Raw genomic sequence first — 55,861 nt, forward strand, 5'->3', positions numbered from 1 at the left:
CATTCGCTGGTTATGGCCAATTACATTTCCCGGGCCAACGCGGCGGTGATCGATTTGCGTCAACTGCTCAACCAGGGTTGATGATGGACGCAGCTCAAAACGAGGCCGCGCATCGTGCGGCCTCTGATGCCGAACTGATCTGCTGGGTCGACGAGCGGGACAACCTGCTCGGCCACCTCGTCAGGTCCGATTTGCGCCAGCGCGGCCTGATCGGCCGTTGCACCTTTATCTTCCTGTTCAATTCCAAGGGTGAGCTGTGCGTGCATCGGCGCACCCTGAGCAAGGCCCTGTACCCGGGTTTCTGGGATACGGCGGCGGGCGGGATGGTCGCGGCGGGCGAGTCCTACGCGTTATCGGCGGCCCGCGAGCTGGAAGAGGAACTGGGTGTCGGCGGGGTGGAACTGACCGAGCATGACCATTTCTACTTTGAGGATGGCAACAGCCGGCTCTGGTGCAAATCCTACTCGGCGACCTGGGATGGGCCATTGCGCCTGCAGCCTGAAGAAGTCATGGAAGCGCGCTTTTTGCCCGTGGAAACGGTCCTGCAGGAAGCCGAGCACAAGCCTTACTGCCCGGACGCCCAGGAGGGCTTGCGGCGCTATCTGGCCTCACGTCGCTAAAGCTGCATAAATTGGCGCCATTTGGCTCTTAGCAAGTGGGCTTTTTGCCGTTACACTGCGCGACTTTTCACCCGAACCGCCATTGTTTCACCCTGGGATCACTGTAGGAGCGAGCTTGCTCGCGAAAAACTCAAGAGCGCCGCGTGTATTCGGAATGCACGCGTCATCGTTGACGATTTTCGCGAGCAAGCTCGCTCCTACAGGTGGGGATTAGCCTTGGCGGCTCGGTAGCGCTGCCCCTGCCTGAGTGGGGCTTCGCGGTCGGTGGTCCCTTAGCGGAGGCCGATCAGTCTTTGTCCTCCCGAGAGGATTGCCGGTGGCCAAAAAAGCCGCATCCTTCGCCGCCCTCGGCGGCCTGGTATTTTCCACCGACGCAGGTCGACACTGCCCGGACTGTCGTCAGCCCGTGGATTCGTGTACCTGCAAACAGACCCTTATCCCCGAAGGCGACGGTATTGCCCGCGTGCGCCGCGAAAGCAAAGGCCGTGGCGGCAAGACGGTGACCACCATCACCGGCGTGCCGTTGGCCGAAGAGCCGCTCAAGGCACTGGCCACCACGCTGAAAAAGCGCTGTGGCACCGGTGGCGCGTTGAAAGACGGTGTCATCGAGATCCAGGGCGATCACGTCGAACTGCTGTTGGCCGAGCTGATCAGGCTGGGTTACAAGGCCAAGAAGTCCGGCGGCTGAGAGCCTCTTCCCAACCTGTGTCTAAACTCTGTCCTGCGAGTGGGGTCTACCTTGTTTACAGGCAAATCGTCATTTTCATTCTTTAGACTGCGCCAGCCTCGAACGAGAGGCGGCGCCTTCGCCTTCATTTATAGGGGACTTCGATGTCCGTACGACGCACACGCAAAGACGATGGCAGCCAATGGACAGTTGCGGACAGCCGCAGTGTTTACGGGATTCGCCATTGGGGGGCCGGGTATTTCGCGATCAATGATGCCGGTCGCGTTGAAGTCCGTCCGAACGGCCCGAACAGCACACCCGTCGACCTCTACGAGCAAGTGGACGAGCTGCGCAAGAGCGGCCTTTCCCTGCCGCTGCTGGTGCGTTTTCCCGACATCCTGCAAGACCGTGTACGCCAGCTGACCGGCGCTTTCGATGCCAACATCGAGCGCCTGGAGTACCAGAGCAAGTACACCGCGCTGTACCCGATCAAGGTGAACCAGCAGGAGGCGGTGATCGAGAACATCATCGCCACCCAGAACGTTTCCATCGGCCTCGAAGCCGGCTCCAAGCCTGAGCTGCTGGCCGTGCTGGCCCTGGCGCCGAAGGGCGGCACCATCGTCTGCAACGGTTACAAGGACCGCGAGTTCATCCGCCTGGCACTGATGGGCCAGAAGCTCGGCCACAACGTATTTATCGTGATCGAGAAAGAATCCGAGGTTGAACTGGTGATCGAAGAGGCCGCCAGCCTCAAGGTCAAGCCACAGGTGGGCCTGCGCGTGCGCCTGTCGTCCCTGGCGTCAAGCAAGTGGGCGGACACCGGTGGCGAGAAGTCCAAGTTCGGGTTGTCGGCGGCGCAGCTGCTGTCGGTGGTCGAGCGCTTCCGCGCGGCGGGCCTGGACCAGGGCATCCGCCTGCTGCACTTCCACATGGGTTCGCAGATCGCCAACCTGGCCGACTACCAGCATGGGTTCAAGGAAGCCATTCGTTACTACGGCGAACTGCGCAACCTCGGCCTGCCGGTGGACCACATCGACGTGGGCGGCGGCCTGGGCGTGGACTACGACGGTACCCACTCGCGTAACGCCAGCTCGATCAACTACGACATGGACGACTACGCCGGTGTGGTCGTGGGCATGCTCAAGGAATTCTGCGACGCCCAGAGCCTGCCGCACCCGAATATCTTCTCCGAAAGCGGCCGCTCCCTGACCGCCCACCACGCCATGCTGGTGGTGCAGGTCACCGACGTCGAGAAGCATAACGACGAAATCCCGGTCATCGAAAACAAGGAAAGCCTGCCCGAGACCGTGCAATGGCTGGTGGACCTGCTCGGCCCGACCGATATCGAAATGGTCACCGAAACCTACTGGCGCGCCACCCACTACATGAGCGATGTGGCCACCCAGTACGCCGACGGCAAACTGACCCTGGCCGAGAAAGCCCTTGCCGAACAGTGCTATTTCGCCGTGTGCCGCCGCCTGCACAACTCGCTCAAAGCCCGCCAGCGCTCGCATCGCCAGGTGCTGGACGAACTCAACGACAAGCTGGCCGACAAGTACATCTGCAACTTCTCGGTGTTCCAGAGCCTGCCGGACACCTGGGCCATCGGCCAGGTCCTGCCGATCCTGCCGCTGCACCGTCTCGACGAAGAGCCGCTGCGCCGTGCTGTGCTGCAAGACCTGACCTGCGACTCCGACGGCAAGATCAAGCAGTACGTCGACGAGCAGAGCATCGAGACCAGCCTGCCGGTGCACGCCTTGAATGAAGGCGAAGACTACCTGCTGGGCATCTTTCTGGTGGGCGCCTACCAGGAAATCCTTGGCGACATGCACAACCTGTTCGGTGACACCGACTCGGTGAACATCTACCAGCGTGAAGACGGTTCGGTGTACAGCGCCGGCATCGAGACCCACGACACCATCGAAGACATGCTGCGCTACGTGCACTTGTCGCCGGAGGAGTTGATGACCCACTACCGTGACAAGTGCGCCAGCGCGAAGATCAGTGCCAGTGAGCGTACGCAGTTCCTCGACGCCTTGCGTCTGGGCCTGACGCGTTCGTCATACCTGTCGTCCTGATGCTGGGTTGAACGATGCGCGGGGATACCCGCGCGTCGTATCGGTGGGTGGTTCAGTACGTGACCAGGCAGAGCTTGACCGAGCATTGGCCTGGGTTGAACTGAAAGACAACCCGGTCAAGTTTGTCGGCACCGGTGGTGGTGGGCGCCACCGTGACATTTTGGCTGTTAAAGGGCAGTTCAATATTTGCACCTGGAGCGAGGGCGTGTCGCTCGGTTCCCTGGATGAGTGTCAGATTGGACTGGCTACTGTTTGTAACTCGCAGTCTGTCCTCGGTAGTGTTCGGCCCTTGCCCATTGCTGCATCCCGCGATGATCGCCAGTGTGCAAGCTGTAGCGATCCACAGCGCTTTCGTGATGTTCATATCCGACTCTCCTTGAATCTATGGGATGGGTTTTACCCATGGCCATTCAACGCCCGGAATGTCGGTCTGTAACCTGTCAGAACTAACAGGTAGGTTCAGTCAGCACGGGCACCGAACCACTCCCCCCGCTGCTTGAGTCGCCAGGCAATGACCCCCAGGGTCAGGCTGCGCAAGGCCATGAACAGCAGGAACGTCATCCACAGCCCGTGGTTGCCCAGGCCTTGCAGTGCCCAGGCAAAGGGCAGCACCATCAGCACCGTCAGCAACATGCCATTGCGCATTTCCTTGGCGCGCGTAGCGCCGATAAACAACCCATCCAACAGATAACTCCACACCGCAATCAACGGCAGTACCGCCAGGTACGGCAGGTAGCGATCGGCGGTTTCGCGCACGCTGGGGATATCGGTCTGCATGGCAATAAACAGGTGGCCGGCGAAGGTGAACAGCAGGGCAAACCCCACACTGGCGATCAGCGACCAGCCGCCGGCGACCACCAGCGAGCGGCGCAGCGCGGCGCGGTCATGGGCGCCGATGGCGTGTCCGCACAAGGCTTCGACCGCGTGGGCCAGGCCGTCCAGCGCGTGAGCGGTCAGCAACAAGCCATTGAGCAATAGAGCATTGGCCGCCACGGTTGCATCGCCCAGGCGTGCGCCTTGCACCGTGATCATGAAAAACACCGACTGCAGCGCCAGGCTGCGGATAAAGATGTCGCGGTTCACCGCCAGCAACGGGCGCCAGCTTTGCCACCGTTTCAACGCGGCCCAGGCGATATGCCCGGGGTAGGCGCGCAGGGCTTTTTGCGTGAGGACAAGGCCAAGCAGGGCGCCGGTCCATTCGGCGATCACCGATGCGCGGGCCGAGCCGACCACGCCCCAGTCCAGGCCCAGTACAAACCACAGGTTCAGGGCGATGTTGACCAGGTTGGTGGTCAACAGGATTGCCAATGGCGCCCGGGCGTTTTGCGTGCCGAGGAACCAGCCCACCAGCGCGTAGCTGGCCAGGGCGGCGGGCAGGCCGAACAGGCGGGTGTGGAAGAACTCGCGGGTCAATTGGTTGAGTTCGGGGGACGGTTGCATCCATTCCAGGGCCAGACGGCTCAGGGGGATGCCGACGGTGCCCAGCACCATCGCCAGCCCCAGCGCCAGCAGCAAACCTTGCAGCAGGATCTGTCGCAGTGCCGCACCATCCTTGCGCCCGGCGGCCTGGGCGGCGAAACCGGTGGAACCCATGCGCAGAAAACCCATGGCCCAGGCGAGGAAGGTATACAGGCTGGCACCGACGGCCACGGCGCCCAGTTGGTGGGCGTGGGGCAGGTGGCCGATGACCATGCTGTCGACCAGCGCCACCAACGGCACGGAGATGTTCGAAAGAATCATCGGCGCGGCCAAAGCCCATACGCGGCGATGGGTAGGGCGGTCGCGCCAGTCGGTCAGTAAGGTGGACATGCGGGCTCCTTGGGGGAGCGGCATTGTAACCGTCCATTGGCAGCGCAACAGGGCCAATGTGGAATGTAGCCCTATGCCTGTGGGATTTGGCTGGGACTTGAGACCGTTGAGAACCAACTCACCCTCCGTCGGTCAATGTGACCAGCGCCACATCGGCTTGGCCGGCGCTGATATATAGTTCACCCCTCGGTTCCCTCTGACTACGAGTGCCCCATGCTTAACAAAGGATTGTTCCTGGCCTGCGCGCTGGCCCTGCTGAGCGCCTGCGATTCTTCCGATAAACCGGCAGCACCGCCTGCGCCCACCGTGGCGACGGCGCCGAAACCGGCCAAGGCCGCGGTGGATGTGGCGGCGCTCAAGCAGCGTTATGCCGGGCGTGAGTTGAGTGTGGTGGACGTATCCGAGGTGCAGTTGGACGGCGCCAGCACCTTGTCGGTGAGTTTTTCCATTCCGTTGGATCCGGAGCAGAAGTTTGCCGACAAACTCCATCTGGTCGACAGCAAGTCCGGCAAGGTCGATGGCGCCTGGGAGCTGTCCGATAACCTCATGGAGCTGCGCCTGCGTCACCTGGAACCCCAGCGCAAACTGGTGCTGACGGTGGATGCTGGGGTGAAGGCGGTCAACGCCAACACGCTCGCCGCCGAGTACATCGCGCGCCTGGAAACCCGTGACCTGCAAGCCACCGTCGGCTTCGCCAGCCGTGGCACATTGTTGCCGACGCGCCTGGCCGAAGGCCTGCCGGTGATCGCATTGAACGTCGACAAGATCGACGTTGAATTCTTCCGTATCAAACCCGAATCCCTGCCGTCGTTCCTGGCGCAGTGGGGGCGCAATACCAGCCTGCAAAGTTATGAATCCCGCGAACTGCTGCCGCTGGCCGACCTGGTCTACGGCGGCCGTTTCGACCTGAACCCGGCGCGCAATACCCGTGAAACCCTGCTGCTGCCGATTGCCGGCCTCAAGCAATTGCAGCAACCGGGCGTGTACCTGGCGGTGATGCGTGCTTCGGGCACCTACAACTATTCGCAACCGGCCACGCTGTTTACCTTGAGCGATATCGGCCTGTCGGTGCACCGCTACGCCAATCGCCTGGATGTGTTTACCCAGGCGCTGGAAGGTGGCAAGGCGTTGGATGGCGTCGACCTCGAAGTGCTCGACGCCGACGGCCGTGTGCTGGGCCAGGGCAAGACCGAAAAGGGCGGTCACGCTGAGTTGCCGTTGCCGAAAAAGGCCCAGGTGCTGCTGGCCAAACAGGGTGAGCAGACCAGTCTGCTGCGCCTGGACAGTGCTGCGCTGGATCTGGCCGAGTTCGATATCGGCGGCCAACCCTCCCATCCGTTGCAGTTCTTTGTGTTTGGTCCGCGCGACCTGTATCGCCCCGGCGAAACCGTGTTGCTCAACGCTCTGCTGCGGGACAAGGACGGCAACGCGGTCAAGCCGCAGCCAGTGAGCGTCGAAGTGCGTCGCCCGGATGAACAGGTGAGCCGCAAGTTCGTCTGGGATGCCGATGCCTCCGGCCTCTATCAATATCAACTGCAGCTGGCCGGCGAAGCGCCGACCGGGCGCTGGCAGTTGGTGTTCGACCTGGGTGATGGCAAGCCGCAGCTGTATGAATTCCTCGTCGAAGACTTCCTGCCCGAGCGCCTGGCGCTGGAACTCAAGGGCAGCGACACGGCATTGAGCCCGGCGGATAACCCGGTGATCAAGGTCAACGGTCGCTACCTCTATGGTGCGCCGGCGTCGGGCAACCGCGTCAGCGGGCAAGTCTATGTGCGACCGTTGCGCGAAGCGGTCAAGTCGCTGCCGGGCTATCAATTCGGATCCGTCACCGAAGAGGAACTGAGCCAGGACTTCGAGCTGGACGAAAGCGTGCTCGACGCCAAGGGCCAGGAAGAACTGACCCTGGAAAGCAAATGGGCCGAGGCCAAATCCCCCCTGCAACTGATCGTGCAGGCCAGCCTGCACGAGTCGGGCGGGCGGCCGATCACCCGGCGCCTGGTGCAGCCGATCTGGCCCGCCGAGCAACTGCCGGGCCTGCGTGGCCTGTTTGACGGCAAGGAAACCAATGGCGACGGCCCGGCGGAATTCGAAGTGCTGCTGGCCAACCAGGACGGGCAGAAACTCGCCGCGCAAGACCTCAAGGTCCGCCTGGTACGCGAGCGCCGTGACTACTACTGGAACTACTCCGACAGCGATGGCTGGAGCTATCACTACAACGAAAAATTCCTCAACCTCGACGAACAGACCCTGAACATCAAGGCCGGCGATACCGCCAAGGTCAGCTTCCAGGTGGAGTGGGGGCCGTACCGCGTCGAGGTCGAAGACCCGCAGACCGGCCTGGTCAGCAGCCTGCGCTTCTGGGCCGGCTACCAGGCCCAGGACAACACCGAAGGCGGCGCCGTACGGCCCGATCAGGTCAAGCTGGCGCTGGATAAACCCGCCTATGGCGACGGCGATACCGCCAACGTCACGGTCACGCCGCCGGCTGCCGGTAAAGGCTACCTGCTGGTGGAGTCCGCCGAAGGGCCGCTGTGGTGGCAGGAAATCGACGTGCCGGCCGAAGGCAAAAGCTTTGCCGTGAAGCTTGATCCGAAATGGTCGCGCCATGACCTGTACGTCAGCGCCCTGGTGGTTCGTCCCGGCGAGCGCAAAGCCAATATCACCCCCAAGCGCGCGGTAGGCCTGCTGCATCTGCCGCTGGATCGCACCCAGCGCAAGCTTGGCGTGACCCTGACCGCGCCGGAAAAAATGCGCCCCAAACAACCGCTGACGGTGAAGATCGCCGCCAAAAACGCCGATGGCAGCGTGCCGAAACAGGTGCACGTGCTGGTGGCGGCGGTGGACGTGGGCATCCTCAATATCACCGAATACCCGACGCCGGACCCGTACTCCAGCCTGTTCGGCCGCAAGGCCTATGGCGTGGACCAGTTCGATATCTACGGCCAGTTGATCGAAGCCGGGCAGGGCCGCCTGGCCAGCCTGGCCTTTGGCGGCGACGCCGCGCTGGCCAAGGGCGGCAAGCGTCCGGACACCAGTGTGACCATCGTCGCCCTGCAAAGCGCGCCGGTGACCTTGAATGAGCAGGGCGAGGGTGAAGTCAGCGTCAACATCCCCGACTTCAACGGCGAACTGCGCCTGATGGCCCAGGCCTGGAGCGACGACCGCTACGGCATGGCCGAAGGCAAGACCGTGATCGCCGCGCCGCTGATCGCCGAGCTGTCGGCCCCGCGCTTCCTCGCCGGCGGTGACCAGACGACGTTGGCCCTGGACCTGTCCAACCTGTCGGGCAAGGCGCAGAAACTGGATGTGCAACTGAGTGCCGAAGGGCAGTTGGAGCTGGTCAACACGGGCGCTCAAGCCGTCGAGCTCAAGCAAGGCCAGCGCACTACCCTGCGTATCCCGGTGAAAGCCTGGGGTGGCTTGGGTCAAGGCAAGGTGAAGGTCACGGTCAATGGCCTGGACCTGCCCGGTGAGAACCTGCCGCCGTTCAGCCGCGAATGGACCCTGGGTGTGCGCCCGGCCTACCCGGCGTTGCTCAGGCATTACCGCGCGGTGCTCAAGGGCGAGCCGTGGAGCCTGCCCGCCGGCGCATTGGATCAATTCGATGCCTCTGGGCGTGAGGCGCTGCTGAGCCTGTCGAGCCGGCCGCCGCTGAACCTGGGTGCGCAGATCTCGGCGCTCAAGGCCTACCCTTATGGTTGCCTGGAGCAGACCGCCAGTGGTCTGTACCCGTCGCTGTACGCCGACGACGCGCTGCTCAAGCGCTTGAGCATCAAGGGCGAGCCGGATGCCGAGCGCAAACGCAAGATCGAGCTGGGCATCGAACGCCTGCTGGGCATGCAGCGCTACAACGGCAGCTTCGGTTTGTGGGGCGCCGATGGCGAAGAGGAATATTGGCTGACGGCTTATGTCACCGACTTCCTGTTGCGTGCCCGTGACCAGGGCTTCGCGGTACCGCCTGAAGCGCTGAAAAAAGCCAGCGAGCGCCTGCTGCGCTATGTGCAGGAGCGCAACCTGATCGAAGTCGACTACAGCGACAACGCTGACCACACGCGCTTTGCCGTGCAGGCCTACGCCGGCATGGTACTGGCGCGCAGTCAGCAGGCGCCGTTGGGGGCGCTGCGCAGTATTTTCGAGCGGCGCAGCGACGCGCGTTCCGGGTTGCCGTTGGTGCAGTTGTCCATCGCATTACAGAAGATGGGTGACCAGCCCCGTGCGGATCAAGCCTTGCTGGCCGGCCTGGCGGCGCAACGCAGCGCCAAGGAATGGCTGGCTGACTACGGCAGCCCGCTGCGCGATCAGGCGATGATCCTGGCGTTGCTGGAAGAAAACGACTTGGCCAAGGGCAAGCGTGAGGAGCGTTTGTTTAGCCTGTCGGACCAATTGGCGGCCAGCCCGTACCTGTCGACCCAGGAGCGCAACTCGCTGTTCCTGGCCGGGCGCCTGGGGTTTGCCCAGCCCGAGTCGGCCTGGAAGGTCCTGCTCAATGGCAGCGGTGGGGAACATGAGCTGAACAATCAACAGTCGACGCTGGACCTGGAAGGCAAGCTGCTTTCTGGCGATCTGAACCTGACCAATCAGGGCGATGTGCCGGTCTACCAGCAACTGACGATCTCGGGTTATCCCCAGGTGCCACCGACACCGGGTGGCGACAACCTGAGCATCCGCCGGGAATACCTGGGCATGAATGGCCAACCGCTGAACCTGCGCAACCTCAATAGCGGCGACCTGGTGCTGGTGCACCTGGCCGTGAGCGCCAGGCAGCGCGTGCCGGATGCCTTGGTGGTCGACCTGTTGCCTGCGGGCCTGGAGCTGGAAAACCAGAACCTGGCACAAAGCGCGGCCAGCCTGGAAAACGCCAGCAGCCAGGTGAAGGAATGGCGCGAGTCGATGCAGAACGCGGCGCTCAAGCATCAGGAGTTTCGTGATGACCGTTACGTGGCGGCCATCAACCTTGACGGCGATGGCACCACGCACTTGCTGTACCTGGCCCGTGCCGTGACACCGGGCACTTACCGCGTGCCACCGCCGCAGGTGGAGTCGATGTACCGGCCGAACTGGCAGGCAGTGGGGGAGACGCCGGCGGACCTGGTGATCAAGGGACGCTGAAATTTGACGGTTGATCACTGTAGGAGCGGGCTTGCCCGCGAAGAACGCAAGGGCACCGCGTTTATTCAGGATGTCAGCGTTATCGTTGACGTCCTTCGCGAGCAAGCTCGCTCCTACAGTGGCTGGGTGTTCTTGGGTTTAGTGCACGACCCAACTGAGCAGCCACAGGCCAAGTATCAGCCAGATCACCCCGAAGATAATCGAAGCGCGCATGAAGGCGCGTACGGCTGAGTACAGAAACAGCAGGCCGACGATCAGGGTGAGGATGCTGATGATCGAGGTGTCCATGCCCAATGTGCGTGACAGGCCTTCGACAAAGTTGCCGCCGGCGTGGGTCAAGGCTCCGAACAATCCGCTGAGCCCGTCGACGATAAAGCGGATGACGGAACCGAGCGCCTGGCCCAACCATTCGAAAAAGCTTTCTACCTGCATATGTGTGTCCTGATAAGAAGGTGGGCGTATCTGTGCCTTTGGTTGTTATTGCAACAGGCTAGTTCCCTACAAGCATAGAGGTTTGCCCGCTTGAATTTGCGTTTACTTGTCCGCTGGACCCTGGCGAGCCTGGTCTTGATGATTGCCCTACTGTGGCTGGCCGATCGTATCTGGCCGTTGCCGTTGCCCAGGGACGACCTGGCGCGGGTGGTGCTGGCCGAGGATGGCACGCCGTTATGGCGGTTTGCCGATGCCAACGGCGTGTGGCGTTATCCGGTGCAAACCAGCGAAGTGTCGCCGTATTACCTCGATGCACTGCTCACCTACGAAGATCGCTGGTTCTATCAGCATCCCGGTGTTAACCCGTTGGCGCTGGTGCGGGCGACGTGGCAGAACCTGACGGGCGCGCGGGTGGTGTCGGGTGGCAGTACGTTGTCGATGCAGGTGGCGCGTCTGCTGGATCCTCACTCGCGGACCTTCCACGGCAAGTTGCGGCAACTGTGGCGCACGGCGCAGTTGGAGTGGCACCTGTCCAAGGAACAGATTCTCAACCTGTACCTGAACCGCGCACCGTTCGGCGGCACGTTGCAGGGCGTGGCGGCCGCCAGTTGGGCGTACCTGGGTAAATCCCCGGCGCAACTGACCCACGCCGAAGCCGCTTTGCTCGCGGTATTGCCCCAGGCGCCGAGCCGCCTGCGCCCGGATCGCCACCCGCAGCGCGCCCAGGAGGCCCGCGACAAAGTGCTGCGCCGCCTCGCCGAGTTCCAGGTGTGGCCACAAGCCGCCGTCGACGAAGCGCTGGAAGAGCCGTTGCTGCTCGCCCCGCGCCTGGAGCCGAGCCTGGCGCCGCTGCTTGCCCGCCGCCTTAACCGTCCGGACAGCCCGCCGCTGATTCGCACCACGCTGGATGCCGCCCTGCAACGCCGTCTTGAAGACCTGTTGCTGGGCTGGCGTGCGCGGTTGCCGGAATACACCTCGGCCGCGATCCTGGTGGTGGAAGAAGAAAACATGGCCGTGCGCGCTTACCTGGGGTCAGTGGACATCAACGACGCCAAGCGCTTTGGCCATGTGGACATGATCAGCGCGCTGCGTTCGCCGGGCTCTACCTTGAAGCCGTTCCTGTATGGCATGGCCCTGGACGAGGGCCTGATTCACTCCGAATCGCTGCTGCAGGATGTGCCCCGGCGTTATGGCGATTATCGCCCGGGCAACTTTTCCATGGGCTTTACCGGCGCAGTGCCGGCGAGCACGGCGCTGTCCAGTTCGCTGAACCTGCCGGCGGTGCAGTTGCTGGAAGCCTACGGGCCCAAGCGGTTTGCCGCGCAGATGCGCATCGGCGGCGTGCCATTGGCCCTGCCGGCGTTGGCCGAGCCCAACCTGGCGCTGATCCTCGGCGGCGCGGGCAGCCGCCTGGAGGATCTGGTCAGCGGCTACAGCGCCTTCGCCCGCGACGGCAGGAGCGCCACCCTTCGATTACAGCCGGACGATACGCTGAGAGAACGGCCCTTGCTGTCGCCAGGGTCCGCCTGGATTATTCGGCGCATCCTCAGTGGCCAGGCGCGGCCTGATCGCGACCCGCGTGCCGAACTGGTGCAGCGCCCGGTCCTGGCCTGGAAAACCGGGACCAGCTACGGTTTTCGCGATGCCTGGGCGATTGGCGTGGGGCCGCGCTATTTGATCGGTGTGTGGATCGGTCGCCCGGACGGCACGCCGGTGCCGGGGCAGTTCGGTTTGGCCTCGGCGGCGCCGCTGATGTTGCAGGTGCATGACGTGCTGACCAATCGCGACAGCCAGCGCGGTATCAGCGCGCAGGTGGTGGCGGTGCCGACCAATGTCGGCGTGGCGGCGATCTGTTGGCCGCTGGGCCAGCCCATGAACCGCAGCGATCCGAATTGCCGCCGCCAGCGCTTTGCCTGGACCCTGGACAACACCACGCCGCCGACCTTGCAGGCGCTGGATCAGCCGTTGAGTGTGGGCTTGATGGAAAGCGTCTGGGTCAACGCCAAGGGCTTGAGGGTGGATGCCCATTGCCCTGGCGCGGTGTCTAAAAATATCGCCTTGTGGCCCGCACCGCTGGAGCCATGGTTGCCCAGGATCGAGCGCCGTGAAGCGCGGATTCCCGCCGCCGACCCCGATTGCCCGCCACCGGCGCTGGCGGCGTCCTCGCCGCTGTCGATTGTCGGCGTGCGCGAAGGCGACCAACTGCGCCTGCCCGCCGCCAGCCAGCAAACCCTGCGCCTCAAGCTTTCCGCCCTGGGCGGCAGCGGCCGGCGCTGGTGGTTTCTCAACGGCGCACCGCTGGGCGACAGCGCCAACCAGGACAGCATCAATGCCAGTTTCGAGCGTTTGGGCCGCTACCAACTCAGCGTGCTCGACGAAGCCGGCCAGACCGCCCGGCTCGAATTCAGCGTGGTGGATTAGGGCCTCATTGGGGGTAAGTTGAATCGTCGCACCGCCGCTATTCACTTGCCTTCACTCTCCATCCCCCTGAAGCTATACCCATTCAGGAGCCCCCCCATGAACCTCGAACACCTCACCGAACGCCTGCACCGCATCCGCGATACCAACGACTGGAAGCCTTTCCACAGCCCGAAGAACCTGGCCATGGCCGCCAGCGTGGAAATGGCCGAACTGGTGGAAATCTTCCAGTGGCTCACCGAAGACCAGTCCCGCCAGTTACCCGCCGACAAACTCGCCCACGCCGGCCAGGAAGTGGGCGATATCGTGCTGTACCTGCTGTTGCTGTGCAGCGAGCTGGGCTTGGACATGAACGAGGTGGTGCGCGCCAAACTGGCCGACAGCGAGCGGCGGTTTACCCATGAGTGACCGGCATTTCGACCAGTTGGCCACGCGCTTCGCCGAGAAAATCTACGGCGGTGCAAAAGGCGCGATTCGCCTGGCAGTGCTCCAGGCCGACCTGGCTGAGGCCCTGCCGGAGCGCCCGTTACGCGTGCTGGATATCGGCGCGGGCCTGGGGCATATGTCGCTGTGGCTGGCCGAGCGCGGCCATCAGGTGACCCTGGCCGAACCCGCCGAGCCGATGCTCGAAGGCGCGCGCCAGCGCTTCGCCGAGGCCGGGCAGAGCGCCACCTTTATCCATGCGCCGTGGCAAGACCTGCTCGGCCAGCTCACCGAGCCCTACGACCTGGTGCTGTGCCATGCGGTGCTGGAATGGCTGGCCGAACCCCATGCGATCCTGCCGGTACTGCACCAGCTGACGCTGCCCGGAGGCTGGTTGTCGCTGGCGTTCTACAACCGCGATGCGCTGATTTATCGCAACCTGCTCAAAGGCCATTTCCGCAAGATGCGCAAGAATGACATGGCCGGCGAAAAGCAGAGCCTGACCCCGCAACAGCCCCTCGACCCGCGCGAGCTGGCGGCGCAACTCGAAGGGCTTTGGCAGGTCGAAAGCCAAAGTGGCGTGCGGGTATTCCACGACTATATGCCGGTGGAATTCCAGGCCCGCGCCGACTTGAAGGACCTTGTAGAGATGGAGCTCGCTCACCGTCGTCACCCAAGCTTTGCCGGACTTGGGCGTTATTTGCACTGGATCTGCCGTCCGGTATAAGCGGCCCAGTCTGCGGAGGTCGAAATGCGTCGTCTCTGTTTGATCCTGTTATCCCTCGGGCTGGGCGCCTGCTCCAGCCCCAACCCTTATGTGGCGGCTTCTGCGCCCATGCCACCGGCGCCCGCGCAGGCGGCCACGACCTTCGACGCCAGCGCCTACCCGGCACCGGTGCGCGACTATGGCGCCTACCGCAATTGGGCCTGGCGCAACGGCCAGCTCCCGGCCGGCACGGCCTGGGCGGACTCGGCGCAGGTCGCCGAAGCGGTCAGCGGCGCTCTCGATCAGCGCGGCCTGCGCCCCTTGCATGACAACCGCCCGGCGGACCTGCTGGTGAGCGCCGATGTGCGCCTGGAGAAGCGTCTCAAGCAGGTCCAGGACGATTACGGCTACGGATACGGCGGCTATAACCGCTACGGCCCGGGCTACGGCATGTACAACTCGGTGCCGATCGTGCGCACCTATGAAGTTCAAGTGGTGGTGGTGCGCGTCAACCTGTTCGACGCCCGCAGTGGCCAGCCGGTGTGGAGTGCCAGTGCGGAAACCGGCAGCCAGGGCAGCCTCAGCGAGCGTGCGGATGCGTTGCGCCAGGCCGTGCAAAAGGCGATGACCGCCTATCCTCCGAGTTAACCGCTATTCTCATCTAAAGCCCGGTCCCTTGTTGGAGATCAACCATGTTTCGTCGTATCGCTACGCTAGCTTTTGTTGTGCTGCTGGGCGGTTGCCAGACCAGCCAGGTCAACCACGATTTTGATGCCAGCCGCGACTTCGGCGCCTACCGCAACTGGGCCTGGAAAGACCCGGCGCTGCAATACCGCCCTGATGATCCGCGGATCAAGAGCGACCTCACCGAACAACGCATCCGCCAGGCCGTGGGTGAACAGCTTGACCAGCGCGGCCTGCGCCCGGCAGCCGCAGGCACCCGGGCTGATCTGAACGTGCAGGCCTACCTGATCGTCGAAGACCGCCAGCAACAAGTCACCACCAACTATGGCGGCGCCTGGGGCGGCCCGTGGAACGGCTACTGGGGCGGGCCGATGTACAACGAAACACGCAACATCACCTACAAGGTGGCGACCATCCAGATCGACTTGCTCGACGGCAAGGACGGCAAGTTGGTGTGGCGCGGCAGTGATGAACAGATGATGAGCAGCACGCCCAACCCCCAGGATCGTAATAACGCGATTCGCACGACGGTGACCCGCATCCTCTCCAGCTATCCCCCGCATTGACCCTCTGCCGGAGCGCTGTGCTTGCGTCCGTCCGACTCCGCCTGTTTGCCATCAGGTTGATTTGTGGCGACTTGCCGGCGCTCCTATGAAGCCTTGTCTACACTCCACAGCATCTACGGAGAGTAAGCGCGAAGGAGTGCTCGATGTCTCCCCGACTTCGTTGCAGGCAGCGTGGTGCGATTGGCTTGATGGCGGCCTTGACGCTGGGTTTGGCGCTGGTTTTCCTGCTGCTGGTGGTCGACAGCGGCCGGCTTTATCTTGAAAAACGCAAACTGCAAGGCATTGCCGACATGGCCGCACTGGAAGCGGTGCAGCGCAACGGCGATTGCCTGGCGGCGAGCAACAACACCGCCAGCACCTTTGCTGGCGCCAGTGCTGCGCGCAATGGCTACATCATCCCGCCTGCCAATGCACTGGATGTTCGCTGCGGCTCGTTGACCACGGCGGCCTCGAATTTACGGGTATTCTCCGCAGACGCCACCCAGCGCGATGCCATTCAGGTGATCGCTTCGCGCCCGGTGTTGACCAGTGTCGCCGGTGGCGTGTGGTCGCTGTTCAATGGCGGTGCCTACAGCCTGAATACGCTGTTGACGGCCAGGGCTGTGGCCGCGCCGAAGATTCTGCCGCCCCAGGCGCAATTGACCATCAAGTCCACCCTGGTGTCGGTCAATTCCAACGATTCCGCGGCGTTGAACCTGCTGTTCGGCAAACTGTTGGGGGGTAACCTGTCGCTGGATGTTGCCAGCTGGAAGGGCCTGGTCGACAACAACATCAACCTGCTCGGTTATTTGAACCAGTTGGCTGTGAACGTGGGGGTACAGGCGGGTAATTACGACGAGTTGCTGGCCAAGAACCTCAAGCTCGGTCAACTGATCGATGCGGCGGTCACCGTCTTGCAGGCCGGCACCGGCACCGCCACGGTGGCCGCCTCAGGGCTTGCGCAGATCAATGCGTTGGTGGGCAACCTCGACGTCACGTTGGGCAACGTGCTGCAGTTGCAGACGGGGGCGGTGGCCGCCGGGCTCAACACCACGTTGAATGTGTTCCAACTGGCTGAAGCTTTTGTGCAACTGGCCAACAAGAAAAACGGGGTGGTCGCTGAAGTGCCGGTGACTATCCCGGGCCTGGTCAATGCGAGCGTCAAGCTCAAAGTGATCGAGCCGCCGCAACTGTCGGCAATCGGCGATCCCACTTACGCCAAGAATAAAACCGACGCGAGCACGCGGATTTACGTGCGCACGGCCCAGGTCAGCCTGGGGCTGACGGTGGCGCTTCCGCTGCTTAACACACCTGCGGTGAATCTGGTCTTGAACGGGTTGGTCAGCCCGCTTTCGGACGTGTTGAACAATCTGCTCAGCCTGAACCTGGCGGGGACCGTCAGCTCGCTCCTCTGTGCGGTGGGCGGCGTTCCTTGCCAGACCACCGACTTGAGGCTGCTGTCTTCCGCGACGAACCCACCGGTCTCCAGTGTCGATGTGATTCTGGAACTGGGCAGTGCCGAAAGCTATGTCACCGGCTTCACCTGTGCGAGTGACGCGACTAAAACGCTGACCACCCAAACCAACGCCTCGGTAGTGAATATCAAAATCGGCCAGAGCCCCACCCTGATCAATTCGTTGGGTACCAGTCCGCCGCTGGCGACGGTGCCACCGCTGCCGGTGATCGACATCGGTGCGGTGACCTGCCTCAAGCCGTTGCTGGGGCTTGGCCCGACCACCTGCGATTACCCTAACCGCAAGGCGTTTTATGGCGGTGGGATTGGGATGCTTATCGACCCGGACTTGGGACCGATCACCGCCGCTGGTAGCGCCTACACCTACAACCAGCCACCGGAGATCAAGCAGCCACCGCTCTACCATGGGCTCTCGACCGCTAGTTTGGTGGCGTCCCTCGGGCAGGCGTTGCAAGGGCGGTTGAAGTTCCAGGTTTACAAACCCACAGGCTTCAACCTGCTCGGCGGGTTATTGACAACCAGTGCCACGCTGCTCAACGACGTGAATACCACCCTGGGCAACGTCATCGGTACGGTGCTCAGCCCGATTGTCGACCCGCTGGTCAATGGCTTGCTGTCCACGCTGGGCATCAACCTGAACCAGGTGGAAGTCGGTGCCAACCTCAGTTGCAAACCCCACGGGCAGGCGGCACTGGTGATTTAAGCGTCCACGATGGGTAACTCCACACAAAACCTGGCGCCTGCTTCGCCATTGACGACACTCAAGCGGCCGCCCATGTTTTCCACAATTCCGTAGCTCACTGATAAGCCCAGTCCTGTCCCCACGCCAATGGGCTTGGTGGTGAAAAACGGTTCGAAAATTCGCTCCAGCAGGCGTGGGTCGATACCGCCGCCGTTGTCCTCTACCCAGATCCGCACATGCCGCGTGTCCTGCTCGCAACGCAGCGCGATCCAGGGGCGCAGCGCCGGGTTTGTTTCGCGCTGGCTCAACAGGGCATCGCGGGCGTTGACCATCAGGTTGATCAGCACTTGTTCCAACTGATCGACATAGCCTTTGACCTGCACCCGTGCGTCCGACAGGGTGACACGCACATCCACCCCCTTGCCACGCAAGCCTTCGTTGAGCAGTGACAGCGTGCCCTCGACAGCCTGCGTCGGGTCGAAGGGCTGTTGCTCCATTTCCGAGCGCCGGCCGAATACCCGCATATGGTCCACCACCCGCGCTGCGCGTTGCACCTGGGCATCGATGCGCTGGAGTTTTTCGGTGAGGTAATCGACCTCGGCGTTGCCGTCGCCAAGGCGCTTGAGCACATTGACGATGGCCATGCGCATCACGTTCAGCGGTTGGTTGATCTCGTGGGCCAGGCCCGTGGCCATTTCGCCGAGGGTGGCCATCTTGGCGCTTTGGGTCAGCTGTTGCTGGGAGCGGCGCACTTCCGTGTTGTCGCGACCCACCGCTTGTACTTCCACCAGCGCGCCATGCTCATCAAACACGCCGCGGTCCGACCACACCCACCAGGCATGCTCGCGCCCAGGCAGTTCAAGGCTGATTTCAGCAGTGCTGACCGGGAATTCCGGGGTCAGCTGGCGGATGCGTTGCACAAAGGCCTGGCGCTGTTCCTCCGACAGCCAATGCCCAAGGTTCATCCCCGGCAGTTGTGTGGGCAGGCATTCCAGGTAGTTGGCCAGTGGCGTGTTGCCGAAGGTCAGTGTCAGGTCCGGGCGGTAGCGGCAGATCATCGCCGGCGAGTCTTCCACCAGGATGCGGTAGCGTTCTTCGCTTTGCTTGATGTGCTCGGCGGCCAGGGTCGCGTCGGTGACGTCCAGCCAAAGGCCGACGGCTTCGACCGGTAAACCGAGGTCATCGCGCAGCAGCTTGGCTTCGTCGAGCAGCCAATGGTAATGACCCTGTTTGTCACACACGCGGTAGCGGCTGCGCACATTGCCTTCACGCAGCAGTTGGCGGGTGCGTTCGAAGTACAGGTCGCGGTCCTCGGGATGGATCCATTCGATGAGGGTGGCCGGCGTGCACTCGGCGAGGGTGCGCCCGAGCAGAGGCAGCAGGCTGTCACTGAAAAACAGCGGCTGCAGGGTGCCTTCTACATACCGTTGCACGTAGATGATTGCCGGGGAGCTGGCGATCAGGTTATCCAGCCGTGCGTGGGCGGCGGCGGCCTGTTGCTGCTGGTTTTTTATGTCGCTGATGTCGAGCATGAAGCCGATCACTCGACGGCTGTTTCCTGCGCCCAATGCCAGGCCTTGAACGCGATACCAGATGGGGCTTTGGGCCGAGTCCAGGCGATGCAGGCGCACGCTGGCAGACACCGGCTTGCTCAGGGTCTGCAAGTCCAGCAGGCGGCTGGCGAGCTCCTGACGATCAGCGGGGTGGATCAGCGTCAGCCAGTCTGTCAGGGCCATACGTGGGGTGCTGTGGTGGGGGCTCAGGTGCTGCAGCAACTGCGGGGCCAGCTGTATGTCTTCAGTGTCTGCCGGCAGCTCCCACCAGCCGGTGCCCAGTAAACCTTGCAGGGCTTCGAGCCGCTCCAATTGCTGCTGATGACGCTGCTCGCGAAGGCGGCTGAGCAGAGGTGCGGCGAGGGCCGCAGTCAGCTGTAGCCAGGCGCGTTCACTGGCTTGTTCTTCGTCACGATAAAAACCGCAGAGCAGCCAGGCGGCAACGCCATGCTCGTCACGGTAGGGCACCAGGAAGCCCTCGGCATTGGCGAAAACCCCTTGCAGGCGTGGATGTTCGCTGAGGCCCTGGTTCAGGGTCAGGCTCAAGGGGGTCTTACCGTCCAGGCTATCCAAGGCCGTTCCCAGGGATTGCCCGTCGTGCCACAGCGGCGGTGCATCGTGGGCGCGATAATGGCTATGAACCAGCCAGCCCTGGTCGTTTTCGTCGAGCAGGGCAATGGCGACACAGGGAATCTGCCAGTGCTGGGCGATATTTTGCAGGTTGTCCTGCAGCACCTCGGGCAAGCGCGTCAGGCTGCAAACCCGCAGTCGCTCGCTGATCTGGTCACTCAGGTACTGATTCTGCTCGATGCCTTCAGCCAAATGCCGGTGGGCGATCAAGTCGCCGATGTCCAACAGCTGCAGCAGCCACCCATCACCTTGAGGCTCAATCCAACCTCGGGTTTGCACGGGCCGCCCGCCGTACCCCTTGAAATCCAGGTCCAGGCTCTGCCCCTGCCAGTCGCCGGGGTTGCCCTCGATCACGACGGCGCTGTGGTCTTGCACATAGTCCAGCAGCGGCACCGGGTGTTGCGGGTCAGGCGTCTTTGCCAAACGATGACGTAGCGTTCCGTGGGTTTGCACCACGCGCCCGAGGTTGTCCAGCTGGATGTGCAGGCCGACATGCATGGGTGGCTGGGCCGACGAGGCATGGAGGCCAGGAGGGCGGCCCAGGAGTCGATCGAAAAACCTTTCCCCGGCGGTCAAAACTGCAGGCTCGCTTGGGCGGAGAGTGTCGCAGGCAAGTTGGGCACGGTGCCGAGGCCTGGCAGGACCAGAAAGGGCAAGACGCTTTTAAGGTTGTCGGAGGGGTAGTTGATTTGTACGGTCAGCATGCCGGTGCCCGAATAGGTGGCTGTGACATACGCGGGCACGAATTTGAAGGCGGGGGGCAGCCATTGCAGTTGTGCCTGGGCGGCGGCGATTGCGCGGTTTTTCAGGGCATCGGCGTAGCCTGGGGTGGTGGGGTCCAGGGCCACGCCGCGCCTCACGCCTTCCGCCGTTGCCTGGTTGAATGACTGCAACAGCAGCAGTGGCAGGCTGTAACTGAGCAAACCGTAAAACACGGCAAAAAAAATCATGAATACCATCGCGAACTCAAGCGCGGCGGCACCTTTCTGTTTTCGAGGGAGGCCTTTTTTCATGACTGCGTCTACCCTGACAACCACTACCTGATGTCAGCATAGAATCATTCAGCGGAAAGGGATTTTTTTACGTGATTCAGAGCCTGTTGCTGTTTGTTTGGCTGGCGTTGTGTGCGGTGCAGGATGTCCGTCAACGTCAGATCGCCAACCGCCTGACCCTGGGTGGGTTGCTGCTGGCTTGGCTCTACGTGCTCTGGAGCGGTACTACCTGGCTTGGCGCTTCGGCTGCCGAGGGTGGGTGGGCGTTTGGCTTGGCGCTGCTGTTGAGCCTGCCCGGCTATGCCTTGGGCCGGTTAGGGGCGGCGGATGTGAAATTACTGGCGGCTCTGGGGGTGGCGACCAATAGCGACTACTTGCTGGGCACTTTTGTCGGTGCGGGGGCGGCAAGTGTGGCGTGGCTGTTATTGGCGCCGAGGGCGTGGCCGCTGATGAATCAGGGGGTTAGAAACGCTTTGCAGTCCCTTCAGCCGCAGGCGTCAAACAAGCAGCCCTTTGCGCCTTTTCTGTTTGTGGGATTCGCCCTGGCATGGGTTTGGATCCATTAGTCGTGACGTAGGCTGGTGCTATGTACATAGTCAGAAAGTACGTCTACGTTTGTAGTTACGTTGTTCGGAAAAATTAAGCGGAGCAATGGATCGGTTGGTCTTTGGCTTGCCCAGGCATGGAGTTGCGCGTGAACAAGCTTACCTCTGAAGTGAAAGTGCTGGTTGTCGATGATCAGCCTCTGATGGTGGAAGAACTCTGCGAGTTTCTGGAAAGTAGCGGTTATCGTTGCACCCCTTGTCACTCAAGCCTTGATGCGGTCGAGCGTTTTCGCGAAGACGCCGGAATCGGCCTGGTGCTGTGCGACCTGCATATGCCGGACATGGACGGTATCGAGTTGGTGCAGGAGTTGCAGCGCCTGGCCGGCAAGCAGCGCGTGTTCGAAGCGATCATGCTGACGGGGCGCGCCGACAAGCAGGATGTCATCAAGGCGTTGCGCGCGGGAATTGCGGACTACTATCAGAAACCGATCAACCTCAATGAACTGCTCGAAGGTTTGCAGCGCCAGGAGGCGGTGCTGCAAGAGCGGCACAAAAACCTGGAACTGGGGCAGTTGAACCAGAAACTGCAGTACCTCTCGGCGTCTATCGATGATCTGTATCACGATCTCGACAAAGTACGCAGCAGCCCTCAGCCCTTGGCTGTCTCGAGCGTTGAGGACGGCGAAGCCGCAGACGTCGAGATTCCGGTGATTTTCAAACAACTGTCACCGCGCCAACTGGATGTCGCCAGGCTGGTGGGCAAGGGGCAGACCAACTACCAGATTGCCTGTGAGCTGGGCATCACGGAAAACACCGTGAAGCTCTATGTGTCCCAGGTACTGCGCCTGACGCACATGCATAACCGCACGCAACTGGCGTTGGCACTGTCACCCAGTGGTGCTTCGATACGCCAACGGGTGAGCGCCCACTGACTATTTGCTACCACCGCCCGCTGAGTTGCCGCCTTGTTTCTGCTCGTAATACTCGGGAATCGCGTGTTTGTAGCTGTCCATCAGGCGCTGCATGGCGTTCTCGCGCTCAGCGGGGGTGGCCTTCTGCGGCGTGGAGGAGGCCATTTGGCCGCTGAGCTGCAGCTGTAGCCAGCGTTCGGTCTGTTGCTGCTGCGGTGAGGAGGGGCCGGGCTCGATGGCCTGGGCGGCCAGGGGCAGCGTTGCCAGCAGCAGGCTGGCGAGCAGTGTGAGTTTCATAGGGGCACTCCCTGATGACTTATTGGATAGGCGCCGGCAAGGCCTTGCTGACCGTCGCCATCTGAGCCTTGGATGGCGATGCCGGTGAACGCCTGAGCTGCTGCGCCCGGGCCTGGGCCTGGGTGACTTGATCAGGACTCAACCCCATGCGTCCGGCCACTTGTGCCGCCTGGCCCCAGTTGTCCTGGTAAATCAGCAGGGTCACCAGGTTGACGGCGGCCAACTGATTGCCTTGGTTGAGTTCCATGGCGGTAAGGAATTCGAAACGTGCATCGTCCATGCGCAGTTGATTGAGGTAGACCACGCCCAAGTCATTGCGGATCTTTTCATCGGTGGGCGACAGCCTGGCGGCCTGTTGCAGATGCGCCATGGCTTGAGCGTTGTCACCCCTGGCGACGGCCAATTGCCCGAGGCCGTGTTCGCCCTCCGCCGACAAGCATGTGCCCAGCAGGGTTTTGTACAGCGGCTCTGCCTCGTTACGCCCCAGCAGGCGGTAGACCTTGGCCTTGCGCAGGCGTACCTGGGGCAGGCTGTCCGACAGGTTTTGCAGATTGGCCAGGCTGGCGTGCAGCTTGCCGTCGTTGGCCATGTCGTCGGCAAGGTTCAGCGAAAGTTCCTGGTCGGCGCTGGGCTTGGAACAACTGCCGTGAGCGGTGAACCCCGCCCAGGGCGTTTGGCCAAGGTTTGCGCAACCGCCCAACAGCAACAAGCCGCATGCAGCAATCAGTGCTTTCATCGTGTGTCCTTTCAAGGCCCCATGGCCTTCGATATGGCGATAAAGCCGGGGCCGGCCAATACAATCAGCAACGCCGGAAACAGAAAAACCATCATCACCACGGACATCTTCGCCGACATCTTGGAGATGAACTCCTGCATGCGCGTCAGGCGACGGTCGTCCAGCAGTTGCTTGAGCGCCTGCAACGATTTCATGGCGCCGCCACCCTGGTACAGAAGCTGTTGCAGAATCGAACAGGTATCGCTGAATTCATCGACGCCGAGCATCAGGCTGGCCTTGCTCAACTCTTCGCCAAGCTCCAGGCCCGAGTCCACCCGGGCCAGCACAATGCGTAATTCCGAGGTGAGCACCGGCAGCAGTTTTTGCGCTTCATGGGCCATCACCCGCAGGGTCTGCTCAACGGCCATGCCTGATTCAAACAGGATCCTCAGCAGCGGAATAAAGGTCGAGACCTCTTGGGCAATCTGTTCCTGGCGACGTTTGGCCAGCGCCGCGAGCACGCGCTTGGGCAGCAAGTAACCCGTGGCCAGCCCCAGGAACGGCGCGAGCCATACGGGGTCGGCCTCCGCGAAAAACACGCCCTGTATCAACAGTGTCAGGCCCAGCAGCAACAGCGGCGTCGCCACTTGGCAGGCAGCAAACATCGAGCGCTGACCGGCCCTGCGCCAGCCGAGTCGGTTGAGCAGGGTTTGGGTTTCGTTATCGAGGCTGATGGTGCGTTGGCCAATCCGGGTGTTGCCCAACTGGCGCAACCACTGGCTTATCTTGTCTTCGCGCGTGGTTTCGCCCTGCAATCGGGAGGTGACCAGGCGCTGCTGGCGACGTTGCGCCAGGATATTGCCGACCACCAGCAACAGCGCGGCAAAAAATAACAATGCGCTGAGCAGCAGGGCCATGTCAGACGCTCCTCAGCATGCGCCAGAGCGCGATGCAACCGAAGACCTGCATGAGGAACGCACCGACCAGCATCCAGCGGCCACTGTCATCCGTCCACATACCCACCAGATACGTCGGGTTGGTCAACAGGAAGTAGCCGGCAACGCTGACCGGCAGCAGCGCCAGCACCACCGCTGTCACCCGGGTTTCCCCGGTCATCGCCCGCAGTTGACGGGCGCCCTGGTCCCGTTCGCGGATCAGCTTGATCAGGTTTTCCAGCAGTTCGCTGGCGTTGCCGCCGTAGCGATGATTGACCTTCAGGCCGAGGGCAAACAGGCGCAGTTCATCCTGTTCATAAAACTCGGCAAAGTCGTGCACGGCTTCCGGCAGGCTGACCCCGAGGATGACGTTGCGCTTGATACGCCCCATGGACCTCTTCAGCGGGTCGTCACTGGCCTCTATGCCACCCAGTACGGCATCCGCCAGCGTGCGTCCGGATTTGAGGCTGCGCACGGCATGGTCCAGCAGTTGCGGCAATTGCTCGATCATCCGACGCAAACGGCGTTGGTAGCGCAGGGCGAGGTAGAACCGCAGGATCAGCGGCGGCAGCAAAAGCATCACCAGCAGGCCCAGCCATTGAGCGGCGAGCACACCCAGCACCACGCCCAAGCCCCATAGTGTGAGCCATAGCCCCAGGCGTTCGGTGGGTTTGCCCAAGCCGGCGCGAATGAACATGCGCTCAAGGCTGGTCACCACGGTCTTGTCATTCAACGCCTGGGGCTGGCCCTGGCCGAGACGCTCCATCACACGATCGGTCCGGGCCTGGCGCAAGCCACTGCGCATCAGGCGCGTGGCCAGCAACAGCATGCCCAGGGAGATCAACGCGAGCAGGATCGGACCGATCATCAGGCGTCTCCTACAGGGGCATGGGGATTTCGCGGCGCAGTTTGTCGCCGGCGGGGTTGACGGCATCGCGCAGGAACCCGAATCCGGTGCGTTTGTCATGGCGGAACAGCGTGTTGGTGACATACACGTCATCACGCACTCCCACCACTTCCACCACTTCACTGACGCAACGGCGGCCGTCGGGCAGGCGAGTCAGTTGAATCACCACATCCAGTGCCGCGCAGACCATCTGGCGCAGGGTTTTTTCCGCGATCACGCGACCGGTGAGACCCACCAGCGTCTCCAGGCGCAGCAACGCATCCTGTGCGTTGTTGGCGTGCACGGTGCTCATCGAACCGTCGTGGCCGGTGTTCATCGCCGTGAGGACATCGAGCACTTCCACGCCACGAATCTCACCCAGAATGATGCGATCCGGGCGCATCCGCAGGGCGTTGCGAATCAGGTCGCTGGCCTTCACTTCACCGTGCCCCTCGGCATTCGGCGGACGGGTTTCCAGGCGCACCACGTGGGGGTGGCCCAGTTGCAGTTCGGCCACGTCTTCGATGGTGACGAGCCGCTCATGGGGGTTGATCAGTTGGCTCAGGATGTTCAGCAGCGTGGTTTTTCCCGTGCCGGTACCGCCGCTGATCAAAATGTTGCAGCGCTTGCCGACGGACTCCTGGAAGAACTCGAAAATCGCCTGGTCGATCGTTTGCATGGCCATCAGGTCGGTGCTTTTGAGCATGTCCTTGCGAAATTTTCGGATCGACAGGCAGGGGCCGTCCAGGGCAATCGGCGGAATGATCGCATTGACCCGGCTGCCGTCCGGCAACCGCGCATCGACCATCGGCGACGACTCGTCCAGGCGCCGCCCCAGCGGCGCCAGGATGCGCTGCATGACCCGCTCCACGTGGTGGTCGTCGATAAAGCGCAGGTCGCTCTGGTGCAACAGGCCATCGCGTTCGATGAACACGCGATGGGGGCCGTTGACCAGGATTTCGGTGACGGACGCGTCGCGCAGCAGCACCTCCAGCGGCCCGAACCCGGTGAGTTCATCGACAAGCTCTTCTGCAAGGCGCTCCATTTCGTAGCGGGAGACCGCCAGGTGCATGCGGGTGATGTACTCGGCGACCTTATCCGTCACAAATTGCGCCAGGGTTTGGCGGGTGCCTTCCAGCAGGTTTTTCCCCGACTCCTCGATGGCATCGATGATGTAGCGGTGCAGGACCAGCTTGAGGCCGTCGTGATCGGTGGTGCCTGGCGCGCCACGTAACGGCACGCCGAACAGTTTCTCGCTGCTCATTTTGTGCTCCAGAGCCGGGTGAGCCAGTTGGCTGGTGGTTTCTCAAGGCCCTCGGAACGTTTGGCCAGACGTTCGCCGAGGGTGCGCAGGCCTTGGGTCAACGGCTCCCGTGGCGACAGGGAAAACAAGGTCTGGCCTTGGTTTTTGGCATTCAGGCGGATTTCTGCGTTCAGGGGCAGTACGGCAATCACCTCCAGGCCGAAGGTTTTGCCCAGCGCTTCGGCCTCCGGAGCGGCGCCTTTGATATAGCGGTCGACCAGCAGGCGTCCGTGCTCCAGTTTCATGCCTTTTTCGCGCCATCGATTGAGCACCGCGAGGTTGCGCCGGCAGTCGAGCACGCTTTGATCGGTGCACCACAGCAGCTTGTCGCAGTGGCTGACAAAGGTGCGCAGCGCTTCGCTGTCCGGTTGCCCGGCAAGGTTCACCACAATGTGCTGAAAGTGTTGGCGCAGTGCGCTGAGCAGCATATACAGCTCGGCGGCGCTGGTTTGCTCCAGTGCTTCGTCGCCGTCGGTGTAGGCCAGGATGCGCAGGCCGGCTTCGGTTGAGGTGAAGGCGCTGTTGATCAGGGTCGCATCCAGGCGCCGCAAGTGGCGCAGGGCATCCCCGAAGTGAAACGAGCTTTCCAGGCCCAGCAACGCCAGGCTGTCGCCCCGGGGCAGGCCCAGGTCCAGCACCAGAGTTTGCTGCCCGCTTTTTTGCACCACCTGAGCCAGGTGGAGAGCGAGCAATGCGCCGTCGGTACCGCATTGAGTGCCATACAGCACCGTGAGACCGCCCAGGTGGGTGGTATGGGTGACCGCCGGCAGGCGTTTGCTCAGGCGTCGCACCAGGCCCGCGACTTCGCTGGAGCGCGAGCCATAGGCGACAAAGTCACGTGCGCCGGCGCGCATGGCATTGAGGACGAGTTGATTGTCCATGCCGTCGCCCAACGCAACGATGGCCAGCATGGGCTTGGCTTCCAGTGCCCCTTCGATCAGGGCGCACTGTGTGGTGACGTTTTCTCGGTCCAGGCCGATGAAGACCAGGTTGGCGAAGGTCACGTCGACCAGCGCCAGCAACTCGTCGAGGCTGCCCCCTGCGCTGACCACTTGGCCCAGCGGTGCAAGAGCGCCCTGAAGCCATTCGAGGTCTGTGCTGTTGCGCGTGATGGCCAGAAATGTCTGGCTCAGGCTCTCGCTCATTGGGAAAGCCCCGTGCGCCGGTCGAAGTTGCCATTTTCGAGGAAGAACAGGCGGTACCAGTTCGGGTCGTAGCTGCGCAGTTTTTCGCCGGGTAGGGAGGGCAACTGCGCGTCGGCGGCCAGGGGTTGCACAAGGTGCGGGGTGACGATCATCAGCAGCTCTTTTTCTTCGCGGCTGATGTTGGCGTCACGGAAGAATGCCCCCAGCACCGGGATATCGCCCAGCCCGGGAAACTTGTTGATGGTGGAGCGGTTGTTGGTGCTGATCAGGCCACTGATGACAAAGCTTTCACCATCGGCCAGCGACACGCTGGTGTCGGTACGCCGCACGGTGAGGGCGGGGACCTGGATGCCCTGGATCTGCACCGCGTTGCTGTAGTCCAGCTCGCTGACTTCAGGGGCCACCTTGAGGGTGATGCGGTTTCGGTCGACCACCGTGGGGGTGAGGGTCAAACGAATACCGAACTCTTTGTATTCGATGGAGATCGTGTCGCTGCCCGCGCTGGGCACCGGAATCGGCACCTCACCACCGGCGAGGAAGGTTGCACTTTGCCCGCTCAGGGCGACCAGGCTGGGGCGCGCCAGGGTATAGGCAAAGCCGCTGCTTTCCAGGGCGTTGATCATGGCCGAGACTCGCCCGCCGCCAAAACCGATATTGAAGTTGGACGCGCTCACTGGCAGGGCCAGCGTGCCGGCACTGGGCACAGTCAGGTTGGGGCTGCCGATGAGGAAGTTCTTGCCGATCCCCAGGATCGAGGTACTCGCTTCCTTGAGCTTGGAGCGGCTGACTTCGACAAAACGGATGTCGGTCTGCACCTGGCTGGGCAACGAGGGATCTTCCGAGGGCGACAGCGACAGACTGGTCAGCGCCGAGGTGGCTTTGCCTTTGACGAACACCATGCTCTGGCGTGGGCTGCTCGAACATGCCGTCCAGATCATCAGGCTGGTGGCCCCCTGGGAGACGCCGGTGAGGAGGAACGCCTGGTTACCGTTGACTTGAACGTCGGCGATTTTTGGATCACCAACGGCCAGCCGGGTAATGGCCACCGGGGATTGCAGGGCTTGTTGCATGCCCTCACCGACTTCAAGCGTAGCGGGCAATTGGCCCAGGCTGCTGCAGTTGCCGGTTGCCGCCTGTGCGCTGCCGATCCCCAGCAGGATGACGAGGGCCCAGAAAGCGCATGAAAAAAACCGCACGGAACGACTGCTCATTCAAGGCATCCTTAGCGCTATCAGGGCGTTTGTTGAGTAACCTGGTTGCCGCGTATCACCTCGATACTCGAGCGACGTGGCGTGCCGTTGGCCGCCGATGGACTGACGTTGTTGGTGGGGGCGGATGTAAAGGCCAACTGATTGAACTGGTAGAGATCGCGCTTGGCATTGTCGAGGTTTACCAGGGAGTCATTGTCGCCCGCCCAGTAGAGGCTCAAGCGTTGTTCGTCGGCGCTGCGCACGGCCAGGCGCAATGCGCCTGCCTGGGTCGCCAGCACCAGCCGAGTCATCAATTGCTCTGGAACCGCGAGCAACACCGTGCGTGCGCTGGCGCGGTTCTGTTGTTGCCTGGCTTTGTCTTGCGCCGTGGTTGCCACGGGGGAGCCGGGTTTGCCGTCATTGGTCAGCCCCAGTTGGTCGCCCACACCCAGCAGGCGAAGTGCAGGGATTACGGTTTGCGCCGAAGGTTGCGGGTTACCGTTTTCCTGGCGCAGGTACAGCATCACGTCGACATAGTCGCCGGGGTTCAATTGCCCGCCGGCACCGGTGACTTCATCCACGGCAACGGCCAGGGCGCGCTCATTGGGGCGGATCATGCGGGCGAGGCTCCCGCCGGCGTCGAAGCTCTGTTCGGTCAACCACGTGCCGGCCTCAAGGCTGCGCCAGGGCACGCGGCCGATGGCTTGTTCCAGTGTGGTGAGGCTGCCTGCCGGGGCCGTACGCAGCTTTTCCAGGGCCAGGTCGGCAGCCGTGAGGGCTACGAAGGGCGGCACGTCATGGGTCAGCACCACCACGGCTTGACGTGTGGGGTCTTCGGCGGGCGCGACCGCAGTGGCGCTGGCAAGCGGTTGGGTGACGACGGCGGTTGCCGGTTCCGGACGGCTCAGCACGAGGCCCCAATAGCCGGCAATCAGCGCACCCATCAACAGTAATCCGGCCAGAATCATACTGATGCGACTGCTCATAAAGGCTCTCCCTTTCCTACTGCAGAACCTGCCGGCTGGTCCATCCAGTCACTGCGCAATGAGTTCACGCTGAACATCTAACTATTTCGCTATTTGAAGGTAGTTCAGCTAGGACGAAATGCCATTACCCCCTGGGAAATATTCTGTACTTCAGTTGGAAACAGCCGGATTTGGCGCCATGGAGTTGGCTAATACTTTGTGATTAGTCGCTTATTACAGTTGTTGGGAGTGCATTTGCCGACAATGCTCTAACAGCAAGGCGGAATCATGTTGTAGGCCCTCTATATCGGCGCTTTGAGCGCGCAGGAGAAGTCATATGTTCCTTGATGTCATTCGCAAGGTGTTTATCAAAATCCAGATTTTTTCCTATGAAAGAGAGGGGGCTTCAGGTATCGAATATGCAATTGTCGCGGCGATGTGTGCGGCGGTGATCGGGCTGTTCATGACGCCCATCAGTACCAAAGTTAAGGCTATTTTTACTTCGATCCAGACAGGCATCGGCACTTGATCAATACTGTGGTGTGACTACCCTGAGTGCATTACCAGTGTCAGGACTTTTCCCATGAGTTCCTCTTCGCCGACCCGGCAACAAATCCTGTTAGTGGACGATGAAGAGGACGCCCTTATCGAGCTCGCCGAATCCCTCGAGAATGAAGGGTTCGTCTGTTTCACGGCCAGCTCCGTCACCGAGGCTCTGCAGGAACTCACCCTCAACCCTGATATCGCCCTGGTCATCACCGACCTGCGCATGCCCGAGGAAAGTGGTATCTCCCTGATCAAGCGCCTGCGCGAACACACCTCACGCTCGCACCTGCCGGTCATTGTGATGTCGGGTCATGCCGAGATGGATGACGTCAGCGATATGCTGCGCCTGCAGGTGCTGGACCTGTTTCGCAAGCCGATCTACCTGGTGCGGTTGATCGATACGTTGAACAGTCTGTTTCCCATAACCAAACGCTATCTGTAGGAGCGAACACGTTCGCTCCTACAGGCGCCTGCGTCACAGCTGATAGCTGAAACTCAACATATAGCGCGGCTTGCGATTGAAGTTGTCGAGTGCCACGTCTGACATCGGCTTGGCCGCCTCGAGGGCGATGTTGTAGTACTTGGCGTCGCCAAAGCGCATTCCCACAGCGGCCGATGACAGGTCGTTGTGCTTGATCGGCAAGTCGTTGAACCAGGTCCGGGCGCGGTCGAGCACCACGTAGGGTTGCAGGATGCGCACCCAGTCGCCGGCGCGGTTGTAGCTGTAGTTGATCTCGTAGGCCATGCCCCAGCCCTTGTCGCCGGAGCCTTGATCATCGGGGTAGCCACGGCCGAAGTTCTGCCCGCCAAAGGTGGCGCGCTCGCTGTCGGGCAAGGTGTCGTCGCTCCAGTAGAGGGCGCCGGAAACCACGCCTTGCCAGTTACCGAACAGCGTGTTGCTTTGCACGCCGGACAGGCGCAGGCGGAAGAAGTCGAGGTCGGGCTTGAGGCCGCCGAAGTCGCTGCGGGCCTTGGCTCCCATCGCGTGGGTGCCTTGGTAGAACCCGGCGCTGAGGATGCGCAGTTGGGTGGTGTCGGCCTTGCGCCAGTCGCCTTCGACGGCCAGGGCGCGCAGGTCGGTTTGCAGCGCCAGGCGTTGCGGGAACCCCACCAGTTGGTAGCGCGTGGTCTGGTCGGCGGCGTAATAGCGCGCGCCGAGGTTCAGAGACTCATTGGGCGAGGCGATCAACGGGTGGCTGAGGCCGATGGAGTAACGGTCAATTGCCTGGTGTGGCTTGAGTTCGAAGCCGCCGCCCAGTTGTAGGCGGGTACGTGGATCGGCGCGGTAGCGTTCACCCGACAGCACCCACTGGGTGCCTTCGGCATTGATGAACTGGCTGTAGGCGGCACGGTAGTAATGTTCTTTATCGTCTCCCGGTGGGAACAGGCCACTGACGCTCAATTGTTCGCCCATGGATGTCCACGCGTTGCTGGTGGCCGTCAGGAGCGCCTGGGTACCGCCTCGGCTGTTCTCGTTCAGGCTCATGCTGGTGGTGAAGGGTTTGCGGCTGGCGCTGATTTGCATGTGGGTGCCGCCATCGGTGGTGCCGGGCGGTGGTACCTGAGCCTGCAACGTCACCCCGGGGATGGTGCTCATCAGGGTGGTATAGCGCTCGAAGGTCTTGCGGGTAAGCGGGCGTTCGGCCTTGAGCTTTTGTGCCAGCTTGTCGACGTAGGACGACACCGAACCGATATCGCCCTGCACGTTGTAATCGCGGATATAACCCTCCACCAGCACCACGCGCACCAGGCCGTTTTCGAAGCGTTGCTCCGGCAGGAAGGCGTAGGACAACAGGTAGCCATCCTTCTGGTAGCGCAGGGTGATGCGGCGCGTGGCCTCGATCAGTTGCGCTAGGTTGGTTTCGTGGCCAATCAAGGGCTCGAAGACCTGGGCCACGTCCTTGAGCGGATAGACCGTGCCGCCGTCGATCTGCAGTTTGCGGATGGTCACGTTGGTGTCCATCCGCAAGGGCTGCGCCGCTGTGTCGGCGGGCACCGGCAATTGGGTCTGCGTGGGAGCCGGACGGTAGGCATCGGCGGGCAGGTTGGGTACGGGCAGGTTGCGGATGGTGTCGTTACTGTTGAGGAAGCTGGGAAGAGTATCGGCGTGTGCATAAGCACTGAGGGTGAGCAATAACAACGGTGTCAAAGCGCGCATAGGACACTCCATGGTCAAAACTGCAGCGGCGTTTTGCAGACGCCCGCCGGGCTCAGGGGCGCGGTTCGGGTGTTTTTCATAGGCCTCTCATGGCCCATAAAAAAGACGAGAGATGGATGGGATCTCTCGTCTCAACCAAGCGTAGGCGCTGTAGATGAGGCCGTCTAATCGGCCAGGTGCAATTCTATTTTGTGCCGGTCAGGCCACCGAGAATCCCGCCCAGTACACCACCGTTAGCCGTGGCGCCTGCGCTGGTCGTTGTGTTGGCGCCCACGCTGAGACCGCCGCCGAGCAGGCCTCCACCGCTGCTTGTGCCGCCGGTCACAAGGCCGCCGACCGACGCCACGGTGCCACCCACTGCGCTCACGGTACCGCCCAAGGCGTTGGTGACCGGGTTGGCGTTGGTAGCGCTGATTTGTCCGCCCAGGCTGCCGACCGCGCCGCCCACGTTGGTGACCAGCCCGTTGACCGGCGCACCCAGGCCCGTGGCCCCGCCGACGGTTTGGGTGAGGTTCTGTACACCGCTGGTGACAGGGTTGAGTGCGACGCCGAGGGTGTTGGTGATCGGGGCAACCGCCGCACCGGCCGTTGCGTTCGGTACGCCATTGCCGCCGAGCAGGGTACCCAGGGATGCCACGGTGCCGCCGGCCTTGACGCCTGTGACGCCGGTAGTGCTCACCACTCCATTGGTACTGCCCGCATTCAGGCCGCCGCTGGCGCCTGCGATCACGCCGCCGACCAGTTCAGCCAGGCCCAGTGAGTTAGGGCTGCCACCCGTCCCGCCGCCGTTCGAGGCGACATAACCGCTGGCCGTGCCAACCGTGGTGCCCACGCCATTGAGCACGTTGCCTACTACGTCAGTCACAGGATTGTTGCCGGTACTGGCGACTTTATCGCCCAGGCCGTCGACAGTACCGCCGACTTTTTGCAGCAGGCCGCCGACCGGGTTGCCCAGGCCGGTCGTGCTGCCGACTTTGCCGGTGGTGGTTTCCAACAGGGACACCACGGGTACCAGGACTCGTGCGCCAACGGTATCCGTGACCGAACCCAACGGGCCGGTAGTGCTGGCAGTGCTTAATGTATCGCCGAGCATGGTCACGGCATTGCCGACTTTATTGACCACGCCGCCCACTGCTGGGGCGGCGGTTCTCACCACCGGCACTCTCCCGAGCAAGGTGGCGACGTTGTCCCCTGTGACGCTTACCCCATCGCCCAGGTCAGAAACGCCGTTGCCCACGCCGGCGAGGGTTGTGCCCAAAGCGTTGCTGTCGGTACCCAGCGAGCCCAGGCCTTCCGACAGGCCATCACCGATACTGCCCACGGCGGTGCCGGTCGCGGTCACCAGGCCGTCGGCGGTTGCGCCTACGATCGGCAGGCTGCCGAGGGTGGTGCCCAGGCTGCTGACGGTGCCGCCGAGATCGGTTACGGTGCTGCCGACGGTGTCGACCACGTCTGCGGTGACCAGCGTGCTGCCGGTTCCGCCTGTGCCGCCACCCGTGCCGCCGGTTCCTCCACCGGTTCCGCCTGTGCCGCCACCCGTGCCGCCGGTTCCTCCACCGGTTCCGCCTGTGCCGCCGCCAGTGCCACCTGTTCCTCCACCGGTCCCGCCGTCCGTGCCACCCGTGGCAGCAGGGTCCGAGGACGCAGAGCCGCTGCTGTGATGCCCGCCGCCACCGCTGCTGCAGCCGCCCAGCGTCATTGCTATTGCCAGGGCCAGCGCGGTACTTGCTCTCCAAAACACTACTTGAGTTTTCATGATTGAGTTCCCTGCACCTGTACAACCTTGGTTGTCATCAAACGCTCGTTATTTCTTGGATAGCGATGCGTTTGTCCGTGTGTTCATCACAGACCCAGGTTGGCGTTCTCTCAATGCTCAAGTTGGTATTAACGATTTATATAGAAGGGTCGAAACATCCGCTTAGTGATTAATGAGAAGGGTGTAGGGAGAGGGTGTATCAGGATATATATATGTTTTGATTCAATGGGTTGAATAAAAATAGCGGACGTGAACACGTCCGCTATTACTTAGGGCATATATATACAATTAATCAGGGTTTTTACCCGATGGGCCGCCACTTACCGGCCATATGTTCAATGTCACCCGCCCCTTTCAACCACAATTCACCACTGGAACCGGCAGCGCTGCTGTGCAGTATCACTTCGCTGGGCAGGCGCACCGGTTTCTTGAACACCACCTCTATTTCCACATTCGCGGCGGGCAGGTGCTCACCGAGGGCCGCCAGCGTGCGTGCCTTGTTCCACAACCCATGGGCGATCGCCTGGGGAAAGCCAAACCCTTTGGCGGTCAGCGCACTCAGGTGGATGGGATTGTAGTCGCCGGATACCCGCGCGTAGCGGCGGCCGATATCGGCGGGGGCTGTCCAGCGCGTCAGCTCGCTGACCTGTGCAGGTACAGGTGCAGGGTGCGTGTCATCCGCCGCGTCGCCGTCGAGTTTCACGCCGCGACAGAGCATCCGGCTCTCGGCTTCCCACAACACGCCCAGAGAATCCTCGGCGCAGGTCACCACGTCAAACGTTGCGCCCTTGGCGTGGGGCTGGAGGTTTTGCGCGTGTACGCCGATGAACATTTCGTTGATGCTGCCCAGGGGCCTATGGATGCGGATGCGATTGCTCAGGTGAATCAGCCCCAGCAGCGGAAAGGGAAAGGCCTTGGCGGTGAGTAACTGCATCTGCAAGCCGAACGCCAGGATGTGTGGATAAGTCGCCGGCAGGATAGGGCTCTCAACAAAACCGCAGACCTTGCGATAGGCCGCTACGTCCCTGGGGTTGACGCCGACCCGGCAGCGCAGCCCTTGCTCGGGCAGTGTGTTGCCGGTGATCTTGCGCTTGAGCGCTGCCCGCCAATACAGCGGCGGCAGAAACGGCGTACTGCCTAAGGTTTGCCAATCCATGCTTACGCTCCCAATAGACTTTGCCCACATACCCGCAGCGCTTGCCCGCTGACCGCCCCGGACCCCGGTTGGCCCAGCCAGGCCACGGCTTCGGCGACGTCCTGCGGCAATCCGCCCTGACCGAGCGAGCTCATGCGCCGCCCGGCTTCACGCAAGGCGAATGGAATATGCGCGGTCATCTGGGTTTCGATAAAGCCTGGGGCAACGGCGTTGATACTGATCCCGCGTTCTTCTAATAACGGCGCCCATGCCTGTACCAGGCCGATCAAGCCGGCCTTGCTCGCGGCATAGTTGGTCTGTCCACGGTTACCGGCGATGCCGCTGATGGAGGCCAGCACCACCACACGGGCGTTGTCGTGCAGGGTGCCGCTGTCCAGCAGTGCCTTGGTCAGCACTTGCGGGGCATTGAGGTTGACCGCCAGCACTGCGTCCCAGTATTCCGGGGTCATGTTGGCCAGGGTCTTGTCACGGGTGATCCCGGCGTTGTGCACTAGGATGTCGAGGCCGTCGGGCAGGTGTTCGATCAACTGGCCGGCGGCGTCTTCGGCGCAGATATCCAGCACCACGGTGCGCGCACCCAGGCGTGCGGCCAGGGCCTCGAGGTCGGCCTTGGCCTGGGGCACGTCGAGCAGGATCACTTCGGCGCCGTCGCGGGCCAGGGTTTCAGCGATGGACGCGCCAATGCCACGGGCTGCGCCGGTGACCAATGCCTTGCGCCCGGCGAGGGGGCGAGTCCAGTCTTCGACGGGCGTGGCACAGGCCTTGAGGCGAATCACCTGGCCGGAGATATAGGCGCTTTTCGGTGAGAGGAAGAAGCGCAGCGCGCCTTCCAGTTGGTCTTCGGCACCGTCGCCGACGTAGAGCAATTGCAGCACGCCGCCGTTGCGCAGTTCCTTGGCCAGTGACCGGCTGAAACCTTCGAGGGCGCGCTGGGCGCTGGCGGCGAACGGGTCGCTGAGGCTTTCCGGCGCGCGGCCGAGGATCACCAGGTGTGCACTGTTATCCAGGTTTTTCAGCAACGGTTGGAAAAACTCACGCAGTTGCTTGAGCTGGTCGGTGTGTTGCAGGTCGCTGGCATCGAACACCACGGCCTTGAGCTTAGGGCCGTGGCCGGGAATCCAGTTCGAAGTGTCGGCGCCGTACGTGTAAATGGCGTCGGTGAGCCGGTTGGCAAACGCTTTCACGTTCGTTGCCAGCGCGCCACCACCCAGTAACAGCGCACCTTCCACCGGGCGCAGGCGCCCGGCTTGCCAGCGTTCCAGGCGTACCGGTGACGGCAGGCCAAGGGCGGCGACCAGGCGATGGCCGAGGCTTGAGTTGGCGAAGTCGATATAACGGTCAGACATGGAACGCTCTCCGAAGGCTGGGGTTCAAAGGGTTGACCATCCCAGGGTAGCAGTCGTTCGACTAGGCTCAGTTATCCAGACCACAACCGACAGGGAGCTTTCCATGACTCAATTGCGCCGTGTAGCGATCATTGGCGGTAACCGCATTCCCTTCGCCCGCTCCAATGGCCCTTACGCCACGGCGAGCAACCAGGCGATGCTGACCGCGGCCTTGGAGGGCCTGATCGAGCGCTACAACCTGCACGGCCTGCGCATGGGCGAGGTGGCCGCCGGCGCGGTGCTCAAGCATTCCCGCGACTTCAACCTCACCCGTGAATGCGTGCTGGGTTCACGCCTGTCGCCGCAAACCCCGGCCTATGACATTCAGCAGGCGTGCGGCACGGGGCTCGAGGCGGCGTTGCTGGTGGCCAACAAGATCGCCCTGGGCCAGATTGAATGCGGGATTGCCGGAGGGGTGGATACCACGTCCGATGCGCCTATCGGCGTGAATGAAGGGCTGCGCAAGATCCTGCTGCAAGCCAATCGCAGCAAGTCCATGGCGGATAAATTAAAAGTTCTGTTACAACTTCGTCCCCAGCACCTCAAGCCTGAGCTGCCGCGTAATGGCGAGCCGCGCACCGGTTTGTCCATGGGCCAGCATTGCGAATTGATGGCACAGACCTGGCAGATTCCCCGTGCCGAGCAGGATCAACTCGCCCTCGAGAGTCACCAGAAAATGGCCGCTGCCTATGCCGAAGGCTGGCATAACGATCTGCTCACGCCGTTTCTGGGCCTGACCCGCGACAACAACCTGCGCCCCGACCTGAGCCTGGAGAAACTCGCCGCGCTCAAGCCCGCGTTCGAGCGCAGCGAAAAAGGCACGCTCACGGCCGGCAATTCCACACCGCTCACCGACGGTGCATCTCTGGTGCTGTTGGGCAGCGAGGCGTGGGCCCAGGCGCGTGGTTTGCCGATCCTGGCGTACCTGCGCGATGGCGAAGCGGCGGCAGTGGATTTCGTCAACGGCGCCGAAGGCCTGCTGATGGCGCCGGTGTATGCGGTGCCACGTTTGCTTGCAAGGAATGGCCTGACGCTGCAGGACTTTGATTACTACGAGATCCACGAAGCCTTCGCGGCCCAGGTGTTGTGCACGCTCAAGGCCTGGGAGGATGCGGACTACTGCAAGACGCGCCTCGGGCTGGACGCCCCGTTAGGGGCCATCGATCGCAGCCGCCTGAACGTCAAGGGCAGTTCCCTGGCGGCCGGGCATCCGTTTGCCGCCACCGGTGGGCGCATCGTCGCCAACCTGGCCAAGTTGCTCGACGCGGCGGGCAAGGGGCGCGGGCTGATTTCGATCTGCGCCGCCGGCGGCCAGGGCGTAACGGCGATCATCGAACGTTGAATTCGTCGAAATTGGCATATTGGATGCATTCTTGAGTGGTCAGAGGTCGGTAGCCCCTCCCACCGGCGAGCCGATTGCCGTATAACGAGTGCCATACGCGTATTTGGTAATAAAGGACCCACAATAAAAGCTGATGAAGACTCCTAAACGCATTGAACCCCTGATCGAAGACGGTCTGGTCGACGAAGTGCTGCGCCCACTCATGAGTGGTAAAGAAGCAGCTGTTTATGTGGTGCGCTGCGGCAATGAATTGCGTTGCGCCAAGGTTTACAAGGAGGCGAACAAACGAAGTTTTCGTCAAGCGTCCGAATACCAGGAAGGCCGTAAGGTCCGTAACAGCCGGCAGGCCCGGGCCATGGCCAAGGGATCGAAATTCGGCAAGAAAGAAACCGAAGATGCCTGGCAGAACGCCGAAGTGGCGGCGTTGTTCCGCCTGGCCGGTGCGGGCGTTCGCGTGCCCAAGCCGTACGACTTCCTCGAAGGCGTGCTGTTGATGGAACTGGTGGCCGACGAGTACGGCGATGCCGCGCCACGCCTGAATGACGTGACCCTGGAGCCGGACCAGGCGCGTGAATACCACGCCTTCCTGATTTCCCAGATCGTGCTGATGCTGTGTACCGGCCTGGTGCACGGTGACCTGTCCGAGTTCAACGTGCTGCTCACGCCGACCGGTCCGGTCATCATCGACCTGCCCCAGGCGGTGGATGCGGCGGGCAACAACCACGCGTTCAACATGCTGGAGCGGGATGTGGGCAACATGGCTTCCTACTTCGGGCGTTTTGCCCCGGAGTTGAAGAAGACCAAGTACGCAAAGGAAATGTGGGCACTCTACGAAGCCGGCACCTTGCACCCGGCCAGCGTCTTGACCGGCGAGTTCGACGAGCCGGAAGAGCTGGCGGACGTGGGCGGTGTGATCCGCGAGATCGAAGCGGCAAGGCTGGACGAAGAACGGCGCCAGGCCATTCGGGCGGCGGATGATGCGCCACCGAGCAAGGCGTCGGAAGAACCACCGCCGCCGCCCTGGATGCAGTGATCCGTGGCTGGATGAGGATCAAAATGTGGGAGGGGGCAGCCCCCTCCCACATTGGTTTTGTAGTTAGTCAGTTAGAGCCTCACGCGCAGCAGCTTCCCGACGCCAACTCCTTGAGAATCGGACAATCCGGCCGGTCATCCCCGTGGCAGTGTTCCACCAGGTCCTGCAACGTATCGCGCAATTGCCCCAACTCCAGGATCTTCTGGTTCAACTCATCGATATGTTGGCGCGCCAGGGCTTTCACATCGGCGCTGGCCCGTTGCCGGTCCTGCCACAGGGTCAGCAGTTTGCCCACCTCTTCCAATGAAAACCCCAGGTCCCGCGAGCGTTTGATAAACGCCAGGGTGTGCAGGTCGTCGGTGCCGTAGATGCGGTAGCCGCTGTCGGTGCGATGGGCCGCCTTGAGCAGGCCGATGGATTCGTAGTAGCGAATCATCTTCGCGCTCAGCCCGCTTTGCCGGGCGGCTTGGCCGATGTTCATGGGCGTTGATCCTCCAATTCCTTGGGTTTCCACGTTTTCAACAGCAAGGCATTGCTCACGACACTGACGCTGGACAAGGCCATGGCCGCACCTGCAAGCACCGGATTGAGCAGGCCGAATGCGGCCAGGGGAATGCCGATCAAGTTATACACAAAGGCCCAGAACAGGTTCTGGCGGATTTTGGCGTAGGTCTTGCGGCTGATCTCCAGGGCGGCCGGGACCAGGCGTGGGTCGCCGCGCATCAAGGTGATGCCGGCGGCATGCATGGCCACGTCGGTGCCGCCGCCCATGGCGATGCCGATGTCGGCGGCAGCCAGGGCCGGGGCGTCGTTGATGCCGTCGCCGACCATGGCCACCACGCCGGTTTTTTTCAGTTCGGCGACGGTGGCGGCTTTATCGGCGGGCAGGACTTCGGCGTGTACGTCATCGATGCCCAGCGCTTCGGCAACGACGCGGGCGCTGCCGCGATTGTCGCCGGTGAGCAAGTGGCTGCTGATGTGCCGGGTCTTGAGTTGTGCCACCGCTTCCAGCGCGCCAGGCTTGAGCGTGTCACCAAAGGCAAACAGCCCGAGCACACGGGGTTGTGCGCCTTGCTCGATCAGCCAGGACAAGGTACGGCCCTCGGCCTCCCAGGCCGTGGCAGAGTCGGCCAGCCCACCCGCGTCCAGGCCGCTCTCTTCCAGCAGGCGCCGATTTCCCAACGCGAGTTGGCGCCCGTCGAGGGTGCCGGCAATGCCACGTCCGGTCAGGGATTGGCTGGTGCTTACGTCCGCCACCGTCAGGCCTTGCTCGCTGCACGCATCCAGCACCGCCTTGGCCAACGGGTGTTCGCTGCCGCGTTGCAGCGCACCGGCCTGTTGCAGCAATGTGGCTTCATCGCCATCCACTGCCGCCAAATGGGCAATTTTCGGGGTGCCGGAAGTTAGAGTGCCGGTTTTGTCGAACACCACGGTGCTCACTTCATGGGCGCGTTCCAGCGCTTCGGCGTCCTTGATCAGGATGCCATAGCGTGCGGCGACGCCGGTGCCGGCCATGATGGCGGTCGGTGTGGCCAGCCCGAGTGCGCACGGGCAGGCGATCACCAGCACCGCCACGGCGTTGATGATCGCGGTCTCCAGCGGCGCACCGTACAGCCACCAGCCCACCAGTGTGACCAACGCCAGGACCAGCACGGTCGGCACGAATACCTGGCTGACCTTATCCACCAGCTTCTGGATCGGTGCCTTGGCGGCCTGGGCGTCTTCCACCAGGCGGATGATGCGCGCCAGTACGCTTTCGGCACCGAGCGCGGTGGTGCGCACCAGCAGGCGACCTTCGCCATTGATGGCACCGCCGGTGACGGCGTCGCCAGGTTGCTTCGGCACCGGCAGGCTTTCGCCGCTGATCAGTGCCTCATCGGCATGGCTCTGGCCTTCTACCACTTCACCGTCCACCGGGAAGCGCTCGCCGGGTTTGACCAGCACCAGGTCATCGAGCTTGAGCGCACTGATGGCCACATCCTCCTCGCGGCCGGCCTGTACACGTATCGCGCGTTCAGGGCGCAGGGCTTCCAGGGCGCGGATGGCGCTGGCGGTCTGGCGTTTGGCGCGGCTCTCCAGGTATTTACCGAGCAGCACCAGGGCGATCACCACGGCCGACGCTTCGAAGTACAGATGGGGCATGGTGCCCGCGGGCGCGGTCAGCCATTCATAGAGGCTCAGGCCGTAACCGGCGCTGGTGCCGATGGCCACCAGCAGGTCCATATTGCCGGCGCCGGCCCGTACGGCCTTCCAGGCTGCGATATAGAAGCGTGCACCGAAGATGAATTGCACCGGGGTCGCCAGGAGGAACTGCACCCAGGCCGGCAGCATCCAGTGCAGGCCGAAGGGCTGCACCAGCATCGGCAGAACCAGGGGCAATGCCAGCACAATCGCCAGCAGCAGCGACCAGCGCTCGCGGTGCAGGCGTTGGGCCTGATCGGCCTCGGTCCTGGTGTCGCTTTGCGGCAGGCTGGCGGTGTAGCCGGCTTTGTCGACGGCGGCGATCAGCACGGCCGGGTCGATCTGGCCCTGCACTTCGACGTGGGCGCGCTCGTTGGCCAGGTTGACGCTGACGCTTTGCACCCCCGGCACTTTGCCCAGCGCGCGCTCGACACGCCCGGCGCAACTGGCGCAGGTCATGCCGCCGATGGGCAGGTCAAAGGTGGTGGATCCATTCATGGGGCAGTCCTCCAGAGAAGTTGCCCCTAGGATCAACCTTGACCTGTGGGGAAGGTCAAGCGTCTTCAGTATTCCAGTGCGGCGGGTTTGAGGTACATGCCTTCCGGGCCCTGGGCAATGCGCAACTTGCGTACGTCACCGGCCTTGAGCGTGATGTTCTGCGCCGGCGGCGCGAGCAGGCCCGGCAAGCAACCCGGTGACTGGCCCGGCAGCAGTTTCAGGCGCAGCGACACATTGCCGGCGGGCAGGTTGAACGAGGTGGACTGTTCCTGGAACAGGCGCCCGGCCAACTGGTCCTGGATGTACAGGCCGATCTCGCAATTGGTCGGTACTTCCAGGCGTTCGCGGGAAATGATCAGCACCGCATAGTCTTCTGCGGCGAGGGCCTGGGGCGCAGCGGCAGACAAGCTCATCAGGCCGACAAGGCCAAAAAACGACCAGCGCATGGCGAATGCTCCGTGGTTTGAATCGAAGATGGGTGAAGCTTGGCCGACGCCGCGATGTAATACCAGCCCGGCCGAAAGTTTCAGAACTTGACCTTGCCATCGTGGCAAGGTCAAGACTGGGTTCAACCTCATCAAAGGAGTCATGTCATGCAAATATTCAGCGTTGAAGGAATGACCTGTGGCCATTGCGTTCGGGCGGTCACCCAGGCGGTGCAGAGCCAGGATCCGGCGGCCAGCGTGAAGGTCGACCTGGCGGCGAAAGAGGTGGGCGTCGAAAGCCGCCTGTCTGCCGAGGAAGTGATCAGCCTGATCAGCGAAGAGGGCTACAGCGCCAAGCTCGCCTGACCCATTCAAATAGTTAGCGAGCTATCGTATTCAATGCACCCAAGCGCGGCTAAACTGTCGGGCTGCCGACACACTTGGGTGCCTGATGAACCTTCGCATAATCCTGATTCTGGGTGCCTTGAGCGCCTTCGCGCCGCTGGCGATCGATTTCTACCTGCCTGGCTTTCCTGCCATGGCGACGGCCTTCGGGACCGACGAAAAACATATCCAGCTGACCCTGGCGGTGTATTTCGCCGGCCTGGCCATCGGCCAACTGATCTACGGCCCACTGGCAGACCGCTTTGGTCGACGCGGCCCGCTGCTCAGCGGCGTGACCCTGTTTACCCTGGCGTCCTTTGCCTGCGCATACGCGCCGTCCCTGGAATGGCTGATTGGCGCACGCTTCGTGCAGGCCCTCGGCGGTTGCGCGGGCATGGTGATTTCCCGCGCCGTGGTCAGTGACAAATGTGATGCGGTGGGCTCGGCCAAGGTGTATTCGCAACTGATGCTGGTGACCGGCCTGGCGCCGATCCTTGCGCCGTTGGCAGGCGGGGTGATGGTCGGGTTATGGGGCTGGCAGTCGATTTTCCTCGCACTGTCGATCTTCAGCGTGATGGCGGCGATTGCCGTGGCGGTCGGTTTGCCGGAAACCTTTCCGGCGCACCAGCCGCGTCAACCCTTGTCCGGGTCGCTGCGCCGCTATGGCGCGCTGTTGTCAGACCGGGTCTACCTCGGTTACGCCCTGACCGGGGGCATTTCGATTGCCGGGATGTTTGCCTACATCGCCGGCTCCCCGTTCGTATTTATCAAACTCTATGGCGTGCCCGCCGAGCATTACGGCTGGCTGTTCGGCTCCAACGCCGCCGGGTTCATCCTGGTTGCACAGGTTAATGCGCGGCTGCTGGCCAAGCGTGGCCCGGCGTTTCTGCTGTCGCGCACGGTGTGGGTCTATCTGCTGGCGGCGCTGTCGCTGTTGGGCATCGCGGCCTTGCGCACCGAAGCGTTATGGCCGTTGCTGGTACCGCTGTTCATCTGTATCGCCAGCCTGGGCTGCATTCTGCCCAACACCTCGGCCTGCGCCATGAGCGGGCAGGGCGCCCGGGCCGGCAGCGCGTCGGCCTTGCTCGGTTGCATTCAGTTTGGCGTGGCGGCAGGGGCGGCTTCGTTGGTGGGCGTGCTGCACGACGGCACGGCGATGCCGATGGCGATGGTCATCAGCTTGTGCGGGGTGTTGGCGGTGACGATTGCGATGTCGACCCAGCGCCTGCAACGGGCAAGGGCCACGCAGGCGCAGGGCTGAAATGCAGGTCAGCCAGCGGCGGAACGTTGCTGGCTGAGCGGGAAGCGGTGGGGCGCCTGGATGCGGGCTTGCAGGGTCTCGGCAAAGGCGCGGGCCTCGGCCTCGCTGCGGAAGGTGAACGCATCGCCGTCGAGACGAACCTGCCATTTATTGCCTGGGGATTTTGCTAACGCTTTTATCAGGATTTTCATTGCTGACTTCCTCACGTAAAAGAATCGTGGCAAAGGCGGCCAATATAAACCCGAATACGCTCACAAATATGACAAAGATCAACTCTCTGACTAGCGGTGTCGTCCCTCACTCACACGAATAACGGACGACACTGACAGACGTTATCTTCAGAACCCTTCCAGCACGATCTTGCCCTTGGCCTTGCCGCTTTCCAGCAGGGCATGGGCACGGCGCAGGTTCGCTGCATTGATCACACCGAAGTGCTCGCCCACCGTCGTTTTCAAGATGCCGGCGTCGATCAGTTCGGCCACGCGATTGAGCAGGTTGTGCTGCTCGATCATGTCCGGGGTCTCGAACATCGAGCGCGTGTACATGAACTCCCAATGCAGCGACAGGCTCTTGCGCTTGAGTTTGCTCACGTCCAGCGCCTTGGGGTCGTCGATCAGCGCAAGCTTGCCTTGGGGTTGCAGCGCTTCGACCAGTTGGTCCAGGTGATGCTCGGTCTGGGTCAGGCTGGCGACGTGGGTCACCTGCGGGTGGCCGGCTTGTTTCAGCGCTTCGCTCAGCGGTTGGCTGTGGTCGATCACCAGGTCGGCGCCGAGTGCCTTGGCCCATTCCTGGGTTTCCGGGCGCGACGCGGTGCCGATCACCGTCAAGGCGGTGAGCTGGCTGGCCAGTTGGGTCAGGATCGAACCCACACCTCCGGCGGCACCGACGATGAGCAGGCTCTGGCCTTCAGCCTCTTTACCTTCACGCACTTGCAGGCGTTCGAATAGCAGCTCCCAGGCGGTGATGGCGGTCAGCGGCAGCGCGGCGGCTTCGGCAAAGCCCAGGCTCTTGGGCATATGGCCGACGATGCGTTCATCCACGGTATGCAGTTCGCTGTTAGCGCCCGGGCGGACCAGGGAACCGGCGTAGAACACCTTGTCGCCGACGTTGAACAGGCTCACTTCACTGCCGACGGCCTTGACCACACCGGCCACGTCCCAGCCCAGCACTTTGGCCGCGCCGTTCTCAGGGGCGACGTTCTGGCGCACTTTGGTGTCCACCGGGTTGACCGAGATGGCTTTGACTTCTACCAGCAGGTCACGGGGGCCGGCGACGGGCTCCGGCAGCTGGATGTCTTGCAGGGATTTTTCATCGTTGATCGGCAGTGATGCGTAGTAGGCAATGGCTTTCATGGGGGCTCCGGAAAAAGGCGGTGATCAGGCGAGAAACTTCAGGCGCTTGAGTTCGAAGTGTTCGATGACATCAGCGGCTTTAGCGCGAAAATGTTGGATATGCGCGCTCTGGTCGTGGTCGGCGAGTGCGGCATCATCGCTCCAGCGTTCGAGCATGTAGAAGGTCTCAGGGTGTTGCAGGTCCTGGTGCAGGTCGTATTGCTCGCAGCCGGCTTCAAGACGGGTGGGTTCCAGCAGGTCACGCAGCAGCGGCTCCAAGGTGGCCTGTTGGCCCGGTTTGGCGATCAGCGTGGCGATGACGTTAAAGGCTGTGGACATATTCAACTCCAGACACGTGATAACGGGATGGGCAGATGATTGGCCATTTCCATGCAAGATAAAAGCGGCTAAAACAGCACTCTGTTTCAATAATATTTTGATAATTGGTGGTTGAATGCTGCGTTTTGATGATTTGCAGTTGTTTGTACGCGCCGCGGACCTGGGCAGTTTGTCGGCGGCGGCGCGGGTGATGGACCTATCGCCTGCCGTGGCCAGCGCGGCGCTCAAGCGTATCGAACAGCAGCTGGGCACGCGTTTGCTGGCGCGCTCCACCCGCAGCCTGCGTCTGACCGCCGAAGGTGAAGGCTTCCTGGAATATGCCCGCGCTGCGCTGAGCGCTCTGGACGAAGGACGGCGTTTATTGGCCAGTGGCCAGGACCATGTCAGCGGGGTGTTGCAACTCTCGGCACCCTCGGATTTCGGCCGCAACCAATTACTGCCCTGGCTGGACGAATTTCAGCACGAGTACCCGCAACTCACCGTGCGCCTGCTGCTGGGCGATCGGATTGCCGACCTGTTCCGCCAGCCGGTGGACATTGCCCTGCGCTATGGCGAGCCCGAAGACTCCAGCCTGATTGCGCTGCCCGTCGCGCCGCACAACGTTCGGGTGTTGTGCGCAGCCCCCAGCTATCTCGCGCGTTATGGCGAGCCGCGACAGCTGGAGCAGTTGGCCCAGCACAATTGCTTGCTTTACATGCTTGGCAGCCGAGTGCATGACCACTGGACCTTCCACGATGGCAAACGCGAAGTCAGCCTCACGGTCGGTGGTGATCGCTTCAGCGACGATGCCGATGTGGTGCGCCGCTGGGCGGTGGCGGGCGTGGGCATTGCCTACAAATCCTGGCTGGATGTGAGCACCGATGTGCTGGCCGGGCGCTTGCGCCTGGTCTTGCCTGAATTGCGTGGCGAGCGCACACCACTCAACTTGCTGTGCGCCCATCGGGCCCAGTTGAGCAAACCCATCAACCTGCTGCGGGAAATGCTCGTGTCGCGCTGTGCGACATTGACCGCTCAATTGCCGGAGCGATTGGGTACGACGTATTAGCCTCCATCACACAAGGAAATTTCACTCAGCTCATGTCCCTATTCATGCTGTCAGACGCCGCGGAACCGCTGGTTTACGCACCTATACTTTGGCGCCCACCACAGCAGAAAAATAATTCGACAGGGAGTGAATCGATGGAAGAAGCACCATGCATCAGTCAGATCGCCAGCTTGCTCGCCGAACCCAAACGCACCGCCATGCTCTGGTCCCTGATGGACGGCTCGGCCAAGTCCTCGGAGGAGCTGGCGCTGCTTGCCGGGTTGTCACCTGCCTCGGCCAATGCCCATCTGGCACGGCTGACGGGGAGTGGCTTGCTGCGTACCGAGGGCCGGCGTGGCAAGCGGCTGTTTCGCATGGCGGCGGCCGATGTCAGCGTCGCCATCGATGCCTTGGCCAGTACGACCCTGGCCAGCGCCGCACGTAGTTCGCCGCATGCTTCACCGCCGGTGTTGGTGGCGCCGCCATTGTTGCGACATGCGCGGCTGTGCCAGGGCCACCTCGGCGGCGAAGTGGCGGCGGATCTGCATGAGCGGATGTTGGTGGCGGGGTGGATCGAGCGTCATGAACAACGCATTGAGGTGACGATCAAGGGCGCGCAGCACCTGGCGGGCCTGGGTATTTACACCCAGGCGCTGGCGTCGCCACTGGTGTGCGACTGCTTCGATTGGAGCCAGCGGCAACCGCACCTGGGCGGCGCGCTGGGTGCGGGGCTGTTGCAGTTGTTCCTGCAGTCGAACTGGATCAGCCTGGTCAACGAGTCCCAGGCGGTGCAGCTCAACGACAACGGTCTGGCAGAAATCGCCCGATTGGCCATGTCCGAACAACCTTAGCCTTGAGGGTTCGCCATCATCGCCCTGGCCCTTTTTGATTCCATGGACCGGGCGATGATGACTTTGCGTCCAGTCAGGGTTTTACCAGACGCGCATCCAGGCTGTTCTGCGCCAGGCGTTTGGCCTGGTCCTGGGTCATGCCCAGCGAGGTGTACAACGCGTGGAAGTTCTCGGTGACATAGCCGCCGAAGTACGCCGGGTCATCCGAGTTCACCGTGACCTTCACGCCACGCTCGAGCATGTCGAGGATGTTGTGCTGGGCCATGTCGTCGAACACGCAAAGCTTGGTGTTGGACAGCGGGCAGACGGTCAACGGGATCTGCTCGTCGATGATGCGCTGCATCAGGCGCTCGTCTTCGATGGCGCGTACGCCATGGTCGATACGCTGGATTTTCAGCAGGTCGATCGCTTCCCAGATGTACTCGGGCGGGCCTTCTTCACCGGCGTGGGCAACGGTGAGGAAGCCTTCGTGGCGGGCGCGGTCGAACACACGCTGGAACTTGCTCGGCGGATGGCCCATTTCCGAACTGTCCAGGCCCACGGCCACAAACGCGTCGCGGAACGGCAGCGCCTGGTCGAGGGTTTTCTCGGCTTCGGCTTCGCTCAGGTGGCGCAGGAAACTGAGGATCAAACCGCTGGTGATGCCCAGTTGCTGTTCGCCGTCTTTGAGAGCCGCGGCGATGCCGTTGAGCACCACTTCGAACGGCACGCCACGGTCGGTGTGGGTTTGCGGGTCGAAGAAGGGTTCGGTGTGGATCACGTTCTGGGCTTTGCAGCGCAGCAGGTAAGCCCAGGTCAAGTCGTAGAAATCCTGGGAGGTGCGCAGCACGTCGGCGCCCTTGTAATACAGGTCGAGAAACTCTTGCAGGTTGTTGAAGGCATAGGCCTTGCGCAGGGTTTCCACGTCGCTCCACGGCAGTGCGATCTTGTTGCGCTCGGCCAGGGCGAACAGCAGCTCAGGCTCCAGCGAGCCCTCCAGGTGCAGGTGCAATTCAGCCTTGGGCAGGGCGTTGAGCCAATCGTACATTTTCTAAATTCTCATCAGGTGCAATGGCGGCATTCTACAGGCCATGGCTGAAATAATCGGCAAAACCTGACCAGCAGGAGAGTATTCGATTTATTCGCGCAAGGGCTGTGTGAACTAAGGTGTAACGAAACGTTAGCGGCTTGGCGCAGTCTGTACCCCATCAATGACTGATTTGCCGCACTAAAAGGCCCGGAATGCTCACATCCCTCAAGCAAGAAAAATTCATGCTGCTGGCGCTGATTGCCGCCATCGCCGCCTACCCGTTGGAGCACTGGATGCTGCACAGCGGGCAAATGGTGGCACTGTTGGCCGGCGTGGTGTTGATCGGTTTTATCGTCGTGGTGTCGATGCGCGTGGCCCACCACGCCGAGCAACTGGCGGAAAAAGTCGGCGATCCCTACGGCACCATGATCCTGACCCTCGCCGCAGTGCTGGTGGAGGTGGTGATCCTGGCGATCATGATGAGCAACGAGCCATCACCCACCTTGGTGCGGGACACCATCTATTCGGCGGTGATGCTCGATATCAACGGCATCCTCGGCCTGGCAGCGTTGATGGGCGGCATCAAGCATGGCGAACAGTCCTACAATGATGATTCGGCGCGGACCTACAGCGTAATGATCCTGACCGCCATGGGCGTGTCGATGGTGGTGCCGGAATTTATCCCCGAAGCCGACTGGAAAATTTACTCGGCCTTCACCATCGGCGCGATGGTGGTGCTCTACACCTTGTTCCTGCGCATGCAGGTAGGGCCCCACAGTTATTTCTTCAGCTACAGCTACCCGGAAAAGCGCCGCAAGAAGATGCCGGAGGAACAAGCGTCGCCGCCGGTGAACCTGGCGTTCTCCATCGGTACCCTGGTGTTTGGCGTGATTGTGATTGGCGCGCTGGCCGAGGTGATGTCCAAGACCCTCGACCTGGGCCTGGAAGGCACGGGCGCACCGCCGGTGATCACGGCGATTGTGGTGGCGGCTATTTCGGCGGCACCGGAGATTTTGACGGCCTTGCGGGCCGCATTGGCCAACCGCATGCAGTCGGTGGTGAACATCGCGCTGGGCGCGTCGTTGTCGACGGTGATCCTGACGGTGCCGGTGATGGAAGCCATGGCGCTCTATACCGGCCAGCCGTTCCAGATGGCGATGACGCCGGTGCAAACGGTGATGGTGTTTATCACGCTGATCGTCAGTGCGATCAACCTCAACGATGGCGAAACCAATGCCATCGAAGGGATGACCCATTTTGTGTTGTTTGCGACCTTTATCATGTTGTCGCTGTTGGGCCTGTAGGAGCGAGCTTGCTCGCGAAGAACCTGAGAGCGCCGCGTTAAACCAGAAAACCCGCGTTATCGTTGACGTTTTTCACGAGCAAGAACTATGCGTCCCCCTCGCTCCTACAGGGGATGGATCAGGCTACGCGCCGCCTGGCTGTGATCGGCGATCAAGCCTTTCAGGTCCAGGCCTTCCACCTGTCCGTCGATAACCCGCCATTTGCCGCCGATCATCACCCGGTCCGCCCGATCCGCGCCGCACAGCAGCAGTGCGGAGATCGGATCATGGCTGCCGGAAAAACGCAGCTCATCCAGTTTGAACAGCGCCAGGTCGGCCTGTTTGCCTACGGCCAGTTCACCGATATCCGTACGCCCCAGTAGCTGCGCAGACCCCTTGGTCGCCCAACCCAGCACGCCTTCGGGGGTGATCTTTTCGGCGCCGTAACGCAGGCGCTGGATGTACAGGGCCTGGCGGGTTTCGAGGATCATGTTCGACGCATCGTTGGAGGCAGAGCCGTCCACACCCAGGCCGATGGGCGCGCCGGCAGCGATCAGGTCCAGGGTCGGGCAGATGCCGGAGGCCAGGCGCATATTTGAGCTTGGGCAATGACAGATGCCCGTACCGGCGGCGCCAAGGCGGGCAATTTCATCCGGGTTGAAGTGAATGCCATGGGCCAGCCAGGTGCGCGGGCCGAGCCAGCCGACGCTGTCCAGGTAATCCACCGTGCGCAGGCCGAAGCGCTGCAGGCAGAAATCTTCTTCGTCGAGGGTTTCGGCCAGGTGGGTGTGCAGGCGCACATCCAGGCTGTTGGCCAGTTCGGCGCTGGCTTGCATGATTTGCGGGGTGACGGAAAACGGTGAGCAGGGCGCCAGGGCAATCTGGATGTACGCGCCGTCGCCGCGTTGATGGTATTCGCGGATCAGGCGCTGGCTGTCGTCAAGGATGACCTGGCCCTGTTGCACGGTCTGTTGCGGTGGCAGGCCGCCGTCGGCTTCGCCCAGGCTCATGGAGCCGCGGGTGAGCATGGCGCGCATACCCAGTTCGCGCACGCTGTCGACTTGTACATCGATGGCGTTTTCCAGGCCGTCGGGGAACAGATAGTGATGGTCTGCCGCCGTGGTGCAGCCCGAGAGCAGCAACTCCGCGAGTGCCACCTTCGACGCCAGGGCGAGTTTTTCCGGAGTCAGTCGCGCCCAGACCGGGTACAGGGTTTTCAACCAGGGAAACAACGGCTGATTGACCACTGGCGCCCAGGCGCGGGTCAGGGTCTGATAGAAGTGATGGTGGGTGTTGATCAGCCCGGGCAGGACCACATGCTCACGCGCATCGAACACGTGGGCGCAGGGCTGTGCGGGTTCCTGACCCTGTGCCAGCACTTCGGCGATCACACCGTCTTGCAGCACCAGGCCGCCACGGGCGTCGAGGCCGTTGGCGGTGAAAATCGCGAGGGGGTTTTTTAACCAGATACGGGTCGCAGGCATTGGCCGGCTCCTCTGAATGATGGGTTCAGGTTTGCCAGCTCAGTGATGCCCTGTCTGCTGATCCAGGGTCGCCGGTGAGGGCGAGGTGGGCAGTCTACGCGTGGATCGTTATCGACGGCAATCGCTCGATAACGACCCTGTGCGGCTTACCAGGCGATGGTGTCGCCTTTGTAGTCCACGAAGTGATGGCCGCCCTTGCCGGTGTAGGCGTTCACCTGGTCCACCAGGCCGCGCACGCTGGTGTCGACATCGATGTGCGCGTTTTCGCCGCCCATGTCGGTCTTCACCCAGCCCGGGTGCAGCGACAGCACGGTAAGTTTGTGATCGCCCAGTTGGGTAATGAAGCTGTTGGTCATGGAGTTGAGTGCGGCCTTGCTGGCCTTGTACAACGCCAGGTCCGAGCCATCGGGGATGGTCACGCTGCCCAGTACTGAACTCATGAACGCCAGCACGCCGCTGTCCTTGCGGATCTGACCGACGAAGCGCTGGGCCAGGTTGATCGGCGCCACGGCGTTGGTGAAGAACAGCTGGCCGACTTCCGCCAGGGTGGCATGGCCAGGTTCTTGATTGGCAGGGCCCTTGACGCCTGCGTTAACGAACAACAGGTCGAAGGTGCGGTCCTTGAGGCGCTGGTTCAGGGCGATCACGGCTTGCTGATCGTCCATGTCGAGTTTCTCGATCTGCACCGGGCCCACGGCTTTCAGGGCATCGGCCTTGTTCGGGTCACGCACGGTGGCGGTCACGTCCCAGCCGTCCTGGAGCAATTGCTTGACCAGGCCGAGGCCCAGGCCGCGTGAGGCGCCGATGATCAGTGCGGTTTTTGGCGTAGACATGAAGGCTTCCTTTAAAAGTCGCGGTTCAGGGTGTTCAGCGAACAACAGTAGCAGTTTCAGCGTTGCAGCAGGATGCGCCCACGGCTCAGGTCGGCGAGCTGGGTTTGCAGGGTGTCGATGTGGGCTTCGCCCAGGGCCAGTTGTAACTCCACGCCATTGGCGGTGAAGGTTTCTTCCAGCACCAGCCCGCCCAACTCGGCGACGCGCAATTTGACCAGGTTCAGCTCGGAGAATCCGCAGGCGCAACTCAGCGGCACGCGGCTGATCAGTTCGATGCGGTCGGCATTTTGCAGGCACTTGTTCGCACCGCCGCCATAGGCGCGGGCCAGGCCGCCGGTACCGAGTTGTATGCCGCCATACCAGCGAATCACCAGCACCGCCACCTGATCGAAGCCTTGGGCCTCGATGGCCGCCAGGATGGGCCGCCCTGCGGTGCCGCCGGGTTCGCCGTCGTCACTGCTGCGGTATTGATCGGCCAGCTTCCAGGCCCAGCAGTTGTGCGTGGCGTTAAGGTCGCTGTGCTGCTCGAAAAATGCCTGGGCTTCTTGCGGGCTGGTGATCGGTGCGGCCAGGGTAATGAAGCGGCTTTTGCGAATTTCTTCGCGGAACTCGCAAAGGCCGGTGAGCGTGAAAGACATAAGTGGCTTCGTCTAGAGGGCCGGCTTGATGCCGCAGCCCTTGAGAATGATGTGGATCAGGTTGGTGCCGGCGTCTTCCATATCCTGCTTGGTCAGCTTGGTGCGACCGGTGACTCGGCAGATCTGGGTGGCGAAGTCGGCGTAGTGCTGAGTGCTACCCCACAACAGGAAGATCAGGTGCACGGGGTCGACGGGGTCCATCTTGCCCGCGTCGATCCAGGCCTGGAACACCGCCGCCCGACCACTGAACCAGGCGCGGTAATCCTGGCTGAAATATTCGGTCAGGCATTCGCCGCCGCTGATGATCTCCATGGCGAAGATCCGCGAGGCCTGGGGCTGGCGCCGCGAAAACTCCATCTTGGTGCGGATGTAGCGGGAGAGGGCCACGGCCGGGTCGTCCTCGGCGGTCAGCGTGTTGAAGGTGCTGTCCCACAGTTCGAGGATATTGCTGAGCACCGCGATATACAGGCCCAGCTTATTAGTGAAGTAGTAGTGCAAGTTGGCCTTGGGCAGCCCGGCGCTGGCAGCGATGGTGTTCATGCTGGTGCCCTTGTAGCCATGGCGCGCGAACTCATCTTCAGCAGCCTGGAGAATCGCTTGTTCGTTCTTTTGCCGAATGCGGCTGGCGGGCTTACCGGCGTGGTTGCTGTGGGCAGGAACTTCGAGGCTCATGGAGGTTTCCGTGCTGATCGATAGAGACGACGTGTGCACAGATAACCCACCCTCAAGCCTCAGACAAGTCCCGATGCAATAAAACCGTCAAAGCGGTTCCAGGGTGTCGCTTTCCTGCGCGTGGTTTGCGGCAGGAGCGGGCACCTTGGATTCCGGCAGCAACAGGCACAACACGATGGCGGTCAGGCCGCCGCTGGTGATGGCCGAGTCGAACAGGTTCTGCACCAGGGTCGGCATCAGGTGCAGCAGGTTCGGTTGAGCGGCGATGCCCAGGCCGACGCCGAACGAGGTGGCGATGATCAGCATGCTGCGACGGTCCAGTGGTGCCTGGGCGAGGATGCGTACGCCGGCGGCGGCCACACTGCCGAACATCACCAGGGTTGCGCCGCCCAATACGGGCTTGGGGATTTGTTGCAGCACGGCACCGATCAGCGGGAACAAACCCAGGCAGAACAGCACCACGCCGATGTACAGGCCGACGTAACGGCTGGCCACGCCGGTCAGTTGGATCACGCCGTTGTTCTGGGCAAAGGTGGTGTTGGGGAAAGCGCTGAACGTGGCGGCGATCATGCAACTGACGCCATCGCCGAGGACGCCGCCTTTGAGCCGGCTTATATAAGACGGGCCGCTGATGGGCTGGCGCGCGATCATGCAGTTGGCGGTGAGGTCGCCGACAGTTTCGATGCTGCTGATCAGATAAATCAGCGCGATCGGCAGGAAGGCGCTCCAGTCGAAGTTGAAGCCGAATCGAAACGGGATCGGCAGGCTGACCAAAGGCAAGTCGCCCAGGGCCTGGGGCACCAGTTTGCCGCTGAACCAGGCGGCGAGGCTGCCGAGGGCCAGGCCGATGATGATTGCCGAGAGGCGCACCCAGGGTGTGTTGGAGCGATTGAGCAAGATGATGGTCAGCACCACGAACAGGCCCAACGCAAGGTTGGCCGGTGCGCCGAAGTCCGGTGCGTTGAAACCGCCGCCCAGGTCGGTGATACCGACCTTGATCAGGCTGATGCCGATCAGGGTAATGACAATCCCGGTCACCAGCGGGGTGATCACTCGGCGCAGCTGACCAATAAAGCGGCTGAGAATGATCTGCACGGCAGCGCCGAAAAAGCACACGCCGAAGATCATCGCCATGATGTCTTCCGGACTGCCGCCGCGTTGCTTGACCAGAAAGCCGGCCGACAGCACCGCGCCGAGAAACGCAAAGCTGGTGCCTTGCAGGCAGATCATCCCGGCGCCGATCCCAAATGGCCTACGGGCCTGAATGAATGTGCCGACACCGGACACCATCAACGCCATGCTGATCAGGTAGGGCAGATGTGCGGTCAGGCCCAATGTGGAGCCGATGATCAGCGGTGGCGTGATGATGCCGACGAATGCGGCCAGCACATGTTGCAGTGCGGCCAGCAATGCAGGGGCGGGTTTGGGGCGGTCATTGAGACCGTAGATCAGGTCGCTGGGGCTGGAGGATTCTGGTGGCATGGCAAGCAAACTCGAGGCGGACGGTTCTAGGTCCCTGTGTCCTTGCAAAAAGCTGTCCAGGTGCTCAGCTTTTTGCGCGAAGCCCGAGTTAGCGCGTTGCCGCCAGGCTTTCCAGGAAGCTTTCCAGCACCAAATGAGGGCGACGGCCTTTGCGCGTGACCGATGCCAGGCTTAAATCGTAAAAGCGCGTAGCTGGTTTCAGCGCGCGTAGTCGGCCTTGTTGCACCCATAGGCTGGCGTAGTGGTCGGGCAAGTAACCGATGTAGCGACCGGTGAGAATCAGGAATGCCATGCCTTCGCGGTCCGAGGCGCTGGCGGTGCAGTTGAGCGCCTGGTAGTGGGCCTGGATCTCGGCGGGCAGGCGGAAGGTGGGGGCGATGGCGTCCTGGGCGTCGATGCGCTCGTCGTCCAGTTGCTTGTCGTCGGCATAAAACAGGGGGTGGCCAACCGCGCAGTAAAGCAGTGAGCGTTCGCTGTACAGCGCTTGGTACTCCAGGCCGGACAGGGCGCTGGCCTGGGGCACCACACCAACATGCAGGCGGCCGTCGAGTACGCCCTGTTCCACTTCGTTGGGCGCGATCATGCGGATCTGGATTTGTACGTCCGGTCCGCGTTCCTTCAACTGCGCCAGGGCGTGGGTGATGCGCATGTGGGGCAGCGTGACCAGGTTGTCGGTGAGGCCGATGATCAACTCGCCGCGCAAGTGCTGGTGCAGGCCGTTGACCTCGGTGCGGAAACTTTCCAGGGCGCTTAATAGTTGCAGGGCCGATTGGTAGACCTCGCGGCCTTCTTCGGTCAGCGAGAAACCGGCACGGCCGCGTTGGCAAAGCCTTAATCCGAGCCGCTGCTCAAGGTCGCTCATTTGCTGGCTGATGGCGGAGCGACCGATGCCGAGCACAGTTTCCGCCGCCGAGAAGCCGCCGCACTCCACGACGCTGCGAAAGATGCGCAGCAGGCGAATATCGAAGTCGCTGACTTGGGCCAGGGGATCGGGTCGACGGCTGCTCATAGTTTAGTGAAGGCCTGACTGAAGGTTAGAAGAGTTGGATTTCACCGACTTTATCCCCGTGGCAATT

General features: G+C 62.3%; 53 protein-coding genes (1 of these 53 cut by a window edge). 22 read left to right on the top strand and 31 right to left on the bottom strand.

The annotated features are described in order from the left end of the window. The 4 genes from AC07OP_RS26430 to speA form a co-directional block, all read left to right on the top strand. A protein-coding gene (locus tag AC07OP_RS26430; protein ID WP_495102696.1) for a DUF2333 family protein crosses the window boundary here: on the top strand, positions 1-81 show its end. 897 nt of this gene lie to the left of the window's left edge; only the last 81 of its 978 coding nucleotides appear in the window; the start codon falls outside the window, past its left edge; the stop codon is at positions 79-81. Positions 82-83: 2 nt separating this feature from the next. Then, complete coding sequence (locus AC07OP_RS26435) at positions 84-620, top strand: NUDIX hydrolase (RefSeq protein WP_405126237.1); 537 nt, start codon at positions 84-86, stop codon at positions 618-620. 316 nt (positions 621-936) lie between these two features. After that, positions 937-1,308: a translation initiation factor Sui1 gene (locus AC07OP_RS26440; protein WP_027607992.1), complete on the top strand. Its 372-nt coding sequence runs from the start codon at positions 937-939 to the stop codon at positions 1,306-1,308. A 143-nt stretch (positions 1,309-1,451) separates the two neighbouring features. Next, the gene (gene speA / locus AC07OP_RS26445) at positions 1,452-3,365 is read left to right on the top strand and encodes an arginine decarboxylase (protein WP_027607991.1); all 1,914 of its coding nucleotides are present in this window, start codon (positions 1,452-1,454) and stop codon (positions 3,363-3,365) included. A gap of 52 nt (positions 3,366-3,417) precedes the next feature. On the opposite strand, the gene AC07OP_RS26450 is transcribed toward speA, so the two are convergent. Both AC07OP_RS26450 and AC07OP_RS26455 read right to left on the bottom strand, forming a co-directional pair. Further along, positions 3,418-3,729: a hypothetical protein gene (locus tag AC07OP_RS26450; RefSeq protein WP_495102666.1), complete on the bottom strand. Its 312-nt coding sequence runs from the start codon at positions 3,727-3,729 to the stop codon at positions 3,418-3,420. Positions 3,730-3,824: 95 nt separating this feature from the next. Continuing rightward, positions 3,825-5,174, bottom strand: a complete 1,350-nt coding sequence (locus tag AC07OP_RS26455; RefSeq protein WP_495102667.1) for an MATE family efflux transporter — start codon at positions 5,172-5,174, stop codon at positions 3,825-3,827. A gap of 213 nt (positions 5,175-5,387) precedes the next feature. Between AC07OP_RS26455 and AC07OP_RS26460 the strand changes: the two genes are divergently transcribed. Beyond that, the gene (locus tag AC07OP_RS26460; RefSeq protein WP_495102668.1) at positions 5,388-10,283 is read left to right on the top strand and encodes an alpha-2-macroglobulin; all 4,896 of its coding nucleotides are present in this window, start codon (positions 5,388-5,390) and stop codon (positions 10,281-10,283) included. A gap of 138 nt (positions 10,284-10,421) precedes the next feature. On the opposite strand, the gene AC07OP_RS26465 is transcribed toward AC07OP_RS26460, so the two are convergent. Then, complete coding sequence (locus tag AC07OP_RS26465) at positions 10,422-10,715, bottom strand: hypothetical protein (RefSeq protein WP_027607987.1); 294 nt, start codon at positions 10,713-10,715, stop codon at positions 10,422-10,424. A 90-nt stretch (positions 10,716-10,805) separates the two neighbouring features. On the opposite strand from AC07OP_RS26465, the gene pbpC reads away from it, so the two are divergent. From pbpC to AC07OP_RS26495, 6 genes are all read left to right on the top strand, one after another. Next, on the top strand, positions 10,806-13,136 hold the full coding sequence (gene pbpC / locus AC07OP_RS26470) for a peptidoglycan glycosyltransferase PbpC (protein WP_495102669.1): 2,331 nt from the start codon (positions 10,806-10,808) through the stop codon (positions 13,134-13,136). 96 nt (positions 13,137-13,232) lie between these two features. Continuing rightward, complete coding sequence (locus AC07OP_RS26475) at positions 13,233-13,541, top strand: MazG-like family protein (RefSeq protein WP_003171497.1); 309 nt, start codon at positions 13,233-13,235, stop codon at positions 13,539-13,541. After that, positions 13,534-14,283: a methyltransferase gene (locus AC07OP_RS26480; RefSeq protein WP_495102670.1), complete on the top strand. Its 750-nt coding sequence runs from the start codon at positions 13,534-13,536 to the stop codon at positions 14,281-14,283. The genes AC07OP_RS26475 and AC07OP_RS26480 overlap by 8 nt, the downstream gene beginning before the upstream one ends. A gap of 24 nt (positions 14,284-14,307) precedes the next feature. Then, positions 14,308-14,910: a DUF4136 domain-containing protein gene (locus AC07OP_RS26485; protein WP_027607983.1), complete on the top strand. Its 603-nt coding sequence runs from the start codon at positions 14,308-14,310 to the stop codon at positions 14,908-14,910. A 44-nt stretch (positions 14,911-14,954) separates the two neighbouring features. Continuing rightward, positions 14,955-15,512 (top strand): DUF4136 domain-containing protein, encoded by a 558-nt coding sequence (locus AC07OP_RS26490; RefSeq protein ID WP_027607982.1) that lies wholly within the window; start codon positions 14,955-14,957, stop codon positions 15,510-15,512. A 143-nt stretch (positions 15,513-15,655) separates the two neighbouring features. After that, positions 15,656-17,668: a pilus assembly protein TadG-related protein gene (locus AC07OP_RS26495; RefSeq protein ID WP_495102671.1), complete on the top strand. Its 2,013-nt coding sequence runs from the start codon at positions 15,656-15,658 to the stop codon at positions 17,666-17,668. On the opposite strand, the gene AC07OP_RS26500 is transcribed toward AC07OP_RS26495, so the two are convergent. Then, complete coding sequence (locus AC07OP_RS26500) at positions 17,665-20,328, bottom strand: PAS domain-containing sensor histidine kinase (RefSeq protein WP_495102672.1); 2,664 nt, start codon at positions 20,326-20,328, stop codon at positions 17,665-17,667. The genes AC07OP_RS26495 and AC07OP_RS26500 overlap by 4 nt on opposite strands. 74 nt (positions 20,329-20,402) lie before the next feature. Further along, complete coding sequence (locus AC07OP_RS26505; protein WP_065940950.1) at positions 20,403-20,843, bottom strand: TadE/TadG family type IV pilus assembly protein; 441 nt, start codon at positions 20,841-20,843, stop codon at positions 20,403-20,405. A 71-nt stretch (positions 20,844-20,914) separates the two neighbouring features. Here AC07OP_RS26505 and AC07OP_RS26510 point away from each other — a divergent pair, with 71 nt between their 5' ends. Beyond that, the gene (locus AC07OP_RS26510; protein WP_115486336.1) at positions 20,915-21,388 is read left to right on the top strand and encodes a prepilin peptidase; all 474 of its coding nucleotides are present in this window, start codon (positions 20,915-20,917) and stop codon (positions 21,386-21,388) included. Between the two features lie 128 nt (positions 21,389-21,516). After that, positions 21,517-22,299, top strand: a complete 783-nt coding sequence (locus AC07OP_RS26515; RefSeq protein WP_495102673.1) for a response regulator transcription factor — start codon at positions 21,517-21,519, stop codon at positions 22,297-22,299. On the opposite strand, the gene AC07OP_RS26520 is transcribed toward AC07OP_RS26515, so the two are convergent. From AC07OP_RS26520 to cpaB, 8 genes are read right to left on the bottom strand one after another with little or no spacing between them, the layout of a single operon-like run. After that, positions 22,300-22,575, bottom strand: a complete 276-nt coding sequence (locus AC07OP_RS26520; protein WP_495102674.1) for a DUF3613 domain-containing protein — start codon at positions 22,573-22,575, stop codon at positions 22,300-22,302. 19 nt (positions 22,576-22,594) lie between these two features. Continuing rightward, positions 22,595-23,311 carry a tetratricopeptide repeat protein gene (locus AC07OP_RS26525; RefSeq protein ID WP_495102675.1) on the bottom strand — a complete coding sequence of 239 codons (717 nt, stop codon included), beginning with the start codon at positions 23,309-23,311 and terminating at the stop codon, positions 22,595-22,597. An 11-nt stretch (positions 23,312-23,322) separates the two neighbouring features. Continuing rightward, positions 23,323-24,207, bottom strand: a complete 885-nt coding sequence (locus AC07OP_RS26530) for a type II secretion system F family protein (RefSeq protein WP_065940954.1) — start codon at positions 24,205-24,207, stop codon at positions 23,323-23,325. A gap of 1 nt (position 24,208) precedes the next feature. Beyond that, positions 24,209-25,093, bottom strand: coding sequence for a type II secretion system F family protein (locus tag AC07OP_RS26535; protein WP_495102676.1), 885 nt, complete (start codon positions 25,091-25,093; stop codon positions 24,209-24,211). A gap of 10 nt (positions 25,094-25,103) precedes the next feature. Further along, on the bottom strand, positions 25,104-26,375 hold the full coding sequence (locus tag AC07OP_RS26540) for a TadA family conjugal transfer-associated ATPase (protein ID WP_141156653.1): 1,272 nt from the start codon (positions 26,373-26,375) through the stop codon (positions 25,104-25,106). Further along, on the bottom strand, positions 26,372-27,559 hold the full coding sequence (locus AC07OP_RS26545) for a CpaE/TadZ family protein (RefSeq protein ID WP_495102677.1): 1,188 nt from the start codon (positions 27,557-27,559) through the stop codon (positions 26,372-26,374). The genes AC07OP_RS26540 and AC07OP_RS26545 overlap by 4 nt, the downstream gene beginning before the upstream one ends. After that, positions 27,556-28,770: a type II and III secretion system protein family protein gene (locus AC07OP_RS26550; protein WP_495102678.1), complete on the bottom strand. Its 1,215-nt coding sequence runs from the start codon at positions 28,768-28,770 to the stop codon at positions 27,556-27,558. The genes AC07OP_RS26545 and AC07OP_RS26550 overlap by 4 nt, the downstream gene beginning before the upstream one ends. 20 nt (positions 28,771-28,790) lie before the next feature. After that, on the bottom strand, positions 28,791-29,735 hold the full coding sequence (gene cpaB, locus AC07OP_RS26555) for a Flp pilus assembly protein CpaB (protein WP_495102679.1): 945 nt from the start codon (positions 29,733-29,735) through the stop codon (positions 28,791-28,793). 316 nt (positions 29,736-30,051) lie between these two features. Between cpaB and AC07OP_RS26560 the strand changes: the two genes are divergently transcribed. Together AC07OP_RS26560 and AC07OP_RS26565 are read left to right on the top strand one after the other, a co-directional pair. Beyond that, on the top strand, positions 30,052-30,243 hold the full coding sequence (locus AC07OP_RS26560; RefSeq protein WP_065940960.1) for a Flp family type IVb pilin: 192 nt from the start codon (positions 30,052-30,054) through the stop codon (positions 30,241-30,243). A gap of 54 nt (positions 30,244-30,297) precedes the next feature. Next, positions 30,298-30,702 carry a response regulator gene (locus AC07OP_RS26565; RefSeq protein ID WP_065940961.1) on the top strand — a complete coding sequence of 135 codons (405 nt, stop codon included), beginning with the start codon at positions 30,298-30,300 and terminating at the stop codon, positions 30,700-30,702. A gap of 33 nt (positions 30,703-30,735) precedes the next feature. Here the strand turns inward: AC07OP_RS26565 and AC07OP_RS26570 are convergent, their stop codons facing one another. From AC07OP_RS26570 to AC07OP_RS26590, 5 genes are all read right to left on the bottom strand, one after another. After that, on the bottom strand, positions 30,736-32,418 hold the full coding sequence (locus tag AC07OP_RS26570) for a ShlB/FhaC/HecB family hemolysin secretion/activation protein (RefSeq protein ID WP_495102680.1): 1,683 nt from the start codon (positions 32,416-32,418) through the stop codon (positions 30,736-30,738). A gap of 184 nt (positions 32,419-32,602) precedes the next feature. Beyond that, on the bottom strand, positions 32,603-33,868 hold the full coding sequence (locus AC07OP_RS26575; protein ID WP_495102681.1) for a collagen-like triple helix repeat-containing protein: 1,266 nt from the start codon (positions 33,866-33,868) through the stop codon (positions 32,603-32,605). After that, positions 33,841-34,017 carry a hypothetical protein gene (locus AC07OP_RS26580; protein WP_495102682.1) on the bottom strand — a complete coding sequence of 59 codons (177 nt, stop codon included), beginning with the start codon at positions 34,015-34,017 and terminating at the stop codon, positions 33,841-33,843. The genes AC07OP_RS26575 and AC07OP_RS26580 overlap by 28 nt, the downstream gene beginning before the upstream one ends. 458 nt (positions 34,018-34,475) lie before the next feature. Continuing rightward, on the bottom strand, positions 34,476-35,330 hold the full coding sequence (locus AC07OP_RS26585; protein ID WP_495102683.1) for a MaoC family dehydratase: 855 nt from the start codon (positions 35,328-35,330) through the stop codon (positions 34,476-34,478). Positions 35,331-35,332: 2 nt separating this feature from the next. Then, a complete protein-coding gene (locus tag AC07OP_RS26590; RefSeq protein WP_495102684.1) occupies positions 35,333-36,676 on the bottom strand; it encodes a 3-oxoacyl-ACP reductase in 1,344 nt (447 codons plus the stop codon). Between the two features lie 103 nt (positions 36,677-36,779). Here AC07OP_RS26590 and AC07OP_RS26595 point away from each other — a divergent pair, with 103 nt between their 5' ends. After that, a complete protein-coding gene (locus AC07OP_RS26595) occupies positions 36,780-38,057 on the top strand; it encodes an acetyl-CoA C-acetyltransferase (protein WP_074848679.1) in 1,278 nt (425 codons plus the stop codon). 133 nt (positions 38,058-38,190) lie between these two features. Then, positions 38,191-39,090 (top strand): PA4780 family RIO1-like protein kinase, encoded by a 900-nt coding sequence (locus tag AC07OP_RS26600; protein ID WP_027607961.1) that lies wholly within the window; start codon positions 38,191-38,193, stop codon positions 39,088-39,090. Between the two features lie 79 nt (positions 39,091-39,169). Here the strand turns inward: AC07OP_RS26600 and cueR are convergent, their stop codons facing one another. The 3 genes from cueR to AC07OP_RS26615 all read right to left on the bottom strand — a co-directional run bounded on the left by cueR (position 39,170) and on the right by AC07OP_RS26615 (position 42,215). Continuing rightward, positions 39,170-39,571 carry a Cu(I)-responsive transcriptional regulator gene (gene cueR, locus AC07OP_RS26605; protein WP_027607960.1) on the bottom strand — a complete coding sequence of 134 codons (402 nt, stop codon included), beginning with the start codon at positions 39,569-39,571 and terminating at the stop codon, positions 39,170-39,172. After that, complete coding sequence (locus tag AC07OP_RS26610) at positions 39,568-41,769, bottom strand: heavy metal translocating P-type ATPase (RefSeq protein WP_495102685.1); 2,202 nt, start codon at positions 41,767-41,769, stop codon at positions 39,568-39,570. Before AC07OP_RS26610 ends, cueR begins: the two co-directional genes overlap by 4 nt. A gap of 65 nt (positions 41,770-41,834) precedes the next feature. Continuing rightward, positions 41,835-42,215: a hypothetical protein gene (locus AC07OP_RS26615; protein ID WP_027607958.1), complete on the bottom strand. Its 381-nt coding sequence runs from the start codon at positions 42,213-42,215 to the stop codon at positions 41,835-41,837. Positions 42,216-42,362: 147 nt separating this feature from the next. Here AC07OP_RS26615 and AC07OP_RS26620 point away from each other — a divergent pair, with 147 nt between their 5' ends. Then, entirely contained in the window at positions 42,363-42,560 is a 198-nt protein-coding gene (locus AC07OP_RS26620) for a heavy-metal-associated domain-containing protein (RefSeq protein WP_027607957.1), read from the top strand. Positions 42,561-42,645: 85 nt separating this feature from the next. After that, entirely contained in the window at positions 42,646-43,839 is a 1,194-nt protein-coding gene (locus tag AC07OP_RS26625) for a multidrug effflux MFS transporter (RefSeq protein ID WP_027607956.1), read from the top strand. Positions 43,840-43,847: 8 nt separating this feature from the next. Here the strand turns inward: AC07OP_RS26625 and AC07OP_RS26630 are convergent, their stop codons facing one another. From AC07OP_RS26630 to AC07OP_RS26640, 3 genes are all read right to left on the bottom strand, one after another. Further along, positions 43,848-44,030 carry a hypothetical protein gene (locus tag AC07OP_RS26630; protein ID WP_065940968.1) on the bottom strand — a complete coding sequence of 61 codons (183 nt, stop codon included), beginning with the start codon at positions 44,028-44,030 and terminating at the stop codon, positions 43,848-43,850. 147 nt (positions 44,031-44,177) lie between these two features. Next, the gene (locus AC07OP_RS26635) at positions 44,178-45,191 is read right to left on the bottom strand and encodes a zinc-binding alcohol dehydrogenase family protein (protein WP_495102686.1); all 1,014 of its coding nucleotides are present in this window, start codon (positions 45,189-45,191) and stop codon (positions 44,178-44,180) included. A gap of 24 nt (positions 45,192-45,215) precedes the next feature. Further along, entirely contained in the window at positions 45,216-45,509 is a 294-nt protein-coding gene (locus tag AC07OP_RS26640) for a putative quinol monooxygenase (RefSeq protein WP_065925529.1), read from the bottom strand. A gap of 115 nt (positions 45,510-45,624) precedes the next feature. Here AC07OP_RS26640 and vimR point away from each other — a divergent pair, with 115 nt between their 5' ends. Both vimR and AC07OP_RS26650 read left to right on the top strand, forming a co-directional pair. Next, entirely contained in the window at positions 45,625-46,554 is a 930-nt protein-coding gene (gene vimR, locus AC07OP_RS26645) for a transcription regulator VimR (protein ID WP_495102687.1), read from the top strand. Between the two features lie 134 nt (positions 46,555-46,688). Beyond that, on the top strand, positions 46,689-47,384 hold the full coding sequence (locus tag AC07OP_RS26650) for an ArsR/SmtB family transcription factor (protein WP_495102688.1): 696 nt from the start codon (positions 46,689-46,691) through the stop codon (positions 47,382-47,384). A gap of 73 nt (positions 47,385-47,457) precedes the next feature. Here the strand turns inward: AC07OP_RS26650 and AC07OP_RS26655 are convergent, their stop codons facing one another. Continuing rightward, a complete protein-coding gene (locus tag AC07OP_RS26655; protein WP_495102689.1) occupies positions 47,458-48,411 on the bottom strand; it encodes an adenosine deaminase in 954 nt (317 codons plus the stop codon). Positions 48,412-48,605: 194 nt separating this feature from the next. Here AC07OP_RS26655 and AC07OP_RS26660 point away from each other — a divergent pair, with 194 nt between their 5' ends. Continuing rightward, positions 48,606-49,697: a calcium:cation antiporter gene (locus AC07OP_RS26660; RefSeq protein WP_495102690.1), complete on the top strand. Its 1,092-nt coding sequence runs from the start codon at positions 48,606-48,608 to the stop codon at positions 49,695-49,697. Between the two features lie 104 nt (positions 49,698-49,801). Here AC07OP_RS26660 and AC07OP_RS26665 read toward each other — a convergent pair whose 3' ends face one another. The 6 genes from AC07OP_RS26665 to AC07OP_RS26690 form a co-directional block, all read right to left on the bottom strand. Next, positions 49,802-51,160 (bottom strand): 8-oxoguanine deaminase, encoded by a 1,359-nt coding sequence (locus AC07OP_RS26665; RefSeq protein WP_495102691.1) that lies wholly within the window; start codon positions 51,158-51,160, stop codon positions 49,802-49,804. Positions 51,161-51,306: 146 nt separating this feature from the next. Next, positions 51,307-51,993 carry an SDR family oxidoreductase gene (locus AC07OP_RS26670; RefSeq protein WP_065940974.1) on the bottom strand — a complete coding sequence of 229 codons (687 nt, stop codon included), beginning with the start codon at positions 51,991-51,993 and terminating at the stop codon, positions 51,307-51,309. A 56-nt stretch (positions 51,994-52,049) separates the two neighbouring features. Next, positions 52,050-52,631: an IMPACT family protein gene (locus AC07OP_RS26675; protein ID WP_495102692.1), complete on the bottom strand. Its 582-nt coding sequence runs from the start codon at positions 52,629-52,631 to the stop codon at positions 52,050-52,052. Between the two features lie 12 nt (positions 52,632-52,643). After that, positions 52,644-53,303, bottom strand: coding sequence for a TetR/AcrR family transcriptional regulator (locus AC07OP_RS26680; protein ID WP_495102693.1), 660 nt, complete (start codon positions 53,301-53,303; stop codon positions 52,644-52,646). Positions 53,304-53,390: 87 nt separating this feature from the next. Continuing rightward, positions 53,391-54,785 carry a uracil-xanthine permease family protein gene (locus AC07OP_RS26685; protein ID WP_115486317.1) on the bottom strand — a complete coding sequence of 465 codons (1,395 nt, stop codon included), beginning with the start codon at positions 54,783-54,785 and terminating at the stop codon, positions 53,391-53,393. An 88-nt stretch (positions 54,786-54,873) separates the two neighbouring features. After that, positions 54,874-55,794 carry a LysR family transcriptional regulator gene (locus AC07OP_RS26690; protein WP_495102694.1) on the bottom strand — a complete coding sequence of 307 codons (921 nt, stop codon included), beginning with the start codon at positions 55,792-55,794 and terminating at the stop codon, positions 54,874-54,876. Positions 55,795-55,861 lie beyond the last annotated feature (67 nt).

The sequence above is a fragment of the Pseudomonas sp. GW821-FHT09D08 genome, assembly GCF_059416305.1.

Excerpts from the sequence above, each read along its gene's own strand:
- AC07OP_RS26435 (WP_405126237.1), top strand. The coding sequence starts at position 84 with ATGGACGCAGCTCAAAACGAGGCCGCGCATCGTGCGGCCTCTGATGCC.
- speA (WP_027607991.1), top strand. The coding sequence starts at position 1,452 with ATGTCCGTACGACGCACACGCAAAGACGATGGCAGCCAATGGACAGTT.
- AC07OP_RS26450 (WP_495102666.1), bottom strand. The coding sequence starts at position 3,729 with ATGAACATCACGAAAGCGCTGTGGATCGCTACAGCTTGCACACTGGCG.
- AC07OP_RS26455 (WP_495102667.1), bottom strand. The coding sequence starts at position 5,174 with ATGTCCACCTTACTGACCGACTGGCGCGACCGCCCTACCCATCGCCGC.
- AC07OP_RS26460 (WP_495102668.1), top strand. The coding sequence starts at position 5,388 with ATGCTTAACAAAGGATTGTTCCTGGCCTGCGCGCTGGCCCTGCTGAGC.
- AC07OP_RS26465 (WP_027607987.1), bottom strand. The coding sequence starts at position 10,715 with ATGCAGGTAGAAAGCTTTTTCGAATGGTTGGGCCAGGCGCTCGGTTCC.
- AC07OP_RS26475 (WP_003171497.1), top strand. The coding sequence starts at position 13,233 with ATGAACCTCGAACACCTCACCGAACGCCTGCACCGCATCCGCGATACC.
- AC07OP_RS26480 (WP_495102670.1), top strand. The coding sequence starts at position 13,534 with ATGAGTGACCGGCATTTCGACCAGTTGGCCACGCGCTTCGCCGAGAAA.
- AC07OP_RS26485 (WP_027607983.1), top strand. The coding sequence starts at position 14,308 with ATGCGTCGTCTCTGTTTGATCCTGTTATCCCTCGGGCTGGGCGCCTGC.
- AC07OP_RS26490 (WP_027607982.1), top strand. The coding sequence starts at position 14,955 with ATGTTTCGTCGTATCGCTACGCTAGCTTTTGTTGTGCTGCTGGGCGGT.
- AC07OP_RS26495 (WP_495102671.1), top strand. The coding sequence starts at position 15,656 with ATGTCTCCCCGACTTCGTTGCAGGCAGCGTGGTGCGATTGGCTTGATG.
- AC07OP_RS26500 (WP_495102672.1), bottom strand. The coding sequence starts at position 20,328 with ATGCATGTCGGCCTGCACATCCAGCTGGACAACCTCGGGCGCGTGGTG.
- AC07OP_RS26505 (WP_065940950.1), bottom strand. The coding sequence starts at position 20,843 with ATGAAAAAAGGCCTCCCTCGAAAACAGAAAGGTGCCGCCGCGCTTGAG.
- AC07OP_RS26520 (WP_495102674.1), bottom strand. The coding sequence starts at position 22,575 with ATGAAACTCACACTGCTCGCCAGCCTGCTGCTGGCAACGCTGCCCCTG.
- AC07OP_RS26525 (WP_495102675.1), bottom strand. The coding sequence starts at position 23,311 with ATGAAAGCACTGATTGCTGCATGCGGCTTGTTGCTGTTGGGCGGTTGC.
- AC07OP_RS26530 (WP_065940954.1), bottom strand. The coding sequence starts at position 24,207 with ATGGCCCTGCTGCTCAGCGCATTGTTATTTTTTGCCGCGCTGTTGCTG.
- AC07OP_RS26535 (WP_495102676.1), bottom strand. The coding sequence starts at position 25,093 with ATGATCGGTCCGATCCTGCTCGCGTTGATCTCCCTGGGCATGCTGTTG.
- AC07OP_RS26540 (WP_141156653.1), bottom strand. The coding sequence starts at position 26,375 with ATGAGCAGCGAGAAACTGTTCGGCGTGCCGTTACGTGGCGCGCCAGGC.
- AC07OP_RS26545 (WP_495102677.1), bottom strand. The coding sequence starts at position 27,559 with ATGAGCGAGAGCCTGAGCCAGACATTTCTGGCCATCACGCGCAACAGC.
- AC07OP_RS26550 (WP_495102678.1), bottom strand. The coding sequence starts at position 28,770 with ATGAGCAGTCGTTCCGTGCGGTTTTTTTCATGCGCTTTCTGGGCCCTC.
- cpaB (WP_495102679.1), bottom strand. The coding sequence starts at position 29,735 with ATGAGCAGTCGCATCAGTATGATTCTGGCCGGATTACTGTTGATGGGT.
- AC07OP_RS26560 (WP_065940960.1), top strand. The coding sequence starts at position 30,052 with ATGTTCCTTGATGTCATTCGCAAGGTGTTTATCAAAATCCAGATTTTT.
- AC07OP_RS26565 (WP_065940961.1), top strand. The coding sequence starts at position 30,298 with ATGAGTTCCTCTTCGCCGACCCGGCAACAAATCCTGTTAGTGGACGAT.
- AC07OP_RS26570 (WP_495102680.1), bottom strand. The coding sequence starts at position 32,418 with ATGCGCGCTTTGACACCGTTGTTATTGCTCACCCTCAGTGCTTATGCA.
- AC07OP_RS26585 (WP_495102683.1), bottom strand. The coding sequence starts at position 35,330 with ATGGATTGGCAAACCTTAGGCAGTACGCCGTTTCTGCCGCCGCTGTAT.
- AC07OP_RS26590 (WP_495102684.1), bottom strand. The coding sequence starts at position 36,676 with ATGTCTGACCGTTATATCGACTTCGCCAACTCAAGCCTCGGCCATCGC.
- AC07OP_RS26595 (WP_074848679.1), top strand. The coding sequence starts at position 36,780 with ATGACTCAATTGCGCCGTGTAGCGATCATTGGCGGTAACCGCATTCCC.
- AC07OP_RS26600 (WP_027607961.1), top strand. The coding sequence starts at position 38,191 with ATGAAGACTCCTAAACGCATTGAACCCCTGATCGAAGACGGTCTGGTC.
- cueR (WP_027607960.1), bottom strand. The coding sequence starts at position 39,571 with ATGAACATCGGCCAAGCCGCCCGGCAAAGCGGGCTGAGCGCGAAGATG.
- AC07OP_RS26610 (WP_495102685.1), bottom strand. The coding sequence starts at position 41,769 with ATGAATGGATCCACCACCTTTGACCTGCCCATCGGCGGCATGACCTGC.
- AC07OP_RS26615 (WP_027607958.1), bottom strand. The coding sequence starts at position 42,215 with ATGCGCTGGTCGTTTTTTGGCCTTGTCGGCCTGATGAGCTTGTCTGCC.
- AC07OP_RS26620 (WP_027607957.1), top strand. The coding sequence starts at position 42,363 with ATGCAAATATTCAGCGTTGAAGGAATGACCTGTGGCCATTGCGTTCGG.
- AC07OP_RS26625 (WP_027607956.1), top strand. The coding sequence starts at position 42,646 with ATGAACCTTCGCATAATCCTGATTCTGGGTGCCTTGAGCGCCTTCGCG.
- AC07OP_RS26630 (WP_065940968.1), bottom strand. The coding sequence starts at position 44,030 with ATGAAAATCCTGATAAAAGCGTTAGCAAAATCCCCAGGCAATAAATGG.
- AC07OP_RS26635 (WP_495102686.1), bottom strand. The coding sequence starts at position 45,191 with ATGAAAGCCATTGCCTACTACGCATCACTGCCGATCAACGATGAAAAA.
- AC07OP_RS26640 (WP_065925529.1), bottom strand. The coding sequence starts at position 45,509 with ATGTCCACAGCCTTTAACGTCATCGCCACGCTGATCGCCAAACCGGGC.
- vimR (WP_495102687.1), top strand. The coding sequence starts at position 45,625 with ATGCTGCGTTTTGATGATTTGCAGTTGTTTGTACGCGCCGCGGACCTG.
- AC07OP_RS26650 (WP_495102688.1), top strand. The coding sequence starts at position 46,689 with ATGGAAGAAGCACCATGCATCAGTCAGATCGCCAGCTTGCTCGCCGAA.
- AC07OP_RS26655 (WP_495102689.1), bottom strand. The coding sequence starts at position 48,411 with ATGTACGATTGGCTCAACGCCCTGCCCAAGGCTGAATTGCACCTGCAC.
- AC07OP_RS26660 (WP_495102690.1), top strand. The coding sequence starts at position 48,606 with ATGCTCACATCCCTCAAGCAAGAAAAATTCATGCTGCTGGCGCTGATT.
- AC07OP_RS26665 (WP_495102691.1), bottom strand. The coding sequence starts at position 51,160 with ATGCCTGCGACCCGTATCTGGTTAAAAAACCCCCTCGCGATTTTCACC.
- AC07OP_RS26670 (WP_065940974.1), bottom strand. The coding sequence starts at position 51,993 with ATGTCTACGCCAAAAACCGCACTGATCATCGGCGCCTCACGCGGCCTG.
- AC07OP_RS26675 (WP_495102692.1), bottom strand. The coding sequence starts at position 52,631 with ATGTCTTTCACGCTCACCGGCCTTTGCGAGTTCCGCGAAGAAATTCGC.
- AC07OP_RS26680 (WP_495102693.1), bottom strand. The coding sequence starts at position 53,303 with ATGAGCCTCGAAGTTCCTGCCCACAGCAACCACGCCGGTAAGCCCGCC.
- AC07OP_RS26685 (WP_115486317.1), bottom strand. The coding sequence starts at position 54,785 with ATGCCACCAGAATCCTCCAGCCCCAGCGACCTGATCTACGGTCTCAAT.
- AC07OP_RS26690 (WP_495102694.1), bottom strand. The coding sequence starts at position 55,794 with ATGAGCAGCCGTCGACCCGATCCCCTGGCCCAAGTCAGCGACTTCGAT.